This window comes from Phycisphaerae bacterium (assembly GCA_018003015.1).
GTDB lineage: Bacteria > Planctomycetota > Phycisphaerae > UBA1845 > PWPN01 > JAGNEZ01.
On the sequence record JAGNEZ010000012.1, the window covers coordinates 57,672 to 115,342 of the forward strand.

Genomic DNA, 57,671 nt, shown 5'->3' on the forward strand with positions numbered 1-57,671 from the left:
AATGCTCCATCTGTTGGTTGTAGCCCGCCGCGTCCAGCTTGTGGGCCATGCTCATCAGTCGCCGGGCCACCGTCTCGGCGGCCTCGTCCACTTTGCTCGCGTCGAGGTTGTATCGCTTGGCGGCCACCTCTTCGGCGAACAGTCGGCCCATTGCCCGGGCCATGCCGGGAGTGAACCGCACGCCGAGCTCGGTCGGTTGGTCCCTGCTCGTCCGCTCGCTGTCCGGCGGGGCCTGGACCTGGCCGGGGAGGGGTGTGGCCAGGCCGAGCAGCACGCCCGGCAGCCAGCGCCATCGCATCGAACACTGCATGAAGAACGCTCCTTCCGGGGGTTATTGGACGATGCCCTTGGTGAGCCGCAGGAAGGCCGTCTCCAGGTTGGCTTCTTCCTCGCGAAGCTCGGTGATGGCCAGCCGGTTCTCCAGCAAGGCCCGAGCCAGGAAGGAGAAGTCGTGCATCTCCGTCTTGAGCTCCACGGACAGGCATCCGTTGTTCTGCTCCACGCTTTTGACCGGCTCGAGCTGCTGCAGGACGCGGGCGGCCAGATCCGATCGATCGGCCACCCCGACCTGCACGCGGGTCCCCATGCCCGCCTGGCGGGTGGCGTCGCGGACCGATCCGTGGAAGAGCAGCTCGCCGCGCTCGATGATTCCCACGGTCGAGCAAAGCTCGGCCAGCTCGTGCAGGATGTGCGAGCTGATGACGATGGTCTTGCCCATCTTGTGCAGTTCCTTGAGCAGCTCCCGGATTTCGATCCGCGCTCGCGGATCCAGCCCGCTGGCCGGCTCATCCAGCAGTAGCACCTTCGGGTCGTGCAACAGCACGCGGGCGATGCTCAGGCGCTGTTTCATGCCTCGGGACAGCGAGTCCACCAGGGCCTCACGCTTGTAGGCCAGGTCGGTGAGGTCCAGCACGTCCCCGACGATCTTGCGGCGGTGTTGCCCGGTGATGCCGTAGGCCGAGGCGAAGAACTCCAGGTACTCCTGCACGACCATGTCGCTGTAGGCCCCGAAGAAATCGGGCACGTAACCGATCAGCGGTCGGATCTTACGTGACTGGTAGCCGATGACGTGCCCGCAGACCCGGGCCTCGCCCCAGGTCGGCTGCAGCAAGGTGGCCAGAATCTTGATCGTGGTGGTCTTGCCGGCCCCGTTCGGGCCGATGTACCCGAAACACTCCCCCTCCTCGATGTTGAGATGGAGGTTGTTCAGGGCCACCAAGTCGCCATAACGCTTCGTCAGGTTGATCGTCTCGATGATCACGCTAGCCAACCACCTCAGCAAAGCCAGAATCCGGGGGCCCTCACCCGGCCGCATGCCGGCTGGCGAATACAGCCCGCGTTCTCCGGCCGGTGTCCAACGATCGCGTCTCTTCCCGCCCGCTTAGTCAATCCTGCGGCTCCATCACGGGAACCGCCATCCGGTACACCACGTCCGCCTGCGTCGGCTGCAGCGGCGCCCACTTCTGCTTCGTTCCAGCCTCCCGATAGCAGAGGCGGGCCGGCCCCGGGTCGCGGCTGAATCCGACGAACAGCGCGGTGCTCTGACGAAGGTGGGCCGAGCGATCGAGCTCGTGCCCGCGGGACCTTGTCAGGTCAAAGCCGCTTTTCTTGGTCTCTTTCTGATCGAACTCGTCGTAAAGACTCATCAGCAGCAGAGCGGCCTCGAAACCCTCCTGGGTAATCTCCCTCCTGTCTTGTTCCTGGTCGACACGGCCGCCATAGGCGTTGACCTGCATGCCCAGGCTTCGCAGCCATCCTCCCTGATTGGCCTGCAGGACGCCGAGATCCCTGAAATCGCCGAGGCTCGCTCTGGCGTCCGCGGGCAGCCTCTCAAGCCCGTACACTCGGATCTGGAGATCGCGAGTCACCCGGGCCTGCGGCACGTCACTTCCTGCGACAAAGAGGTAGCAGCTCCTCAGCTCGGTTCCCAGGCCGTTCTTGATCCAGCTGTCCGTGTTGAGCTTGACCGTGCCGGCCTGCTCGCGCCTCAGGCCCGCCTCCAACCGGCCGGGCAATTGCCCCGCCCACTTGGCCTCGAACTGCTTGAGGGTCGCCCGCATTGGCACGCCCTGGAGCTCACCGAGGCCGGCCACGGCCTGATACCGCTCCCGCGACGCGAACACCGTCCCTTCCCGCTCCGGGGCGAGCGGGGCCAGCAGGCCGTTGATGTCCGTCGGGCTCCCGGGATCAAGCCAGTTGCACGGCACCCGCAGATCCAGCCTGCTGTGTACCGGGGCCTTCAAGCCGAAGTAGCAGGCCGCATGGGCCTGGTTCGAACCCGCCTCCCCATCCACAATGGAGAGTTCCTGAACCCGGTAGCTGATCCCGCGAATCCATTGCACCGACGCCACGCTCACGACACTGGCCGCGATGCTCACCATCGCAAAGGCGGTCCAGGTGTGCTGAACCTTCTGCTGCCGCTTGAGCCACGCCCACGTCCCCCCCGTCGCCAGCAGGATGTAGGCCACCACGAACAGGAACGCGAACCCGAGATACAAACCGGCAGTGACGCCGAACGTGGTCTTGCGGCGCAGGGTGTTGAAGACGTCGGCCTCCACTCTCAGGCCGCTGATACTGCTCTTGTCCGGTGGGTCGCCCTTCAAAAGGCGAACCCCGATCAGATCAGCCAGGACCCGCTCGCTCGGCCGCGAACCCCGGCTCAACAGATCGCTCAGCTCGGCAGCGACGAAAATGACCTGCCCTCGGCCGACGGGGCGGCGGGTCACAAAGGCGTGGTCGTCCTTGGCCGCGGTGGCTCCCGCCCGGTCTGAGTTGGTCAGCGGCCCGGGCACGAGTATCTGCGCGCCGCTGGCCAAGTTCTTCACGGTGATCGGGCAGTAGCTCAGTGCCGGCGTGAAGCTCTTCGCATCAAAGGCGTCGATCGAGAGGAGTTCGGTCAGGTACTCGGGCGGCGTGGACATGGCGGCCATCTGCGTTGGCACGACCGGGAGCATCTCTCCGAACTTGCCCTTGCCAACGAGATCCCACGTCCTGCTGACCCCCAGCACCAGTGTGCCCCCGCGTCGGACCCACTCGACCAGGGCGTTCCGGGGCTCCAGATCCATAAGGCTCGGATCCGCTGCATCCCAGACGATGACGTCGGCCATGTCCAGGCCGGCCACGTCGTCCGGCAGGTCCTTGGCCACGCCGCGGAGCACGACCAGCGGGCGGACCAGTTTCTCTTCTTCCTTCATCAGATTGCGCAGCGGAGCCAGCGGCTTCTGCGAAACGTCCAGAATCACCTGGTGGTCCGAAGGAATCGGCTGGAGCACAGGGGGAGGCTTCAGCTCGGTGATATCCGCGCCCGTCGGGCCGACCAGTTTGGCGTACTGCCCCTTCGAGTCATACACCCGAACCGTGAAGTACTGAGGCGCCTGTTCCCTGCCGGCCGGCAGGTACAGGAAGTAGCGTTGCTTGCTTTGCGGCCACACCGTGCGACGGGCCAGGATTTCGTCGCCGTCCTGATCCTGTTGTCGGGCTTCCAGGGTGAGTTCAGTCTGCTCGCCCCCGAGGTTCACCAGCTCGACCACGATGGGGATCCACGAGCCGATCCGGTATCGATCAAGCCCTTGATCCTGCCCGCTGCTGCTGGTGTTGCCTGGGAAGCCGATGTGGACGATTTCGCCCTGCACTTGGACGGCACTGGCGGCCCCGGACGACAGGGTGAGCGCCGCGATGATCATCGCACAGGCATGTCGCCAACCGAGCATACCCACGCCCTCCAACCCTCGGTTCGGGCCGACGAGGCAGTCCTCGTCAGCTTGTACGCCCCAATACCGGGTAGAGTTTCACCAAGTCCACACCCGACCGGCCATTGTACGCCCGGCCCGCAGAGGCCTCAAACTGGAGATCAAGTCCTGCTTGATCAGCCTACTTCCTCGGACCCCGGAGGCACCTCAGGGCCCGCTGGAGCGACTCGACGAAGAAGAACTCGCCCCACATCACGGATTCATCCACGCCCAGCCCCTTGTTGCGATGGTATACCCCGTGCTTGAGGATCCCTTCCCAGCTGCCATCGCCCAAGGCCAGATACTCCGGCCCGCACAGCGCCCCCACCATCCGGAGGCCGACCTCCTTGAGGTGCTGGCGCTGCCTTGCCTCCTTCTCGCCCACGAGTTGCTGGGCGTCCGCCAGCTCGAACAGGCCACAGGCCGCGATCGCTCCGGCGGAGGTATCTTTCTGTCGCCTTGATTCCTCGGGGGCATCAAAATCCCACGGCGGCACCGGGTCCGCTGACACCCTCTCCATCAGGTACTGGGCGCAGTGCCGAGACGTTTCCAGCCACGGGATGAAGTTCAGGATCCGACCCGACGTGGCGAACCCGTAGATTGCCCATGCCAGGCCGCGTGACCAGCACGAGTCGCCGCGATAGCCCTGGTGAGTCGTCTGCCTGAGGCACTCGCCGGTCGATAGGTCGAACATCGCCTCGTGAGACGTCGAGCCGTCGCCCCGCACGAGGTAGCGACGTGATGTCGCGCAGTGCTTGCTGGCCACCTCCAGCAGCTCGCTGTCGTTTGTCTCGACCGCGGTCAGCAGGATGATCGGCACATTCATCATGATGTCTACGAAAAGCGAATCGGGAGCCACGAACGATCGCAGGTAGTTGCCGACGGGCATGAATCGTTTGGCGAGCGTCCGGCCGGCGTGATGAACGACCTCGCGTAGGGCGGGATCCGGCTTACCTTCGCGGACCGTCGCCTCGTACCATCGCCGGTACGTCCCGTGGTAGAAGAGGAAGCCGAGGTCGTGGACGTCCCGGTCGTCCTTCCGCGGCTCGATCAGCCGGCTGTAATGCTCGGCCTTCTCTCGCCAGTAACGGTCGCCCGTCTCCTCGTGGAAGATCCACATCATGCCGGGCAGGAAACCCTCGCACCAGTTGGTCCATTTCTCCCCTGTGTGCTGCCACTTCCCCTGAACGGTGTACATGGGGAAGTAGTCCGGGTATCGCTCGACCAGCTTTCGTACCTGCTGCTGGGCGAACTCAAACCCTGCTTCAATCCGTTTCAGCAACTGGGACTGCTCCTTTTTGGCCATGGACAGACTCCTTCTCCTGTTGTCGCAAACCCTTGCCATTCCTTACAGGAATGAGGGTATCGGCGGACAAATGCGTGGTCAAACCTGGGTCTCGGTCTGTGATCCGCCAAACGGTTTCTGGTATCATGCCTTCGCGCCCGAGGAGGATCGCGATTTGATCAAGGCGGTCAACGGTTGGACGTTCGAGGCGGGCACGCCGCTGGTTCAGGCCGCCGAAGCTTCGGCCCTGGCCGGCTTCCGGGCGTTCGAGCCGGTCCTGACCGCGGAGGGCGAACTGTCCCTGGCCACCGGCGAGGCGGAGTGCCGCAAGCTGGGTGACACCATCCGGGCGGCCGGGCTGGGGGTGGCCTCACTGGCGTGTGGGCTCTTCTGGCAGTGGCACTTCACTGCCCAGTCTCCAGCTGACCGCCGAAAGGCCTGGGACATCACCATCGCCGGCCTGGATCGGGCGCGCTGGCTGGGGACTGATGCCCTGCTCGTCGTTCCTGGGGTGGTCACCCACTTCCGCAGGCCCCGCGAGCTGCTCTGCGGCTACGCTGACGCCCTCAAGCTGACCTTTGATGCCCTCAGGGGACTCGTTCCGGAGGCCGAGAAGCGCGGCGTCGTCCTCGCGATCGAGAACGTCTGGAACCAGTTTCTCCTGTCGCCGGTTGAGATTTGCGAGCTGATCGACCGCCTCAACTCGCCCTGGGTCCGCGTCTGTCTCGATGTCGGAAACGTCGTCAAGTGGGGGCTTCCGGAAGACTGGGTCGATACACTGGGCAGGAGGATCTGTCGGATTCATCTCAAGGACTTCAGGACGGCTGTCGGCACGGTTGAGGGATTCTGCCTGCCGGGCGACGGCGACGTGAACTGGCCGGCGGTCATGGCCGCTCTGAAACGCATCCATTACGCTGGTCCGCTGATCCACGAGGGTCGGGGCGATCTGGTCGACATCTCCCGGCGGATCGACGCGATCCTGGCCGATGCGTGAGGTACACGATGGACAAGATCATTCGCGCGTTCATACGGGAGCACCTGGAAGGCATCCAGCGGCTCGATGCCGCCCGCCAGGCCGAGATTGCGGCCGCCGCCCGCCTGCTCATCGACTGCTTCCGCTCCGGCGGGCGGGTCTACATCGGCGGCAACGGTGGGTCCGCGGCTGACGCCCAGCACATCGCCGCCGAACTGGTCGGCCGGTTTCTCCGTGAACGCCCGGGCCTGCCCTGCGTTGCCCTGACCACCGACACCAGCGCCCTGACCGCCATCAGCAATGATTACGGCTTCGACCGCGTCTTCGCCCGCCAGGTCGAGGCCCTGGTCCGTCCTGGCGACGTCTTCTGGGTCCTCAGCACCAGCGGCAAGAGTCCGAACGTCGTCGAGGCCGCCCGCGCCGCCCGTGTCCGTGGCGCCAAGGTCCTCGGTTTCCTCGGCGGGACCGGCGGCGACATGCTCGCCCTCTGCGACGTCTGCTTCCTTGCCCCGGCCAAGCCGAGCTACGCGGTGCAGCATCTCCACCAGCTGGCCTACCACATCCTCTGTGATCTCGTCGAACGTGACCTGACTTCCGGTGGCAGGTGAGGTTTCGCATGCACGTGGCCCTCTCGGGTACTTCTGGCCACCCCGCAGGCGGCGCCTGAATGCGCCGGCACCTGGTCTGCTGGCCATAGCCCTATGACCACGCCTTCCGGGCCATCTGGGCTGTTGCCATGCGGTCTTTGCGGAGTATAACGGGTGTGCAGGTGACACCGGCGACGACGCCGGAGATCATGCAGAGGGACATGCTCATGGCTGAACCGTCAGGCCAGACCTTTTCCGCCCGGCGGCTGGCGAAGCTGGATCTTGGAGAGGGGAACCATGGCTGACCGCACGACGATCATCCTTGCGGACGATCACGCCCTGGTCCGGGGGGCGGTGAAGACCGTCCTGGAGCGAGAGGCGGACCTGGTCGTGGTGGCGGAGGTGGGCAGCGCCGACGAAGCGGTCGCTGAGACGCTGCGTCTGAAGCCCGATGTCGTGCTTTTGGATATTGAGATGCCGGGCCAGCACAGCTTCGAGGCGGCCAGGACCATCAAGTCCCGGCTTCCGAAGACGCGAGTGGTCTTCCTCAGCGGCTTCCATCATGATCGCTACATCGAACAGGCCATACTGGTCCAGGCATCCGGCTACCTGAGCAAGGGCGAGCCGCCGCAACGACTCGTGGAGGCGATCCGCGCGGTCATGGCCGGTGGGGTCTGCTACTCGCCGGAGATCCAGGCGCGCATCATCATCCACCCGGACGGTCGCCACAAGCTGAGCCCGGCGGGGCACACCCGGGCGGCCAGCCTCACGGAGAAGGAACTGGCGGTTCTGCGTTACATCGCCCGGGGTCTTTCGAAAAAGGAGATTGCCCTGCAGATGAGTGTGACGCTCTCCGCCATCGACCGCCATTGCACGCGGCTCATGGCCAAACTCGATATCCATGATCGCGTGGACCTGACCAAATTCGCGATCCGCGAAGGCCTGGCGGAACCCTGAAATCAGGTCGTCGCCCGCCGTCGGAGCCGTCCGATAAGCCTATGGCGGGCAGATGTATGTGTTTGCATCCCCCATATCCCCTCAAGTCAAGCCGATGCCGTGTTGTAGGTGGACGAAGGTGCGCCGGGGTGCGGGACCACCCGGCATTGTGGGACAAACGGCGGACGCAACGTCGCGCCGGGTTTCCGATCAAGTGATCAAGTGACGACGGTCCAAAGAACGGCGACAGTAACGGGGAGACGACAGAGATGAAAAAGAGAATGAAACTCTCGACGAAAATGGCCCTTGGTTTCGGTGCGCTCGTGACCATCTCGGTTCTGCTGGGCCTGGCGAGCTGGAACGGCCTGAGGGACATCAACACCAAGCGTGCTGTTCTGGAGCAAGGGGCCGTCGTTCTGGAGCGCATGGGAAACTGTGCCACATTGAGGCGCGATTTCGCAGCCTCCGGCTTTGAGAAGGCCAATGGCGAGACCAAGAACGCCGCCGAAAAGTGGTACGACGCCCACGCTCAGCTCCTGGCCGCCTTGAAGGACATTGAAACCACTTCGGGGATCGACACGGAGCAGGTCGGGCAGATCCGCAAAGTCGCGGGCTACGCCGATACCTACAAGAGCTCTTTCGACAAGATGGCTGATTCCCGCAAGGTCCGTGACCAGGCACGCACGGACTGGCGCAACCTGGGTAACAGCATCACCCGCGATATCGCCACCGCGCTTCGAGAGACGATCGAGCCCGCCCTCGAGAAGGCCAAGGCTGACAAGAACATCGACGACCTCACGACCTGGTCCGCGGTGTCCATTGAGCTGGATCGCGGTTTCATCCAGCCCTTCCTCCTCTTGCGGGTTGCCGGCACCTATCTGTTCGTTACGGGTGCCGAGCAGCAGTGGACCGAGTGGCAGGCTCAGTACGAAGTGGTCAAGGAAGGCCTGGGCAAGTGGTCTACACTGGCCAAGGGTACCGCCCAACTCGATAATCTGACCAAGGCATTGACTGGCTACATGCAGCAGTACGAGACGGCTGCGATCAGCTATCACGGCGGACTGGTCACCGAGCGAGAAGCGGTACGGACGCTGGCCGACGCGGCCAAGAACGTGGTGACTGAGACCAACACCTTGAACAGCCGGCTCAGCCAGGAGATGCAGTCGGTGACTGCCCGAACCCAGGTCATGATCATGGCGATGGGGATCGGCGCCCTGGTCATCGGGACCATTCTGGCCGTTCTGATCACCCGCAGCATTGTCCGGCCGATCAGTCGCATCATCGAAGGTTTGAATGAAGGTGCCGATCAGGTCAACGATGCCGCCGCGCAGGTTGCCGACGCCTCGCAGCAGTTGGCGGAAGGAGCCAGCGAGCAGGCCTCGTCGCTGGAGGAGACTTCCAGCGCCCTGGAGCAGATGGCGGCGATGACGCGTACCAACGCGGCCAGTGCCAAAGAAGCCAACGACCTGGCCCTCAAAACGCGGCAGACCGCCCACGAAGGTGACCAGACCATGGGGCAGCTCAACGAGGCCATGGCGGGCATCAACGGCTCCTCCGAAAAGATCAGCAAGATCATCAAGGTGATCGAGGAGATTGCCTTCCAGACCAACCTGCTCGCGCTCAACGCGGCGGTCGAGGCCGCCCGAGCAGGTGAACATGGCAAGGGTTTTGCAGTCGTGGCCGACGAGGTCCGCAGCCTCGCCCAGCGTTGTGCCCAGGCGGCCAAGGAGACGACCGGCCTGATCGAAGACGCCGTCAATAAGTCGCACGAGGGTACCCGCGTGGCCAGCGAGGTGGCCAAGTCCCTGGCCGCCATCGTCGGCGACGTGGGCAAGGTCTCCGACTTGATCAACGGCATCTCCAAGGCATCGGACGAACAGGCGGTTGGCGTCGACCAGGTCAACACCGCGGTCAGCCAGATGGACAAGGTCACCCAGCAGAACGCTTCCGGAGCGGAGGAATCCGCGGCCGCCGCGGAGGAACTCGCCGCCCAGGCCCAGTCGGTCAAGGGACTCGTCACCGAATTGGTCGGCATTACCACCGGCGGTACCCTGGGCAGCGAACCGACTTCGGCCGCCCGGGGGACGACCAAGAAGGCGGCCAGCTCACCCGTCGTCAAGCCGCTGAGTCGGCTTGCCAAGCCCAAGCTGATCTCCAAGACCCCGAGTTCCCCGGCCAGCGAGGCCATACCCTTGGACGCGGACGGCAACGAGCCCAACGATTTCTAGGACCGTTTAGAGCTAGGCGGACACGGGGACAAGTGTCGATCCGGCATGGACGCTTGTCCCCTCTCTTTGTGCACAGACAACGAACAGATCGCTGCTCCGGGTCGAGCTCGACACTCCCGGATCGGACGCTGGTGCCCCCCGAGAACGAGGGAACGAACCCCAACTCGGCGTCTGGTCACGGCACTCCGACCAGGATGGCTGACCAAGTCACTCGTCCCAGCCATCGTGGTCTCTTCTTGCACCCCAAGCACCGTTCACTACACTGATCACCGAGAAGAGTGGATGAAGACACGCATTGATCATGCCTTGGTGGTGACGCCGCGCGACAAAGGCGTGGCCGTGCTCGATGACTGCTCCATCGAGTTCGAGAGCGGCGTCATCACCCGGCTTGGCCAGACTCGAAAGACCGTGCCCATTCCGGCTCGCGCGGCCATCAAGGATGTCCGGCTCCAGGAGCTGCATGGCCGACCGCTGGGGGCGATCCTCTTCAGGCTCGGATTGGTCACCCCCGAGGAGGTTGCTCGGGCCCTCGAAAGGCAGAAGACGCGTTATGGTGTCATCGGCCAGATGTTGACGGAGCTGGCGTTCGTCACCGAGAGCGAAATCGAGTTTGCCCTGGCGATCCAGGCTGGCCGCGGTGCAGAAGAGGAGCCGGACAAGGAGGTGACGGTCATCGACGGCCGCGGCACGCTGGTGACCCCGGGGCTGGTGAACACCCACCACCACCTGTTCCAATCGCTGACCCGCTGCAGGACCGACGTTCAGGCGGCGACGTTGTTCAGCTGGCTGACGACGCTGTACCCAATCTGGCGCGGGTTGTGCTACGACGATCTGCGGCAGGCGGCAGCGGTCAGTCTGGCAGAGCTTGTCGTCAGCGGTTGCACGACCACCAGCGATCATCATTACCTGTTCCCCAACGGCAGCGATGTGCGGCTCGAGGCGATCCTCGAAGCCGCCGAACAGGTGGGCATCCGCATTCACGCCTGCCGAGGCAGCATGAGCACGGGGCGATCGGCCGGTGGGCTTCCGCCCGACGAATGCGTCGAGAACGAGGAGAGCATTCTGGCCGACTGCCAGCATGCCCTGCTTCGTTTCCACGACGCCAGGCCGATGTCCATGCGCCGGATCGACCTGGCTCCCTGTTCGCCGTTCAACATCACGCCGGAACTGTTCGACGAGACACGGGTGCTGGCTGCCGAACACCATGTTCTACTGCACACCCATGCGGCCGAGACCCTTGACGAGGAGCGGTTCTGCCTGGAACGGTTCGAAGTACGACCGATCGAGTACCTTCACCGGCACGAGTGGCTGGCGGACAATGTCTACCTGGCCCACTGCGTGCATTTGAATGATCGGGAGATCCGCCTTCTGGCGGAGACGCATACCGGCGTGGCCCATTGCCCGTCATCCAACATGCGGCTGGCCAGCGGGGTGGCACCGATCCGGAAGATGCTTGACGCGGGCGTCAAGGTCGGCCTTGCCGTGGACGGCAGTAGCAGTAATGATGGCGGCAGTATCCTCGCGGAGGCCCGACAGGCCCTGCTGCTCCAGCGGGTCGGCGGCAACCCCGCCGGTATGACCGCCCAAGAGGCGTTCCGCCTGGTGACCGCCGGCGGCGCGGCGGTACTGAACCGCAAGGAGCTGGGCAGGATCGAGCCAGGCTGCGCCGCCGACCTGGCCCTCTTTGATCTCAGCGACGTAGCCTTCGCCGGTGCCATCGCCCAGGATCCGATCGGAGCGTTGATACTGGCCCAGCCGCCCCGGCCACGCGACGTGTTCGTCGCCGGCAAGCGGGTGGTTGAAGCTGGTCGGCTCTGTACCCTGGACGGCCTCCGGCTCGTGGCGGACTTCAACCGCCTGGTGCAACGGAAGTACCGGGCGTAGTTGCCGACGGATGACCATCAGCGGATGGTGGTGTGCCGTCGAAAACCGTCGGCGGTGGATGGGCGGTCTCAGACCTGGAGGTGCACGCATGATTCAGACACGGCGTGAAGTACTGGCGGGAGCGGCGGCCGTGACGGCCGGGCTGGCCATCGGGACCCAGATCCGCCAAGCGGTCGCCGAAGCCAGAGCATCCGGCGTCAAAGTGAGCATGTGCGACTGGTCCCTGGGCAAGACCACCCCGGAGGCTTTCCCCCTGGCCAAAGAGATCGGCCTTCAGGGAGTCCAGGTCAGCCTGGGCAGTCCGGAGAACAGACTCTGGCTGCGGCAGCCCAGAATCCAGGAGGAGTACCTTGAGGCCTCACGCAAGTCCGGCGTGGCCATCTCCTCGCTGGCCATGGGACTGCTCAATGAGATACCGCTCATGTCCGAACCGAGGGCGGCCATCTGGGCGGCCGACGCCATCGAGGCGGCCAAGGCCCTGAAGGTGCAGGTCATCCTGCTGGCCTTTTTTGGCCACGGCGAACTCAAGGAGGACAACGCGACCGACATGCGCCGGGTGACCGAAGTCCTGCAGGAACTAGCCCCGCGAGCGGAGAAAGCCGGCGTCATCCTCGGCATCGAGAGCTACATGTCGGCCGAGGGGCATCTGAAGATCCTCGACCAGGTTCGCTCGGACGCCGTCCAGGTCTACTACGATTTCTTCAACTCCCACGCCACCAAGGGCTACGATTTCGTCAAGGAGGTCAAGCTCCTGGGCCGCAAACGCATCTGCGAGGTGCATTACAAGGAAGGCCGCCATCTGCTGGGTGCCAGCGGCAAGCCCGACTGGCCGACCGTCGTCAAGGTCCTGAAGGAAATCGGATACGATCGCTGGGCCACACTGGAAACCTCGAGTCCCAGCGGAAACATGGTCGCCGATACACGCAGGAACCTAGAATACGTCCGGAAGCTCTGGGCGGGGTAGCTCTCTCAGCGGCCGGCATTCGGTCGTCGGATCTCCCTGAACGGGCCACGGTCCCATCCCGAAGGAGAAATGCCAGACGCCCAGACGGCGTGAGGAGTGTCGCTCATGATTCGAGGCATATGCGGGTTCGCGATGTTGCTGGTGACGGCCCCCACCGTGTCCGCTCTGAAGCCTGGAGACGCGCCCCCAGCGACCCAGGCCAAGAACCAGGAGGGCAAGACCGTCGACCTGGGCGGTCTGTACGGCCATCGGCCGGTTGTCCTGTTCTTCTACCCCAAGTCCTTCACCTCCGGCTGCACGGTCGAGGTCCAGGCCTTCCGCGACGCCGACAAGGACCTGCGCGCCTTCGACGCTGCCGTCTTTGGCGTGTCTTGTGACGAACAGGACACTCAGCACAAGTTCTGCGACTCCTATAGACTCAAGTATGATCTTCTGGCCGACAAGGAAGGTGTCGTCGCCAAGGCCTTCGACATCCCTGTGAACAACGGCCTCAGCGCCCGCTGGACGGTGGTCATCGGCCGGACCGGCAAGGTGCTCCTGATCGACTCGAACGTGAGCAAGGACATCAAGGGACACCCCGCGAAGGTCGTCTCCGCTCTGAAGCAGGACTGGGAGCAGTACGTCGCCGGGTTCAAGCCGCTCTTCAACCGCAAGGACCTGGAAGGCTGGAAAGCGATCGCCGCCGAATCGGACACCTGGAAGGTAGTCAACGCCGAACTCCACTGCACCGGCAAGCCAACCTGCTACGTCCGCACCAAGGCGAGCCACAAGGACTACAAGCTGCTCCTGGAGTTCATGTATCCCGAGAAACTCGGCAACGCTGGCGTTCTGGTGCACATCAACGGCGAGGACAAGGTCTGGCCCCAGTCGATCGAGCCGAACCTGAACGTCGATCAGATGGGCAAGATCTACCTCATCGGCGGTGCATCTCTCGAGTACCTGAAGGACAATCCCTCGGCCAAGGTCGACATTCCCCCCGGCGTGTGGCACCGCTACGAGATCACCTGCAAGGGTGACACGATCCGCCTGGCGCTCAACGGTGTCGTGGTGAACGAGTGCAGGAAGGCGTCTCCGTCCTCCGGTACGATCGGCCTCCAATCCGAAGGTGTCCCCATCCGCTTCCGGACGATCGCGGTCAAGTCCCTGGTTCAGTAGTATTCAGGACAGGTCACCTGGCCGCCTGCCCTCGGCGTCCCCGTTTGACGACGGAGGTGGGCGCATCCTAGCACGCCAGCTTCCTGAACTCGCGCACCCGATGAAGGGTGATTAGATTGCCATCGTGGGCTGACTTGGCGTTTTCATCCCCGAAGCGGCTAAGAATCATCAGATCCCCGCCGTCAATCACCATGCTTGCGTAGCTGCGGGCCTGCTTGGCCGACTTGCCTCGCGTGACCAGGCCGGCAAACACCCAATCGACGCAGTTCTTCGAGAAATGCAGTTGAAGCCGGTGACGCTCCTGGTTCGGGATGGCAAAACGGTCCGCCGGCCGCCGGTCGGCTCGGGTCATGCTGTCCGTCGCCTGATTGCTGACCACCCAGTGAAGCCGGGTCTGCTCGTCGTAGAGGATGGGGAACTTGAGTTGGCCCCCCGGCAAGGGAACGAACGCGGCAAACCGTCCCGACGGCATCTTCTCCAACTGCGTGGTCGTCGTCTCCGCCAAAACCAGCAATCCAAGCCCGCTTGCTGCTCGCACGAATACAGGCGAGAAAGACCCGGCTTATTCATGATGTTTCTGAAAACTCCGGGTCAGCAGCTGTCCCGGCTTCGCCTGTCTTTGACCGAAATCCAATAACGCGAGGTATCTACCCCGAACAAGAAGTGGTAGGATAGAACCAGGATTCGCCGACTTCGCACCTCGTGGTCACGACGGGTGTCTCCGTCGGATCCGAGTGCGATCACCCGGCAGGATTTGAGACGATCGCGGCTTTTGTCTAGCGAGAACGCGGGAGACCTGTCATGAGTATTCGGAACGGCTACATGTTGTTGCTCGGTGCTTTCGTGGTTGTCCTCACCAGTGGCCAGGGCTGCTGGTCCCCGCCTCCGACTCCTCAACCGCAAGGGAACGAACCGGTCACTATGGACGATGGGCACAAGATCTACAACATCACCGAGGACTTTATCGCCTATGCAGAGCAGAACGCCAATGCGGACGCTGCCACGCGAACTGCCCAATGGAACGAACTCCTTGAAGGCAAGTACCCGGATTTCTTCAATCAGGTCATCTACCGCAACCTGACCGGAGACGACCTCGCAGCCTACAAAGCCCAGATCATCGACCAGTTCTGGAACGAGATTGTGCCTCAGTTGAACACGTTGAAGCAGACCAGTAGTACGGCCGTACAGCGGGTGTTGGATGGGCGGACGTCGTTCAAGAACCTATTCGCCGACTTCGCTCCGCAGACCGACTACTACCTGACGGTGGCGTTCAGTTTCCACGGCAAGGCGGTGGACTTGAATGGCCAGACGATCCTGGCCCTGGGCCTCGAGAACTACGCCCCGAACGAACCCGAGTTGGATATCACCATCGCTCACGAGCAGTATCATCTCTACCACTTCACCACGTTCAGCCCCTCGGGTGGCCTATACCGAGGGGTCTGGACCGAGGGCATGGCGGTCTACGCCTCCGAGCAGGTCATTCCCGGCCATGAGATGACCGAGTACCTCGGTTTCACCACCGAGCGGATCACCCAGATGCACGACCTCTTCGACGATCTGACCCAGGACATCCTGAACAACATGGGCACGACCGATCAGACAATCAAGCGAGCTTACCTTGGTGCGGAAGACAACGAGACGTGGATTCCCCCGGGCTCCGGGTACTACATCGGCTACTATCTGGTTCAGGAGCTGGTGGAACAGGGTAATACCCTTGCTACCATGACTCGGTGGGACGCGGACACGGTCTACGGCCAGATGCAGGATACCCTTCCGACGCTGGAGCAGCCGTAATGGATTGGCGGCGAGGCAGCATGGTTATATAATAGGCGGCGGTCAGGTCATTCACAGTCGCTTGAGGTCCGCCATGAAAGCTACGTCCGACCCCCCGACCGAGTCTTCTTTGGTGGGCGTCAACGCTGCCAAAGCCGCGTTTACGCTGATCGAAGTGCTCGTGGTCGTCGCGATCATCGCCCTTCTGCTGGCCGTCCTGCTCCCTTCGCTAACCAAAGCCCGCGAGCAATCGCGTCGAGCGGTCTGTGCCACGCAGATCAAGCAGTTCGTCAATGGCATGGTGATGTATGGTTCGGACAGCAGAGATTCGCTCCCGGGGCCGATTCATCCGGCCATGGAACTGGAGACCTTCCTCAAGATCGCTTCCAACGATTACGAAGAGTGGCACCTGCCGTATCTGATCCGCAAGTACTTCACGGACAAGGGACGCAGTGGGAAGGCGACCGACACCGTCGCCAAGTGTCCCACCGCCTTCGCCATGTCCAAGAACAAGCTGGCGAACACCTATGGGAGAACCGATTTCGAGCGGCCCTTCTCCTACGCGCTCAACAACTGGAGGAAGGCGGGAAGCGTTGAGTTCGGCACAGCGCCGCCGTGGTACTTCGGCTATCCGGACAACTTCTGGGAGAACACCAGGGCACCGTTCACGCCACGTTCTTCCACCGATCCTGCGTTTCTCAGGGACGCTGTCCCCAAGAAGATCCAGGTCGTCAAACAACCCGGCCGCGAGTGGGCCATCGCGGACGCATTTCGCTACCCCGAACTGCTGCCCATTCCCGTCGGCTCCACCCGCAGACCCGGCCAATGGCAACGAGGCACTTACCAGTTCAGTTTCGTCACCGCGGAAGGCCTGATCCCGGACAAACCCTATCACGACGGCGGCGCCAACTACGCGATGTTCGACGGCCACGTCGAATACCAGCGGAACTGGCTCGGCACGGTGAACCCGGCGCCGTAGGCGGCGATGCGTCTCGCCACGACCTCTCCGCGACTTCTCATCCTCATCGTCGGCGGCTTGCCGGGGTGATCGGGGCCAGGGGAATCGCATGCCGCGGGCCGTTCAGTCGGCGCTGGCGTTGGACAACCGCACCAGCTGATCGAGCGTTCTGCTTGCCCGGCCATCGTCGACCGCCTGAGCAGCGAGTTTGAGACCGGACGCGAGATCGGTGGCCAGACCCGCGACCAGCAGAGCCGCAGCGCTGTTCAGCAAGGCGTGATGGCGACGGGGGCCCTGATCGCGACCGCCGAAGATGTCGCGCATCGCGTTGGCGCTGGCGAAAGGAGAGTTCACGAGGAGCTTGCTCAGGCTGGCCACGGGCACGCCAACGTCCTCGGGATGAACCTGGAATGTGCGAAACCGCCCGTCCTTGACCTCGGTTACCTGGGTCGGCCCGGTGACGGTCAGATCGCACAGTCCGTTGTGGGCATGTACCACCCAGGCGAAGGCCGCCCCTCGGGCGGCGAGGACCGCAGCCAGTGTCTCGGTCAGATCGGGTCGGGAAGTGCCCAGCAGCTGCCGCCTGGCTCCAGCCGGATTGGTCAGCGGACCGAGCAAATTGAAGATGGTCCGGATGCGAATTGCCTTGCGAACCGGCGCCGCGTGCTTCATGGCCGGGTGCAGGTTCGGGGCATAAAGGAAGGCGATCCGGCATTCGCGAAGGCATCGCTCCAGCACCGGAACCGGTGCATTGAGGTTCACCCCCAGTTCCTCGATCACCTCAGCCGAGCCACTGACCCGGGTATGGGTGCGGTTGCCGTGCTTGGCGACGGTCGCCCCCGCGGAAGCGGCGATGATCGCCGCAGTGGTCGAGACGTTGAAGGTGCTGATTCCATCGCCGCCCGTGCCGCAGGTATCGATACACTCCGCCTCGCAACGTACCCGGGTCACTTTCTCATTCATGACGTCCGCGGCACCTGCGATCTCCTCGACGGTCTCGTCCTTGGCGGCGAGTGCAGTCAGAAACTCGCCCATGGGACCCGGCTCGACGCCACCGGTCATGATCTGCTCGAAGACCTCCCGGGTCTGCTCCCGAGACAGATGCCGGCCGGCCTTCACCTGCCCAATGATGCTTGCGATGTCAGCCATGGCTGCCGCCCCAGAGCGCGATTAGAGTGGATGCACGGCCGCCCCATTCGAGGCCGTGGTGGTATACACGATCGCAGGGTTCTTGAACCGACTGTCATAACGCTGCCGAATGGCAGCCTGGAGCCGCTCCTCGGCCTCGCGGGCGACTAGCGCGATGGCGCAGCCGCCGAAACCGGCACCGGTCATCCTCGCGCCGTAGACGCCGGGAATCCCGGTTGCGAGATCAACCAGGGCGTCCAGTTCCTCGCACGAGACCTCGTAATCGTCGCGCAGCGAGACGTGCGAGGCGATCATGAGTCGCCCGAAACCGGATGCGTCGTTGGCCCGGAGCACCTCGCCGGCGTGCGCCGTCCGCTGAATCTCGCTGACAATGTGGCGGCAGCGCCGATAGACGACCGGATCCATGTTCCCGCGGCCGGCCTCGAGTTGCTCAGGAGTCACGTCACGCAAGCTCGTCAGAGCCGGTTTGGTCGCCTTCAGGACGGCCAGCCCTTCGGCAATCTGCTTCTGCCGAACCGGGTACTGACTGGCCCCGACCTCGTGTTTGACCTGGGTGTTCATCACCGTCAGGACGGTGTCGCCCAAGGCCATGGGCAAGTGCTCGACCACCTGGGTGCGGCAGTCGAGCAGCAAGGCGTGTCCCTCTCTCCCCAGGGCGCAGATGAACTGATCCATGATCCCGCAGGGGGACTTGGCGTACTGATGCTCCGCCTGCCGGGCCAGGAGGGCGGTCTTGACCGGATCCATGGTGCGACCGGCCAGGGCCAGGATCGCCTTGGCCGTGCCGACTTCAAGCGCCGCGGAACTGCTCACCCCCCCGCCCAAGGGCACTTCACTGTGGATGAACAGGCGCCCCCCCTTGCAGGTGATGCCTTCCCGCCGCAGCATCTCGACCGTTCCGCGAACGTAGTTGCCCCACTTGACTGCATCCGGCGGCCCTGGATCGGCTGCCGGGAACCGAATAGTCTGATCACCAGCTGTCGTATGGACCACAAGCGTGCCATCATTCGTCGGGGCAACCACCACGTACAAGGCCTGCGACATGGCGATGGGCAGAACGAACCCATCGGCATAATCCACATGCTCCCCGATCAGGTTGACCCGCCCGGGCGACCGCACCAACAGGGTCGGTGAAGCATCCGGGAACACCTTCGAGAAACGTTGCACCAGTTCCGCCGTATTGACCGTCATGCCGTCCTCACTAACAATAGGCTGAGATGGCGACTGTAGGGCGTGGCCCTGAGCCTGTCAATGTTCTCATCGGCCGGTGGAGTCGACGATGGCAACCCCGGTACTGATCGACACGGACATGGGGGTGGACGACGCGGTAGCAGTCGCACTGGCCCTCCGCTCGGACGCCATCGACCTCGTGGGCGTGGCCAGCGTTGAGGGCAACGTGCCGCTGGCCCAGGCCACGGTCAACGTGGCGCGGCTGTTGACCGCCTTGAGATTGCACAAGTGGCCCCCGATCGCCCGCGGACTGGCCCAGGTCGCCCCCGGTCTGGAGTACTCCGCCCACGTCCATGGTCCGGATGGCATGGGCAACCTGGATCTCGCCACCCCCGAGGCGTTTGCGCCCTGTGGCTATGTCGAGCTGTACAGGCAACTCATCGGCCAATACGGCAAGTCCCTGGCCATCCTCGCCATCGGGCCGCTGACGAACCTGGCTGCCCTGGTGCGGGAGAAACCGGACCTCCTGGTCGGGGCCGGTCAGATCATCATCATGGGCGGCGCGGTCTGGTGTCCCGGCAATGTGACCCAGGATGCGGAGTTCAACTTCTATCGCGACCCGGCAGCCGCGGCCACCGTGCTATCGGCCGGTCTGCCGGTGACGGTCGTCCCCCTCGATGTGACCCGGCAGGTCCAGATGGATGAATCCCATGTGGCCCGGCTGTCGCGAAGCCGGTCAAGCACCGCGGAGTTGCTCGCGCGCATGATCCGCTTTCCAATGGAGCAATGTGTCGACGGCGGACGAGGGACGTTCTTCGTGCACGACGCCCTGGCCCTGGGGGTGCTGATCTGGCCGTCGCTGTTCATGCGGGCACGCATGGGCTTGGACGTCACCACGGACGGCAAGCAGGCGGGACGCGTGCGCCCGACCGTCGGCAAAGACAAAAGCCGACAAGTTGGCGTGGTCATCTCCGTCAATGTCGTGGACTTCCTCGAAAACCTGCTGGAGCAGCTCTGCCAGGAGCGGTTCGTCGTCTGAATGCTCGACCGCCCGAACGATACCATTGTGGCCGTCTCCTCTCCGCCGGGTGTCAGTGTACGCGGCGTGGTCCGGCTCAGCGGCCCGGAGGCGATCGCCCTGGCGAACACCCTGTTTGAAGGCGACCGAGGAGAACGGCTCCTCCAGGTGGCCGGCCATCATCGGCTGGAGGGTCACATCGGCCTGGATCGCGCCGCCCGCCTGCCGGCCGAGGCCTACGTGTTCCGTGCCCCTGCCAGCTACACGCGACAAGACATTGTCGAGCTACACACCGTCGGTTCGCCGCCGGTGCTGGCCGCCGTGTGTGACCGGTTCGTGACCCTCGGGGCTCGGTATGCCGAACCTGGCGAGTTCACCGCCCGAGCCTACTTCAACGGGGCGATGGACTTGACTCGCATCGAAGGCGTCGCGGCCATGATTCACGCCCGCACGGACTCACAGCTGCGGGCCTCGGAAGCCCTGCTGCACGGCGAACTGAGCCGCCGGTCGGCCGCCATGCGCGAGCGGCTGACGGATCTCCTCGCCTTGATCGAAGCCCGGATTGACTTTGCGGACGCGCCTATCGAGTTCATCTCGGACCCGGAGGTCCTTGCGGTCCTCGACCAGACGATCGCGGACCTGGCCCGGTTGCTGCGGGAATCACCGTCAATCGAACGACTCGGCATCCTGCCCGAGATCCTCATCCTCGGGCGGCCGAATGCGGGCAAGAGCACGCTGTTCAACCGGCTGACCGGCATGGATCGCGCTATCCAGTCCGCGGTGGCGGGCACGACGCGCGACGTGATCGCCGCCCCGATGCCCCTCGGTGATGTGGAGGTCATGCTCATCGACAGCGCTGGCTGGAGCGAGGACCTCAAGGAGGACATGCTCGAGGACCACCCGGACGTCCTTGCCCAGGGGGCAACTCAACGGGCTTTGAGTTCAGCGGACATGATCCTGCTGGTTGTTGACGCAATGGCTCCGTTCGACCCGGTGAACAGCCTGTTACTGGCCAGGATGGCTCGCCGGCCGGTCTGCATCGTCGCCAGCAAGATCGACTTGACCACCGATGGGCATCCGCCACCCTGGGTCAGCCTGGTTCCACCTGGTCGCCCGGTCATCACCGTCAGTGCCCATACCGGCCAGGGCCTTGAGGCCCTGCGTCAGGAGATACATCGGCTCGTGTTCGCCGACGTTGAGCCGCACGGTACGGAGCTCCTGGCCCTCTCGAGCCGACAGCGGTTGGCGCTGAGTGATGCCGGCGAAGCCCTGGCGCGAGCCCGGGCGATTTGCGGCCCTCACAATGCTCCTTGCGATGATGCGGAACTACTCGCCCTCGAGGTGCGTGAGGCGGTCAGCGCCCTCTCGCTGCTAACTGGCGAACTCGTGACCGAGGAACTGCTCGGTCGCATCTTCGCACGCTTCTGCATCGGCAAGTGAAAAAAACTAAGGGGCGTTCGCTTCGCGGTCGATATAACATGCAGCGTGCCGCGGGCGCGGCTGAAACAAAAAACGGAAAAATGTTTTGACAACCGCCGCTGTCCCGCTATTCTGGGCACCGCCAAACAGGAGATAGGTGCGATGGCCAAGAAGAAGGTTGCGAAGAAGAAAGTGGCGAAGAAGAAAGTGGCGAAGAAGACCTGCAAGAAGAGCCGCTGCTGCAAGTAGCGGCCTATGGAATGCTCATGACAACGGGGAGGTGCTCGCGCGCCACGGCGGCACCTCCCGCTTTTGTGCGCATCCGGTACCATCCGGAGCTCTCTTTCCGCTTCAAGCACTCCTTGCCCTACCCGCCAACGCCGAAGTCCGTGTTCTCCCAAAGTACTTCGATCGTGGGATGCTCGGCCAGCCAGGCGTATTCCTCGCGAAACCAGGCCTGGATGTCCGCGTCCAACAACCCTTCGCTCCGGCTGTTTGGCGTGAACAGGTTGACGCAGCCGAATCGGAACTGAGTCAGGAGAATGTCCATGTCACGGCGAACAAGGTCGCGTGTCTGGCCCTTGAAACCGACGAGCAGGCAGATGGTGTCGGTGAATCGGGCAACGTCCGCCGGCGACTCAAAGCGGATGTTCTTACCCAGGACATCGTTCCGCAGATGATCATCAAACGTCTCGATACCGATCTTGAGCCGTGTGGGTACGCCGAAAAAGGCCAGGGTCTCGGCGAAGCTCGGCTGGTATGCCCAGTAGGACTCGCAGATGAAATCGCGGATCCCCTTGTCGTGCAGCAACTCTCGAACGGCGCGTCGGACATCGATCGGCAGCTCCTGCACGCTGCCCGAATTGATCATCTCGAGCCGCGAGTACCGCCCGGTCACCTTCGCCAACTCGCGACTCGCCACGCTCCGTATCTCGTTCAGGTCGGTGGTGTTGTCCAGGATGTAGTCGCAGAACGTACAACGCCCCCAAATGCAGGGCAGACTGCGCAGCAGGACGATCTCGCGGGGCAACTTACCGGCGATGACCGCGTAGCGATTCATGGTTCCTATCATGCCACCTTGATCGATCATCCGCAAAGCCCGAGACCGCAGAGGGCCTGCTTGAGAACCGGACAACGGCGAGGTAGAATGCGGAACAGAGCATGAGTGGCGGTCCGGTATGCCTGTCATGCCAGCCCTAGCCAAGACGGCCTGCTATGCCACTGGAAACGCTTCTGATCAGCGGCCCTTCAGGGTGCGGCAAAACCACTGTCGCACAGGTTGTGGCCGACCACGTCCTCGGACGGTCGGTCCACGTCCTTCGCCTGCAAACCTCACTCGACAATCACACCAACAGCATTGAACGCGAGCCTCCGGACGATACGACGCCCAGCGATGGACGATGGGCCTCGGTCCACATCGTTCGCTATACGCGCGAGCGGATCTTCGAAACCCTGCCTGACGCCCTGCGGGCCGTGCGCCGACTCGACCGGCGAGGCTTCGTCATCGTCGAAGCGGATACCGACCCCTCGATCCGCCACGCTTACCCCTACGACTACCGGGTCTTCGTCATGTCCTCCCCGGTGGACATTCACGAGGTCTTCCGCGAACCGAAAGCCGCCGCCGTCGCCCTGCAGGAGGTGATGGAGGATACGGCCGCCTTTGCCGCGGAGATCTTCGGGCTCTTCGAGGGCGACCCACTGGACGATTCTTCGGGCGTCAAGCACCGGAGGAAAAAGGTCAAACCGAGGCGAGGGAGTGTCATCTCAAACCCGGTCGAATTCCTGGACGTCAACGAGACGCAAATCCACCAGTTCCTTCGCTCCCCCATCGGGGCGGAGATCGCCTCGCGCATTCAACTCCAGCCGGAGTTCCACGCCCTGGTCGAAGCCGACGTCGTCCTCGTCAACATGGGCCGGGTCACGGCTCCCGACGTGCTGGACGAATGCGTCCGGCGAATCGAGAAGCTGCTCAGCCGGATCCGCCACGACAGCCGCCAACACAGCATCCTCTACTGGGGCGACCTGACCTGCGACCGTGATCCGACCCGCTGTATGCTCATCGAGCGGCTCAAGACCCTCATTGGGAAGTAAGACCAGAACGCTGATACGCCGAAAACCGTCAGGGGCAGCGACAAGGGCTCGGGACCTGCCACGCGATCAGCACCACCACCGCCCAATCCAGCGAGAGGCACGCTCCAGCGTGAAAACGCATTGGCCCCTGTAGGCCGGGCAAGAGCTTGACCACCGGCCCCGGAAGTCAGGTCCGGGGGGCGGAGACGGCATCTCGCCTTGTCCAGACAGCATGCCCAAAGAAGAGGACCGCGGCAGTGAGTTGCCACGGTCCCTTTCTCAGTAGCCTGGAGGATGCTCCCCCGGAAGCCGGGGTTTCGGACCCGGCGAAGGGCCTCCGCTACTTGGCTTCGAACTTGATCGCCTCGCAGGGGCAGTCGCCAGCCGCCGCGATAATCTCGTCGCTGTGGGCCTGCAGGAAGGCCGCGTCCTTGGCTTCGGCCTTGACGGCCGCCACGTCGCCCTTCATCTCAAACACGTCCGGGGCCGACGCCACGCACGCCTCACACGAAGTGCAGTTGTCTGTATCGACCCAGACCTTGGTCACAGTCTTCGCCATCGGAAATCTCCTGGCATTACACGGGTGCGGCCACGGCCGCACCGAGCCAACCCATGAACCGGCACGCCTCACGGTGCCACGAAGCGTACAGCATAGCAAACGGCTCCGTGATGGCAAGTCCTGTCGGCGTTCAGATGCTCAGCGACCACTCCGTGAACGCCACGATGTACTTCAGGTTGAAGCACCAGCGAAGCAGCATCTTGATCGGAACGAGGAGCATCGCGGCCAGCAGGAACATCGTGATCGTGTACCGGGCAAGTCCCATTTGCGAGTAGGTCCCCCGAAAGGCAGTGCGCTTCAGCAGCCAGGGCGGGAGAAGGAAATACAGGGCCAGCAGACACAGTCCCGGCGTTTCGCGCAGGATACCGCTTGCCGCCCCCCCAAAGCCGGCTCCCGGCGGCGTCCGTCCTTGCCCGTGGATCCAGAACAACTCCGACAGGTTGACCTGGGCCGTCGACGCAGGCCGGTGAGGATCCCAGGACTCGAAGGGTCCGAAACAAGCCCAGTTGGGTCCACGGAGCACGGTTCCCACGATGATCGGCAGCAGCCAAAGCAGGACGAAACCACTCAGAAAGAGCGTTACGGCGAACGGCCGTTCCCGAAGGGTGTAGTAGCCGTTTCCGTTCGGGTTGCGATCCAGATAGGGGATTGCGCACAGGCCAAGGACGATCAGCACCGGCACCAGGACGCCTGCGATCCACGGATCGAAGTAGACGAGCAACTCCTGAAGCCCGAGGAAGTACCAGGGCGCCTTCGCCGGGTTCGGTGCCACATAGGGACTGGCCGGCGGTTCCAGCGGAGCGCGGACCAGGATGGACCACACGAGAAGCAAGGTCATGCAGATCAGCGTCGCGACCAGTTCGACGACCAGGAGGTGCGGCCACGTCAGTACCTGGTTGTCGGCCCGGCCCTCGAGGAGAGACAGGCCCTCTCGACGTCGTTGATCATTGAGCGCCGCTCGCCGCAGGCCGATCCACAAGCCGACAGCCAGCATGACGAGCAGCAGAGTGATGGGGACGCTGTCCGGCCGGCTGGCGGCGCGAAAGAAGACCGCGTCACACAGGGCGGCGATGTAGGCCGCCGCGACAACGGCGCCAAGGCAAGCTGCGATCGGTGGCCGTGTCCAGCGGCGGTACGTAATGAGGCCCGTAGCCAGCACCGCGACGGCCAAAGGGAACAGTCGCTGCGGTGCCGACAGCCAGTCGACGGCGCCGCGAATCCCCTCGGTTGCTGCGATGATCGGCAACACGTTGACTCCCATGTGCAGGACCAGATCGCAGGCTGCTCTATAGAGGCCCGCTGATCCCTCCATCCTTGCGGATCCGCCAGAAGTGCACAGCCATCAGCACCGTCGCGATCAAAGGGAGCGCAATACAGTGCAGAACGTAGAACCGCAAGAGTGCGGCCGGTCCCACCGACGATCCGCCCAGCAGCAGCGAACGGAGATCGGAGCCGGAGTGCACCAAGGGCACGTCCCCGACGGAAACCAGCCCGCTCCCCGGTCCCTGCGCCCCCACCACCGGCGCCGCCCCGGCCATGTTCGTTCCCACCGTCACCGCCCACATGGAGAGCTGGTCCCAAGGCAGCAGGTAACCGGTGAACGACAGCAGCATGGTGAGCACCAGCAGTACGACGCCAACGACCCAGTTGAACTCCCGCGGCGGCTTGTAGCTGCCGGTCAAAAACACGCGGAGCATGTGCAGCCAGACAGTAATGACCATCAGGTGGGCGCCCCAACGATGGATCTCGCGCACCAGTCCGAAGGGCACGTGCGATCCCAACGCGATGATGTCCTTATAGGCGTACTCAGCCGTGGGCCGATAGTAGAACATCAGCAGAACGCCGGTGACCAGCTCTACCAGGAACAGCAAGAACGTCGTGCCACCCATACACCAGGTATAGGTGACCTCCACGCCGCTGCGGCGAACCGACGGTGGGTGAAGGTGGAGAAACACGTTGCCCAAGACCGCCCGGATGCGCGTACTCGTGTCATGAGGTACGCCGTGGCGGAACACCGACTTCCAGATCTGAGAATCGCGCACCAATCGAGCCACTCGTACAATCCCTCGTGCCCCACCTAGATCCTATCCCGTTACGTGTGGGACCGGCATCTTGCCAGTCAAATGACAGGCCGGAAGCCTGTCCCAAACCTCCCGCAGAGATAGGCTCCTGAGCATCACAGCGACAGGAAGCTGCCCTGATCGCTCTTGCCGCCAAGGAACCGGCGGCTCCGATCGACCACCACCAGACCGTCCACCACGCTGACTCCAAACCGATCCATCGGACGTGGAGCCGGCCCCTCCGTGTTGGTGCCATCGAGGGCAAAGCCACTCCCATGACACGGACATGCGAATCTGCGTTCGCCGGGTATCCAGTTCAGGATGCAGCCCAAGTGCGTGCAGGCGGTGCTCAGGGCCACAAGCCGATCAGGGAGCCGCACCAGCCAGACACCGTCCTTCTTGCGGCGCTCATCGACCGTGCCGGCGGGCATGCGCGCGTAGGAGTCCACCGGTCCGGCGGCCACTCGCGGATCGGGCTCCTCCGAGGCGTTGGGAAACATGAATCGAGCGGTCGCCAGAGCCGCAACCGCGCCGCTGCCCGCAAGTGCGAGCCAGCCGGCGCCGGCCGCGGAGAGCACCTGCCTCCGCTCTATCCCGCGTTGACCGGCGTCAGGCGGGCTGCCGGGTCGTGGTTCCTGCGCGCTCATGTCTTCCTTCGTGCCAGCAGATAGCCCCACAAGAATGCCACGGACGAACCGATCGGGACGAACCACGGCCATGCCAGGGTTGCATACCGCACCTTGCCGGTCAGGGGATCGGTCTTCGCATCGAAGAAGCCGTAGTGACTGATGATGAGCATCAGGGCAATACCCGCCAGCAGGAGTACCGTTTGGGCTGGAGTTGCCACGACCGTCGCGCCCAACTCGTCGGACGCCTTGGCCGCAGGTATCCGCTCTCTTGCCTGGCTCCACATCCAGGTCATCAGCAGGACCGCGGCCCCCACCCAGCAGACGATATTCGCCCACGGCTCGTGCCAGACCAGGGCGAAAACCACGAACACGGACAAAGGAGCCGACCAGGTGTACCCGCGCGCGGTGATGTTGAACCGCATGAAGGCAAGCATGAAGCCTGCGAGAATCGCGCCTCCGGTGTAGCCGGCCATGGCCAGCGCCAGGTTCAGGATCTGCGGGAACTGCCCGGAAGCGAGATCGGCCACTTGAGCCATCAGGCATAGAATCAGGCCCCATACCAGGACGAGCACCCGAGACAGGTGGACCAGGCCCGGATCCTTCATCGCCGAGTCCAGCGAAGCATCCTGCCCCGCAGCCACCAGTCGGCGCCTTCGCCACGGCAGATAGAAAGCCGCCAGCGAGGTCTGGCTGAACGAGGCAACCACCGACACCAGCGTGGAGATGGCCGCCGCGAAGATACCCGCGATCACCAGGCCGCAGATGCCCGGCGGCAGTTGCTCGATGATGAACACCGGGAAGATGCGATCGCCCTTCTCGGCGACCAGTCTGGCCGCCTCGCCGGTCAGCGGATAGCGCAGATAGAAGGCGTACAGGGCGGCGCCGACCAGTAACATGATCAGGGCGATGACCTGACTCGAGGAACTGGCGATCACCGCCATCCGGGCGTCTCGTTGTCCCTTGCAGCAGAAGATGCGCTGAGCCATCATCTGGTCCGTGCCGAACGCGCCCAAGCCGCCCCACGTACTCGCGATGGCGGCCGTCCAGATGGTAAACTCCTTGGTCGGGCTGAGACTATAGTCAAACAGTGTAAACTTGCCCCACGGACCGGCCTCCTTGGCCCCCCACCCGACGCTCCAGAACTCACCCAGCCCGCCGGGCAGCTTGCCGATCGCGGCCGCCAAGGCCACGAAGGCCCCGATCAAGAAGACCAGGAACAGAATCACATCCGTCCAGATAACCGTAGTAATGCCGCCGATCCACGTCCAGACCACCGACAGGGCTCCGATGGTGTAGATCGACCAGACGAGCGTGCTCACGCCGGTTCGCTCTTGCAGCCCCCCAAAAACCGAGGGCCCGATGATCAGGTCCAGGATCAGGGCGGTGAGATACACGCGCGAACCTTGAGCCAACGACCCACCCAAAATGAACAGGCAGGTCGTGACCGATCGGGCCCGCTCTCCGAGCTGGTTGGCCATGTAGTCGTACGGGCTGTAGATCTCCCGTTCGTAAAAGGCCGGCACGAACACCAAGCCCACAATGATCTTCGCGAGGACCGATCCTATCAGTCCCAGTTGCAGATAGGTGAAGTTGCCGGTCGGGGCGCATACCACGGCGGGCACGCAGACAAAGGTCACCGCGCTGATCTCCGTGGCGATGTTCGAGCCGCACACCGCGTACCACGGCAGCTTCCGGCCACCCAGGAAGAAATCACGGATGGTTGCCTGCTTGCCGGCCATCAGCGAACCGATCAGCGTGGTCAGCACGAGGTAGGCGATCACCACCAGCCAGTCCAGCCGGGTGAACTGCCCGGACAGCGCCCCGGCTTGCCCGGCGGCCAGTATCAGTGCGTCGTGTCCCACAACTCTCTCGCTCGCAACAGGATTCGCCATGAGCCTCGCGAGCGTGGACTATACGAAGAACCCGCCTGCCGAACAAGACAAAGCCCGGCTTGTCCGAGGCACCGACCGACCCCTGTATGGGCAGGGAGGTGGACGCAAACCAGACTCCTGCTCACCGGCGGACGGATGTCGCCCGGAGCATCAGGGGGCCTTGGATGCGCCTTCAAGGAACTGATCGATCACTCGTATCGCCTCGCGCCGCCGGGAGGAACCGACCTGCGGACAGTTGAACCGAAGGATGTACCACAGGGCGTGCATGCCGTCGGCCATGCCGATCTTCTTTCCCTCGGCATACGTTCGTCCGTAATAGGAGATCGGCACCTCGTAGACCCGAGCCCTGGTCTTGGCCACGGTGGCGGTGATCTCGACCTCGAGGCCGAAGCCCTTGCTGGTTAGCGGGATCGCCTTCGCGATCGGCGAGCGGAACGCCTTGTAGCAGGTCTCAATGTCGGTCATGTTCAGGTTGGTGAACAGGTTGGAGAAGAAGGTCAGGCCCTTGTTCGCCAGGTAGTGGTAGAAATACAGCACCCGGGTCGCTCGCCGAACCAGGAACCGGCTACCGTAGACCACGTCGGCCTGTCCGGCCAGGATCGGGGCAATCACGAAGGGGATCTCGGCCGGATCGTACTCCAGGTCGGCGTCCTGGATGATGACCAGCGGACTCTGAACCTCGCTTAGCCCCCTGCGAACCGCTGCCGTCTTCCCTGAGTTCCGCTCCGTCCGCAACAGCCGGACCCGTGGCGAGCCGAACGACTCAACCACTCCCGCTGTGCCGTCGGTCGAACAGTCGTCCACCACGATGATCTCGCCAACACAGGCCAGTCCATCCACCGCCCGGAGGACCGTTCCCAGGGTACGCTCTTCGTTGTAGGCGGGGATCACGACGGCCAGCACGCGCTCATCCATGAGGGCATCTCCCACGTCAGCCGGGCGACAGGAACGGGCGTATTACCGCACGTCGGCCGGCAGATGTCAACCGGGCAGTCCAAGAAGCCACCGTGCCGACCCATCTTCCGTCTCGGCCTGCAACACCATCCAGTGGTCGGACAGAAGCACCCGCCGCTTCGGCTGTCGCAACGTCAGCCCTCCGCCGCTCGAGGGCCTCCTGGGACGGTCGATTGGTCTCGGCAGCCCCGCCCGGCAGCCTGGATGCCAAGCCATGCTCCGATCGGGAATCTCCCCAAGGGCGACCTGCTCACCTCTGCCCTCACACTTCCCGCTTCCACGGCATTGCGGCAAGCCTCGCGCCAGCATATACTTGGAGCCACTATGCGATGCCCCTACTGTCGCGAGATTAACCAGGACAAGGTCATCGATTCCCGTCTGAGCGAAAACGGTGAGGTCATCCGCCGCCGGCGGGTGTGCATTTCCTGCAACAAGCGATTCACGACCAAGGAACGCGTCGAACAGGACGTGAAGCTCATGGTCATCAAGCGCGACGGCAGCCGGGTGCCGTATGAACGCCACAAGATCCTGAGCAGCCTGCAACGGGCGGCCTACAAGCGGCCGATCAGCGACGAGGTGATGACCGGCATGGTCGACGCGATCGAGGACACCCTGTTCAAGCAGTATGACCGGGAGGTCAGCAGCCAGATCATCGGCAAGCTGGCCGGCGATCAGCTCCGCCACGTGGACCAGATCGCCTACGTCCGCTTCGCCAGCGTCTACCGCCGATTCCAGGACCTCGGCCAACTCATCGACGAGGCCCAGGAAGTCATCGAGCACCATGTGACCGACACACCTGGCCAGCAGAGGTTGTTCGAGTGAACGACCGAGCGAAAAGTCACCTGACACTCTAGCAGGCACCTTCAAGAGTCAGATTCCGCATGGGCGACCCGGCTTGGGCCCCACGAAATGCAGAGAACGTCATTCGTGGAACGTGCTTGCTGAGAAGGGCGGCATTCCGCCTGCACCCGGTCATCAGCGCGTCTGCCTCCGGTTCAATCCCAGCGTTTCGCGGGCAGCATCGGCAGGGGCAAGGACTCCGCCCGTCTCCCGGACATTGCGGCTCGCCACCCCCGCAGCAATCACAGCACCCGCGCCCATATGGCCTTCAGGTACCCGCTCTCTGGGCAATTGGCCATGATGGGGTGATCCGGGCCGGCGCCAGTCTGGTCGAGGATCTGGAGCGGGCGGCCAAGCCGGCCGGCGGCCGCCTTAACCATGCCCAGAAAGTCGTCCCGCCCCACCAGGCCGGAACATGAGCAAGTCAACAGCAGGCCACCCGGCTTCAGCACGCCGATGCCCAGCGCGTTGAGATCGAGGTACTTGCGCGAGCCTTCCTGATAGTCGTCGCGGCCGGGCACGAACTTGGGCGGATCGAGCACGACGGCATCGAACTGCCGTCCGTTGGCCTGCATCTGCCGCAAGTAAGTGAACGCATCCGCGTGGGTATGCTGGATTCGAACCTGGTTGAGCTTGGCGTTGGCCTTGGCCAATTCGATGGCCTCCTCGTCCAGATCGACGGCTGTCACCGAGGCCGCGCCACCAAGTTTGGCGGCGTAAATGCCGAACCCGCCCGTGTAGCAGCAGACGTCGAGCACGTCGAGGCCGCTGCACAACGCCCCCAACCGTCGGCGATTCTCGCGCTGATCGCAGAAGAAACCCGTCTTGTGGCCGGCCCGCAGGTCTACGCGAAAGCGTATCCCGTTTTCCCGCACCGTGATCGTCTTCGGAGCCAAGTCCGACGCTTCCGGCGGAACATGGAAACCCTCTAGCCGCTCGACCCGATCGTCTGCCCGGACGACAAATCGGCTGACGCCGGTCTGCTCACCCAGCAGCCGCTTGAACAGGTCCAGCCGGCGGAAGACGCCCAGCGAGAAGACCTCAATCGCGATCCAATCTGCGTACCGCTCGGCGATGAGGCCGCTGATCGAGTCCCCCTCGGCATGGACGAGTCGGTAAACGTCAGTGCCCAGATCGGAGCCGATCAGACGCTTCCGCCAGACAAGGGCATGATCGATCCGGGCGGCGAAGAAGGTGTCGTCGACCGGCTCACGGGCGTAGGAGATCATCCGCAGGGCAATCTGCGAGCGGTCGTGATAGAAGCCATGCCCGAACAGGTCGCCCTTCCGATCATAGACCACCACGACATCCCCCGGGCGAGCCTCCGGAGCGACTTGGTCAACCATCCGCCGATAGATGAACGGGCTGGCGGCCGCCGACCGCAGGCGGACCCAGGGATACGGGTAGTCCTGGCTGGCCGAAGCGGTGGGCTGGAACTCGTCCTTCGGCGGATTGCTCATCATCGCATGATCGGGTTTGACCCCACGCAATGCAAGACGCCAGTTGATCCTCCGCCGTCCCCGGCGATAATAGGCGGCATGAGTTTTCCAGGCGTTGACGAGCAGTTGGCAGTTCTGACACGCGGTTGCGAGCGGATCGACGCGCTGGACGAACTGAGGCATAAGCTGGCCGCCTCACAGAAGGCGAACCGGCCGCTGCGGGTGAAGCTCGGCCTCGACCCGACCGCTCCGGATATCCATCTGGGGCATACCGTGGTCCTTCGTAAGATGCGCCAGTTCCAAGACTTAGGACACAAGGCGGTCCTGATCATCGGCGACTACACCTCCCGGGTGGGCGACCCGTCCGGGCGGAGCAAGACCCGGCCCGTCCTTGACACCGACGCTATCGAGGCCAACGCCAGGACCTACTTCGATCAAGCTGGGCGGATCCTGGACACCACCGAGGGCAAGCTCGAGGTCCGGCACAACAGCGAATGGCTGGCCGGGATGACCTTCGCAGACGTGCTCAAACTGGCCGGGCAGATGACGGTTGGCCAGATGCTCAAGCGGGAGGACTTCCGCAAACGGTTCGAGACCGAAGTGCCCATCGGCGTTCACGAGTTCCTTTACCCGCTCATGCAGGGCTGGGACAGTGTCTGCATCCAGTCGGACGTCGAGTTGGGCGGAACGGATCAGACGTTCAACAACCTGGTTGGCCGCGACCTTCAGCGTAACGCCGGGCAACACGCTCAGGTGGTCATGGTCATGCCCATTCTGGTCGGCCTGGACGGCAAGGAGAAGATGAGCAAGTCGCTGGGCAACTACATCGGCGTGAGCGAAGCCGCCCACGATATGTTCGGCAAGCTGATGAGCGTTCCCGACGGATGCATGGCCAACTACCTCACGCTGCTCACCGCGGTTCCGGAGACCGAGATCCGGATGCTGTGCAATCCCGCCCAGACACACCCCATGGAGGCCAAGAAGCGGCTGGCGGCCGAAATCGCCGCGACGTTTCATTCGCGCGAGGCGGTCGATCACGCTCGCCACGAGTGGGAGCAGATCCATCAGAAGAAGGCCGCCACTGGCGAGCTGGTCGTACCGGCCGATACCCAGACGGTCGTCATCAGCCACGAGCTGTTCCTGGACGGCCGGGTCCCGGTCACCAAGCTCGCGGTGCACTGCGGTTTCGCGGCCAGCAATGGCGAGGTCCGGCGGCTGGTTGCGGAGAAGGGGATCCGTTTCAATGGCGAAGTGGTCGAGGACGCCGCCGGCTTGCTGGTGGTCAAGAGCGGCGACATCCTGCAGCGCGGCAAACGCAAGTTCGTCCGCCTGCAGGTGGACTGATGCAAGGCAAGAAAGACGCATGAAGCTCCCCGAAGTGCCATCACCGGAACGCTACGGCGGCCTGTACGTGTTTGATTTTGGCAATCAGGTGGCAATCGGATACACCGCCGACGAGATCGCCGTGCTCCTCGAGTCCGAGAAATACCGCCACGGCAAGGTCTACCGGATTCACCGGGCTCTCCCGGACGGGACGATGGAGCTGGCCGGTGTGCCCCACGAGCGGTTTCAGCTCGAAGACGGGATCCTGTTCTATCGCTCGACGAGCGAGGCAGCCCGAGCGGATTACGAGGCACTGAATCGACTGGCCGCTGCCGCCCCCCCACCGTGCCGGATGAAGGTCCAGCTGGCCCGCCTCGAAGGCGCGGGCCACTCGGAACTGACCGTGATCATCTTCCCGGCCGAGTTCACCCACGACGTGGCCGGATGGCTCGACCGACTGGGCTACGGTGGCGGCGACTACGTGGAAGGTGGTCCGAGCCAGGTGACCAGCTACTACGAGGCCGGGCCGGCCATCCTTGCCCGGCAGCAGCTCTGGCCGGCGGCCGACGATTCGCGGCCGGCGGAGGAAGTCCTGGCCACGACGCATCTGGCGGTGCAGCGGATACCGGCATGAGACGCAGACGCACAGGGTGGCTCTCATTCCTGGCGGACCTGGTGATCCGCATCCACCCCAACCGGCCGACCCGCGACGACGCGGATCGGCGGGCCAGGCGATTCGAGTATGGAACCGGCGCTTCCCGGCTGGGTCTCCGCATGACCGATTGGCTGAGGGCTCGTCTACGCCTTCGCTGGCTGAGACTGCGAAGCGAGAGGCGAGTGTGACCGCTATGCGGAAGCAGGAGGCAACATCCTTGTTCAGGCAATGGTCTCTTCGGTCTCTTCTTCTGGCGGATTGCTGACAGCTGGCCGCTGACAGCTCCTGATGAGGTTTCCCATGCCCAAAACATACGGATTCGGCGTAATCGGTGCGGGGATGATCGGCAACTTCCACGCAGAGGCGATCAAGCAGTTGCCCAATGCCAAGCTTGTGGCGGTGTGCGATGATGTGGCCGGCGCCGCCGACCGCTATGCGAAGAAACACGGATGCGCCGCAGTGACTGGTCTGGACGGAATGTTCTCGCGGTCCGATATTGACGTGGTCACCGTGGCCACGCCCAGCGGCACGCACGCGGACTTGGCGATCGCCGCGGCCCAGCATGGCAAGCATGCCATCGTGGAGAAGCCGCTGGACATCACCCTGGCGAAGATCGATGCCGCCATCGAAGCCCACGCCAAGTCGGGCACCAGCCTGGGCGGTATTTTCAACGGTCGGTTCCTGCCCACTGCCCGCCTGCTCAAGAAGGCGGTCGCGGACGGCCGGTTCGGGCGGATGACCTTCGGCATGGCCTACGGGCCGTGGTGGCGCGACCAGGGATACTATGACCAGGGCGGCTGGCGAGGCACCTGGAAACTCGACGGCGGCGGAGCCTACATGAATCAGGGTATTCACACCGTCGATCTGCTCCAGTGGCTCATGGGGCCGGTCCGGTGCGTCAAGGCCAGCACGACGACGATCGCTCACCAGCGGATCGAGGTGGAGGACACTGGGGCCGCGGTCATCGAGTTCGCCAGTGGAGCGATCGGCACCATGGCTTGTACGACCAGCATGTGGCCGGGCCATTTCCGGATCGTCGAAGTCTCCGGGACGGACGGCACGGTGGCCATGGCCGACCAGAGCTTCTTCTTCTGGCAATTCCGCGCCGAGAAGCCCGAGGACCAACAGATCCGGGAGAAGTACCTGCAGTTTCCCGCTGTCTCGATCGGGGCGGCCAATCCTTCGGCTGGCATGACGGCCGATGGCCATCGTGACAACTTCGCCTCGTTCCTGAAGGCGGTCGATGAGAAGCGCACGCCGGAGATCGACGGCACCGAGGCTCGAAAGGCCGTACAGACGATCCTGGCAATCTACGAATCGGCCCGCACGGGGAAGACGGTGACCCTGGGATAGTGCCCCAACACGTGTACTCAAGAACCGTTCTGGCATCGTGTCCGACAAGTTCCTATAATGGATTTGAGCAGGGTCGCCCTGTCGCCGCATCCCTATGTCACAGACCGGAAGGAGGCCGACCATGTTCTCATTCACTCGGGCTCTTCCTCTCCTCGCAACCGCGCTCCTGCCCACGCTGGTGCACGGCCAGGCATCGCTCCCCGTCGTCTACGTTCTGGACGCCAAGAGCGCCTGGCAGCAGGGGTGCTTTCCGCCCTGCAAGTGTCCGCTCGGACCGGAGACTCCAGTCACAGGCACTTTCAGGCTGGTATTTGAGGGGTTCAGCGACTGGTACGACCGTTACGCGGTGACCGACGTCGACTGGACCGTCGAGACCGCCGAGGGCAAGGTCCTCCACATCACCGGGTCTGGTTCCTACATTGTGGGTGGCGATTTCGTCCTCGACCAACGACTGATTCTCGACTTGTCGACCAACGGGAGCGCGTCCGAGCGATTCGACAGCGGCATGGTCATCGGCGGCGGCTTGCCTCGCATTGACATCACCGTCTCCATCAACCAGTTGTACTGCTACGACACCGTGATCCAGGTGATCGCCGCCCCTCAGGCCGTGCCGCCCGTGCTCTATCGGCTTGGGCCCAGGAGCACCTACCAGGAAGGCTGCTTCGGCATGTGCAACTGTGTCCTGTATCCTGAGTCGCGCATCACCGGCACATTCTTGCTCACCCTCGAAGACTCCAATCCGCTCTTCCAGACCTATGCGTTCGCTGAGGTGGATTGGCACAGCTTCGCGGGCACGCAGTCCCGGCACCTCACCGGCAAGGGCCTTTACAGGATCGGAGGCGAGGTGGCCCTGACGCAGCAGCTCGAGCTGGATCTCGCGATCAACGGCGACGGGCCCGAGCACTTCGACAGCGGCATGGTCCCCGGTGGGGCGAAGTTCCCGCTGATTGACATCCAGGTCACCATCGGCCAGCTGGTCTGCTTCGACCGGCCGATCCACGTCATCGGCGCGCCGGTTGTGGACTTCAACCTGGACGGCAGGAGCGACCGGGCCGACCTCGAGTGGTTCCTCAGCTGTGTGAGCGGGCCGGAGATCGGCTTGGGGTCCTTTGGATGTGCGGCTGCCGATCTGGATGCTGACCGCGACGTCGATCAATCCGACTTCGGTCTGCTGCAGCGATGCTGGCCGGAAGCTGGCGATCTCGTCGATCCCGCCTGTCTTGAGTAGTGTCCCCTTCATGGTTCCCGGGTATACACGCAGTCCGGATCGGCCGGTATGCCGGCTCCGGCGCGGCACTGTTCGAAGACAGCCAGGTCCTTCTGATTGGCCAGCCCGTCGTTGTCGAAGTCCGCGTTTCGGCAACTGGAGGCTTGTTCCAGCTCGGTGGCGCTGAGACACCGCTGCAGGACGCCGAAGTCGTCCATATCCACGTCCCCGTCGAAGTCGAGGTCGCCTTTTCGCAGCCGGGCCAGGAAGAGGGCATCGGTGGTGAGGATCGCGTCGGTCGAAGCATCGTAGGGGAGAAACACGCCGTTGCCGTCGTCGTACGGTGAATACGAGTCGCTCAGGATGAGCCAGTTCGTCGCCCCGCCGCAGGAGCCGCCGGTGAGGGCCGAGCTCTGACACAAGCCATAGAAAACCTCCTGGTAGAAGAAATCACGAATGGTGGTCGGGCCGCTCTCGATTCCTCTTCCCCGGTTATCTCGAGGGATGCCGAACTCCTCGCAGAGCAGCGGCTTCTTGAGAACGGTGTCGGTATCTTCCAGGTGCCGCTGGAAGTAGAGTCTCGATTTGTATACGGCTGACGTCGTGTTGCCGATGGGGTTCCAGCCCCAGTTATCCGGCCAGATGTGGCACGTCGCGAAGTCGATCGAGGCATGCTGATGGTTGTTGACGAAGTCCTGGCCGCTGGCTGCCATCCACGAATCCGTATTGCGGTTGGCGTGGCTGAGGCCGTAGAAGCCCTCGATGCCGGTGGTGACCATGTGGTTGGGATCCACGCTCTTGACCAATGCGCTCATCTCGCCGATCCAGGCGTTGAGATCAGCGGCCGCGCTGGCGGAGGACCTGGCCTCGTTGGTGAGTTCCCAGGCGAAGATAGTGGGATCATCGCGGTAGCGCCGGCCATTGACGGTGTTGACCCGGTTCACCAGGACCTGTACGAGGTCCTGGTACCATTCCCTGATGACTGGATCGGTATAGAACTTGTCGTGGTTGACGGAGCCGAATCGCCACAGGGTCCAGCGGTCCATGCCGCCGTAGTCGCCCCAGTTGTTGACCAGGGCGAGCACGACGCGGATTCCTCGCTGATCGGCGGCGGCGAGGGCCTGATCCAGGGCTTCGAGGGTGAGCGGGTCGAGGAAGTCGATGGGGCGTTCGTCGGGCGACAGCTGTCGCTGGGGTGCGCACTGCAGGCAGGCTCCGTTCTCCACGGCGTCCTGGAAGGCCCACGTGCGGACCAGGGTCATCCCTCGGGCGGCCATCTTGTCGAGTACCTCGTCCGGACCCGGTACGTTCCACCGGCGATAGGTCACCTGGTAGTAGCTGTTGGATCCTGCGAAGAAGACAGGTCGACCGTCGAGCATGAACTGGGTTTTGAGGCGGTAGACGAAGCCCGCGTTTTCGGCCTGTGCCGGGCTCGCGCAGAAGCCTGCGAGGACAACTGAAGTCAGGCAAACCCTCCGAACCCAAGCCTTTCGCATAGACTCCCCACCGCTGTGCATGGCGCTCACGAGGTGAGCACCCCCATTATACCGTCCGCGGGGTCTCAGGAACAGGCCGGCCGGTGGTTGGCTTTTCGGTCAGGTTCCCGTGCCGGCAAGGGGCGGGTTACTGTTCGGTGACTGCCACCCGGCCGAGGAGATCATCGAGGACCTTGGCTTTTCGATGAACGCAGAGCACGGTGTCGAGCACGTGCTCGCTGTGGTTGTCGCCGAAGATGAACACCAGCTTCCCGCTGCGGAGCAGGCCGTATTCGACCACATCGTCGATCACCAGTTTGAAGCGCGTCTGGGCGGTGGGATGGCGTTCCTGCTCGGCCATGTAGCCGCGATGGATGATGATCTCGTTTCGTTCGATGACCCAGAAGTGGAAGCGGGTCTGGATCCAAGCGATCGCCAGGTTGAAGAAGAGGACGAACGCGAAGGTGAAGTAGAAAGCTGCATTGGCGTAGACCCGGACGCTCAAGGCGTCGCCGATCGCGCGCCAGGCTCCGCCCTCGACATAGCGGTTGAGGAGGAAGATGGTTAGCACGAAGACGAGGATGCCGAGGGCGATGATGAGGAAGCCGCGCAAACTGAGATCGTAGAGCAGCAGGGTGAGATTGATCATCAGCACCAGCAGGAACAACAGCCCGACAAGGTGTAGCCACCCAAAGCCAGCATCGGGTGCTGGGGCGGGCTGGAAAGACATGATTCCGCCGCAGACCAGGGCCATGAACAGGGTTGGCAGCATGAGGATGATCTTGGGCCACGAGCGGATGATGAACCGGTCGATCCTGGGGCGGGATGCAACCTCGGTGTCGGCCATGTCGGGCTCCTTCCAAAGCGGGGCCGAAACCTGCCCAGCGGCAGTGGGCACGGTCGACCCCTCATTCGCCCCACAGTGTGCCCATCCCCAGGGATGCCGTCAAGCCCGTGGTGCCCTTGCGGTGCTGGCGGAAGCCACCGGGTTGACTCTGGCGACAGGGCAGGCTTTTCCGGCCGAGGCCGGCGCTGTTGGGGGTGTCCCATGCTCCTCTGCTCTTTGGAGACGGTGGGTATTGTCCGGCGGCGGCCCAGGCGTACCTACCGGTCGGCGTCCGGGCCGGCGGCCCCCCACCGTGACCGGGGCCCGATCGCCGCATCTACCTCCTTGGTATTCTTCAGCTCCAGCTTCAGCACTCCTTCCTGTGCTTCGAGGATGATCCGGGGCTGGCCGGGTTGGGCCCGGAACCGGCCCTTGCTCAACCACTGCCGGTAGGCAAAACCGTTGTGGCGGTACAGGACCGCACCGTCCTCCACGCGCTCGATGGGCGGCTTCTTCTCCGGCGCCCAACTCATCTCGAGGGCCCACGATGTCGGCGTTCCCGGTTCGGTCTGGAGGAGCATTCGTTCCGGCTGGCATCGCACGGTCAAGCGTCCCCCGCCGGTCAGCGGAACACTGATCTCCAGGGCGTCTTCTTCCTGTTCGGTCACCTCCGGCGTGCCGGTCGTCATCGGCAAGGTCTTGCCGTCTGGCGACACCCGGACCGGTCGGGCACCGGCCCGGGCTTCGCGTGTGCTCCAGGTGAAGCCGTCGATGACGGGCAGGGTATCGTAGACGGCGGCGTGGGTGGTGACCCGTTGGTTGAGGTAGCGTTCCGGGTAGTGTTCGTCGAACACATGGATATCGCGGATGCGCAGGCCGTTCTCGTCCCAGAAGAGATTGGTGCGGTAGAACCGGCTGTTATACCAGACGCTACCTCTTTCGCGGCCCTTCATATCATGCAGGGCGGTGACGGCGGTTGCGGGGGTTTGGGGGAAGGTGTTTTTGAACCATTGGCCGGACTGCCCGAGCGTCTCGACGCGGATTTGGCCGGTCTGGGAGAGTTCAGCCAACCTTTTGACCTGGTCGGTGAGGCCCTTTTCCATAGCCGGCCAGCCGAAGGAGTTCTCCTGGCCGGCCTGGGTATAGGCGAAGGCCAGGCAGGGTGTGGACGTCTGCAGGTCGAGGAACCAGCGGACCCACGCGGGCACTCCTCCGCCGCCGGTGCCGCCGGTGTAGACCGGTTCAAGGGTGACCACGCCCTGAGCGGCCTCCCCCAGGCCGTTGTCGTACTGGTCGATCGGGTCGCTGCCCAGCATGCGGAACACCGGCACAGGGATTTGGCGGATGGGGTCTTGAGCGGGCATATAGGCGTTGAGGCGGCTGGGGTAGTAGGCCTGATTCCAGTAGCCGCCCCAAAGCGTGTAGCCGTCCGTGCCGGTCTGATCCTTGCAGATGCAGGCGGCGGTGACTCCGTAGCGGTCGGAGAGGTAGGTCAAGGTATGAGCGTCGATCAGCCAGCAGCCCACGGAGCGAGGCCGGCGTCCAAAAGCATGCACAAACGCGCGCATGTACTCGTCGATGAGCTTTTCGCGCTCAGCGGGCGTGTAGCCGATGGTGAATCCGACATCGGTATGCCAATCCCAGGGGAATCGTCCTCGCCACTTGAGTCCGGCGGCCTCGACCTGGGGTTGGACGATTTCGAGCCAGGCTCCGATTTCATCGTCGCCGGTCAGTTCTTTTTTGAGCAACTGGACGAAGCGGTCTTGAATGAGGGCGTCGTATTGGATGAGGAACGTGGTTGGCAGGCCGTGCGTGTGGGCGAGGTGGATCTGGCGGACGACGGGCTCATAGAGATCGACCGGCTCGCGTGGTTCGACGCCGCGGATGAAGTTGACGATATTGACGATGCGGGGAGCCTTGGGTTGGGCGGCCGCGGTGGTGAGTCCGGCCACCACCGGGATCGAGAAGGCCCAGATCAGCAACCACATGGCGGGTCCTCCATCCAAAGACGCTGCAGGCGTTTGGTCGCGAAGTATAGCCGAAAAAAGCCGTTTTGGCGGAACGAAGCCGATTGAGTGGTCAGCGACCCGCTGTCCGCGGTTAGCCGGAGCGGCGGACGGCGATCTCTTTGGGGGCGAGGCCGCGGCGAGCCCCGGGGTAAGGCTATCAGGATTTCAAAGCGCCAAACGAAGCCAATTGAGCGACCAGCGGTCAGCAGTCGGCTGGAGCGGCAGACGTATTCGGCTGGGTTCCTCCTTCAATAACACGCCGCGTGTTCTGGGAAGTTGGCGGGAAGCGGAACTGGGTGGCTGCGGTGGCTCGGACGATGTTACGTCACCGCTGGGCGTGGTCCTGATTGGGGATGGTTGGGTTCTTTGGGAAGCGGCTGAGATGTCTACGTGGTGAGGCGTCGATCGTTGGGGTGGCAGTTGAGCATCATGATCTTAGTGATAGGGATGACGCCCCCTTCCTGGCTGACCAGATGCTGTCGGGCGTGGGCCAGAAAGGGATTCTTGTGGGAGTCAACGGTCGGGGGGGAGGAGTCAGGTGGACGGCCTCTCTTTCGGTGTCCTTGCAGGCAGAGGTTTCGGTGATGCACCTTGTTCTCTGGGTGGACTTCCCGTAGACTGTGGGGCTTTCATGGGGAGTCACTTTAACAGCCATGGCATGTGACGATTCTCCGGAAGCCTGCTCACGGGACGACGGTCCAGAGTCCGCGGATTCTCCTTCCTTGACGGCGGCCGCCGGTCAGCGTCTCTCCATGAGCCGGATGTCGGTAGCGGCGGCCGGGCTGGGGGCTCTTGGGGTCGTATACGGTGACATTGGCACTTCGCCGCTGTATGCGTTGAGGGAGTGTCTTGGTTCCCGGTACGGGGTGGCGCCGGTTGAGGAGAACGTGCTTGGGCTGCTGTCGCTCATCTTCTGGTCGCTGACGCTGATTGTTGTGGTGAAGTACATCGGGTTCGTGCTCCGAGCGGACCATCGCGGCGAAGGGGGGATCCTATCGCTGATGGCTTTGGCGGTTCCCCCGGACAAGGCGCCGGGGCACAGGTGGTCACGGCGGGGGATCGTGACCGGTTTGGGGCTTTTTGGTGCGGCTCTGCTGCTCGGTGAAGGCATGATCACGCCGGCCATCTCGGTGCTGAGCGCCGTGGAAGGTCTGGAGCTCAGCGCGCCCTCGCTGTCACCGGCGGTTGTTCCGATCACGCTTGTGATTCTGGCTTCTCTGTTTCTTGTGCAGAAGCGGGGCACGGGTTTTGTGGGAGCGTTGTTTGGGCCGGTGATGTTCATTTGGTTCGTGGTCATTGGGGGATTAGGGCTGGTCTGGGTCATTCGGGAGCCGTCGATTCTGGCGGCAGTCAATCCGCTGCGGATGATCGCGTTTTTCCAGCACCATCAGCTGCACGGGTTTCTGGTCTTGGGAGCGGTGGTTTTGTGTGTTACGGGTACGGAGGCCTTGTACGCGGATCTTGGTCACTTTGGGCGTCACCCGATCCGGGCGGCTTGGTTTGTGGTGGTGTTTCCGTGTCTTCTGCTCAACTACTTTGGTCAAGGTGCGGTTGTGATTGCCAAGGGTCAGGCCGCGGCGGTGAACCCGTTCTATCTTCTCGCTCCCGACTCGATGCAGTACCCGCTCATTGCCCTAGCGACCGTTGCCACGGTGATTGCCTCTCAGTCTCTGATCTCGGGCTCGTTCTCGTTGGCGCAGCAGGCGGTGCAGCTCGGGTATTCGCCGCGACTGACGGTGGTGCACACATCGAGCAGGACGAAGGGGCAGATCTACATGCCGGAGGTGAACGGCTGGCTGGCGATTGCCTGTTGCGGGCTTGTGCTCGCGTTCAAGAAGTCCTCGAATTTGGCGGCGGCCTATGGTGTGGTTGTGATCGGCACGATGACCATCACATCGCTGATGCTGTTCGTGGTTGCCTATCGGCGGTGGAACTGGGGGCTGCCCAAGGCTGCCGCTCTGGCGGGTTTGTTTCTCGCGGTCGACCTGACCTTTCTCACCTCGAACCTGTCGAAGCTGTGGGAGGGCGCCTGGCTGCCGCTGGTCACCGGGCTCGTGTTATTCACACTGATGACCACCTGGAAGCGTGGCCGAGGCATCCTGGCGGCGTCGATTGGCAGGGCCACGCTGCCGCTGCAGGCCTTTCTCGAACCGCTGGAGCGAGGCCAGAAGCCGCTCCGTGCACCGGGCACGGCGGTTTTCATGACCTCCAATCCCGAAGGTACGCCGCTGGTGCTGATGCATCACTACAAGCACAACAAGATGCTCCACGATCAGGTCATTCTGCTCTCCGTTTCCACCCTGGAGGTGCCGAGTGTGGCCACGGAACAGCGGGTCCGGGTGGTGGATCATGGTCACGGTTTTTTTTCGGTGCGCGCCTTCTACGGTTACATGGAAACGCCGAGGGTGCGTGACGTTTTTCACTGGTGCAGGTCCGAGGGCCTCAAGGTTGATCCCCGGCGAGCGAGTTTTTACCTTGGGCGGGAGTCGCTGATCACGACCACCAAGCCGGGCATGTCGCGATGGCGGAAAGCGGTTTTCGCGGTGATGTCGCGGAACGCGATTTCGGCGGTGGCGTACTTTGACATTCCGCCCGACCGGGTAGTTGAGCTGGGCACGCAGATCGAGTTATGACGCGTTGTTGGCAGCGTGGCGGGGTTTCTCTGCGGGTTGGAGTCGGGGTGTGCCTGGGTGGCGGGCGGACGGTTTGCGTCCCTGGGGTGTCGAGGGTGCCTTTGGCGGACTGGTCCTTGGATGAGTTCTATCGGGTTGTGGTCTACTCCTGCGGCTCCCGGCGATTGCTGACCCGCGAGCCTGGCTTGATCTTGTGGTCGGGGGCGGACGCCTTTGGCGGCGTGGGTGTCGGCTTGAACAGTTGATCGAGGATGTTCCGTGCCCGGCTACCGACGGGCGAGCGCTGGATTCGGATCTCGTTGGCCTGATTGGTGGAGCGTTGAATGGTCGGCGGGGTGGAGTGCGTGGTCTGGCGCGGGGGCTGGGGTGAGCGGGTGGTCTGGCGCGGGGGCTGGCCGGATCGTTCCAGTAGTCCGGTTTCTCGGCGTCCGGCGGTCTGGTCCAGCGGGACACCCACTGCCCCCTTCCACAGGTCCTGGGGGCGGCGCGTTTCGGAGTTTCTTCTTTCCTCTATGTACTTCCTCAGTTGGGTCGCTGTCTGGCGGGCGGCATCGATCCGTTCGTTGGGCAGAGACTGGAAGCGGAAGGGTGCATCGGGGCGGTTCACGACCTGAGTGAGGGCTTGCGCCATGCCGACATGTCTGGCTTTTTCCGGGCTGACGTCGTCGCGTCCGGTCATCCGCTGGAGGTCGGAATAGGTGCGCGGCGGTCGGGCTTCCGGATGGTCGCGCCGAAAGCGGTACTCGTCGTGCAACTCCCGGGTAAACTTGTCGTGGTCGGCCTTATGCATGGCCAAGTGATGGGCGAAGATCGGATCATAGCCGTAGCGGCTGTTGTGGTAGGAGACCACCGGGTAGATGCCGGACCTGAAGTAGGAGCGGTCGTAGTAATCGCCGAAGTAGTAGTGGTCGTAATGGGGACGAGCGAAGATCTTGCCAACCAGGACGGTCACGTTGACGACCACGTCGGGGGTATAGACGAATGCGGGGCGGGTGAGTTGCTGCGGCGGCAGGTAGACGGGGGCAAACAGGACGCCGCGTTGGGGCATGACGTAGTCCCAGTAGCCGTTGACGAAGACATAGCCGCGGGGCGTCCAGACATAGCGATCGGGCACCCACACCCACTCTTCCCGGGGGGCGATCCAGTAGCCAGGGCGCCACACATAGCCGGATGAGGACCACACCCAGACGCCCGGGACCCAGATGAAGTTGGGTTTCGGTGGAAGGCCGGTTGCGGCCGGGTCGAGCGACTCGGGTGGGGTAGGCAGGTATTGGAGCACCTCGGTTTGTCTGCTTCGCCAGCAGCCAGGGACCCACTGATAACGGCTCTGGGTTTCGCACCAGTATCCGGGGACGAACTCTCTACCGGGGGGGATATTCCGCCAGATGCCGCTAATCCAGACGAAGTCGTTGCGGTCGTCGTCCCAAGCCCAGTACCCGGGAATCCAGCGGATGTCGTCGCCTCGAGGGCAATGGGGAGGGGGGACCTCGTTGATCAATGCCGGGGGGCGTCTGAGGACAACCAAGCCGGGTTTAGGGTCGAACACCACAGGTTCGGCAAACGCTTCGTGGATTGGACCGCGGTTATCCACGACCCAGGAAGGTAGCGAGGGGGCCGCCGGTCCACCGATATTGACGTTGATCTGGAAAAGGGTTTCCCGGTCGCGGTGATTTCGGTCGCGATCATGATCATCCTGGTCCGCCAAGAGGTTTTGGGTGGTTCCCAGCAGCGTAGAGAGCGCAAGCAGACCACTGCATGCCCATCGAATACGGCCGCCGCAGAACGGGTGTATTGCTCTCATGTCATCCTCTCAGGCCCGGCGCTTACCGGACTGGTTCGTCTGACCCGCCTGGTCGTATCGTCTGCCTCGCCGGGGCTCCTGGCTCTCAAAGCAAGGCGCTGGCGGTGAATGCCCGGCGGAATCGGCTCTTATTATGTTACCACACGGGAATCCTGGCGGAAAGCGACTGCCGGGGCGACTCAGGTCATCCGCGGTGGCCTCCTGGGTGATTTGGCGGAGGGTTTCTCCGGGCTTGCTCGGACTGCGGTTGGCGGGGGGCGGCGCAGGGATGATCGGCCGCGGGGGAGGTCGACGGTCTCCGATCAGCTTTTGCCGATTGGCTGGATCAGGTCCTCGTGGCGTTCCTTTGCGAACAGCAGATCGCGGGCGAGTATGCGTTGCAGTTGACTGACGGTGGCGGTTGCAGGATCGAGATGATGAGCGCGAAGGCACTCGTCGGTCAGGTCAAGATCAGGGGTGAGCCGATTCCATTGGGGATGGAGTTGCTCGAGCAGCAGGTGGACCACGGTGGGCCAGGTGCCTGGATCCCTGTAGGTTGCCATGTTCGCCTCCTTCTCTCTCGCGTGCGGTCGGGGAGTGTGACCGCATGGGCGGGACGGCACGAACGCCCGAGGCCGCGTGTGGGGCCTGGGCTGGGGTAACTGACCCATGGAGTGTACCTGATGCTCTTGGGGCCCGCAAGGTGCCAGATTGTTGCCGGCGCGCTGCGAGCCAACGTGGGGGGCCATGTGACGGAAAGCCGCCAACTGTTTGAGGGCAGATCGCCACGAGGAAGGCGTTGGCTTGGGGTCGGTTTCTGTTATGCGGCGGGTGGTGGCCGTTCTGAAGGTATCTTGGGTGTGCTTCGTGACTGAACGTCCGTTTGGGGTGGAGTTCAGGTTGGCGCGGTTCGCTTCTGGGGTGTGGTGATTGGTTTCCGGGCGGGTGGGATGTTGTCCTCGGGGTGGGGTATGAAGGAGACACGGGCGTGAGGCTGGGTGCTTCACGCTCGTGCAGTGATGGTGCCCTTGCTTGCGTGTGGTCAGACGTGCCCGTTGGATGGGCGGGTCAGACCATGGGCAGTTGGAAGCCCTTGCGGTATTCGCGGGCCAGGTACTTATTGGCCTCCCGGTCCGGGATTCTCAGTTCGCGATCGGTGAAGCAGAGCTCGCGGGTGCCGTCCCAGTAGATTCGCCGGCCGACGCGGAGGGAGACGTTGGCCAGGTGGCAGGCGGCGACCGAGTGGTAGTGTGATTCGAGGTTAGCGATTGGCGGCTTGCGGTCGCGCACGCATGCAAGGAAGTCCTCGACATGCTTCTGGTGAGCGGCCTGGTCGGCGCCGGGGAAGTTGCGGTTTTTTTGTTCCTTGGTCATGTTGCCGAGGCGCCACTCGGACTGGTTGGGACCGATCCGGCCCTGCTTCTTGGCGCCGTCCCAGAATTTCCAATCCCACTTATCCGGATCAGTGATGTAGTCATTGCGCGTGAGGTGGATCATGCCGTTGGTGCCGTGGAAGTCCATGCCGTAGCCGCCGACATCCCACGGTTTGCCGCTGACTTTGCGCATGGTGTAGGTTTGGATGAAGCCCTGCTTGCTGGTTGGAGCGTTTTGGGGAGCGGGGAATTCATAGACCGCCTGCATCATGTCGGGAGTGGTTCGATCGTCTTCGATGATGAAGTGTCCGCCGACGCAGGATACGGAGATGGGGGACACCGCGCCCATGGTCCACATGATGATGTCCTGGAGATGGACGTTCCAGTCGCCGACCATACCGCACCCGTAGTCGAAGTACCAGCGCCAGGTGTTGTGGAACCGCCGCCTGTTGAATGGCAGGACCTTGGCCGGGCCGAGCCACATGTCGTAGTCCACACCGGGTGGCACGGGTCCGTCGGGATCGTTCCCCATGTTGGCGAAGACCTCGTTGCCGTAGGTGTAGGTATTGGTCATGCTGATTGTGCCGAGCTTGCCGGCGCGGATGAACTCGCGGGCCTCCTGGATGTGGGGTATCTCGCGCTGGTGGGTACCAACCTGGACGATGGCCCCGTATCTTTTGGCGGCATTGACCATCAATCGACCTTCGTGGATGTTGTGGCAGCAGGGCTTTTCGCAGTAGACATCCTTGCCGCTGGCGACGGCGAGCATCATGGGGGCGGCGTGCCAGTGATCGGGTGTGGCGACGATCACCAAGTCGATGTCCTTGCGAGTGACGATCTGGCGATAGTCCTTGATGAGTTCGGGCTTCTGGTTGAGTTTTTTGGCGACATCCTCGGCGGCGCCGGCGAGCTGTTTGTCATCCACGTCGCAGAGAGCGACGACATTGCACTGCTTGGAGTCCATGAAGTTGCCGAGTTTGTAGCGACCCATGCCGCCGCAGCCGACCAGGGTGATGTTGAATTTCTCATTGGGGCTGACGGTTCGGCGGCTGATTTTGGCTGCCGGGGCGGGTGCGAATGTCATTCCGGTGCCGGCGGTGCCGCAACCGCCGAGTGCGGCGGTCACGGCCGCCGCTCCAGCTGCCATCGTGCCGTTCTCGAGGAGCTGTCTGCGAGTCACAGGGTTCTTCATGAGAGTCTCTCCAAATCAACAGGTACTACGGTCCGCACTCTTCCCGCCGGTGGAGCCCACGCGGTCGTGCAGGATCTGGAAGCGTAACCGCAAGTCTGCTGGCGGACAAGTGATTCGAGGGCCGTACCGGAGCGGGAGGTGGGGCACGTCGCGTGGAGGCCGATAGCGGGGTGCGGGCGATCCGGGCGCCCTACCGCATGGGCTGGGTCGTTGGGTGTTTGCCGGGTGGTGGATAGTCCTTAGCCGCGTCGTCCAGGACCAGGATCCAGTCCAGGCCTTCACCCGGATCAGGTGGGACGAACCGTTGTTGGCCGGTGTTGTGGAACTCGCCGATGGTGGTTGTGTGTCCGTCGCGTGGATTGAACCACCAGGCCTTGACCTTTGCGCCCTTGATGACTTCCATACGAACCGAGAAGGCCCGTCCGATCGGCGTGTACACCATGGCGTAGGTACCTTCCTGGTCCCGGGTGGCCACGAAACGGTACCGCCCGGCTCCGGGTACGGCCGTCGGCACGCGGTCGGTCACGATGATCGAATCGTCTGGCACGCGGGTGAGGATTGGACGCGACTCGATCAGCCGCCTCCCGTACTGCATCTGCCCAGCTCCGGGCTGATTGATGGCTTCGGGCCACGGCATCAGCGGGTTGTTGATCGGTCTGCGGTCGGGCTGCCACATCTGCCAGACGGAGTGATGGCCGTAGGTGTGCCCGCATGCCCCGCTGAACAGGTCCCAGTAGAGGGGGCGGCGGACGTCGGCCGCGGTGGAATGTCCCAGCTTATCCGCGTTGAATGAAACGGGGTGATCCTCGTAGATTGGCTCGCCGTCGAGGACTGGCTTAGCGGGCTTGCGAGCGTAATCGGCTCCAGTCTGGTCGTACCGGCCGGTGTACTCGGCCTGGTGACCGTTCTGGCGCATGTTGAAGTCAAGCCATTTGGCATCATGAAACCACTGGGAGGATCCGGCTCCGCCGGGTGGGTGGAGCGTGATCAGGTGAGCTCCGCCGTCGCCTTTGCGCAGTCCCTGGGCCATGGCCGCGATGATGGCACGTTGTTCATCGTTGTCGACGGGCCGATCGCCACCGAGGATCCAGATCAGCCCTTTTTCGCTGTACCGTCGCCCCAGCCATTGGCCATAGGCGGCCGCGTTGGCGGTGGTGAACAGTGGTTTGTCGTTGTGGACCTTGTCGTGCCAGTAGCGGCCCCAGGTGGGCAGGAAACCGATGTACAGTCCCAGCGAGTTCGCCTTGTCGACGATGTAGTCCACATGATCCCAATAGTCGTTATGTGGGCCGTCCTTGATTGCCGGCCGGGCGGGATCCAGATCGATCATGGGGAGGTGGCCATACGTGTTGGGCACCGTGTGTCCGTTGACCTCGGCGAAGGCAACCGCCTGGATGACCGTGAAGGCTTTTTGCGCCCGGTTGGCCAGATACTGGTCGGCGTCCTCGCGGTTGAGGCGATGGAACATCTCCCAGGCGGTATCGCCCAGATAGAAGAACGGCGAGCCGTCCTCCAGGACCAGGAAGTGCTTATTCTGGCTGACCTTGAGTTTTGGCAGCTTGTCGGCCGCGGCCCCAAGCGAGTTCAGCGTCAAGGTCAGCGTGACCACGAGCAACAGGCCTATTCGCATGTTGGATTCCTCTCAAGCGGAGACCGGGCGCGATGGAGCGTCGGTCGCTTTGTCATCGGACACCTTCTGTTGCTGGTTTGGGCCAGCGTTCAAAGACGGACGCTTGAGCGCCTTGTGTGCGTCGAATGTCGGTGTGTGCCGCCGGAGTGGGGAGGCGTCGGGAATCTGATTCTTGCCCGACCTGGTATCGCCTCGTGATTTGGACTCCTGACGGGCGCCCGAGTCCGCGCCGTCTGGAGTCTGGGCCCGACGGCCACACCTGTGTCGAGTGCAGTTTAAAGTTGGCCAAGGTGGACGTCAATCGGGCCGAACGACGGGCGTTACTGCGATCTGGGTCATGCCACCCTACGAGGGCTGTGGTGGCGGCGACAGCGGCCATGGTGTACGACGTGTTTGAGCGGAGTTCTGCTTTGCGACAAGGAGTGGAGGTGGTATGCTATAGTCTTGTTTCGGCGTGGCAGGGACGAGAAGCTCACGTCCTGTGTAAATGACACGGCGATCGGGAGTCCCTGGCCCATGAGATGCGCGAGTGGCGGAATTGGCAGACGCGCAGGATTTAGGTTCCTGTACCGCAAGGTGTGGGGGTTCGATTCCCCCCTCGCGCAGTGCCCTTGGGTCGTGAGAGTTGCGAACCGCAGCGGATGCTGCCGGTCGGCGGGCGCCAGAGCGTCTCTGATCCCAGAGCCGTGCGGAGTAACGTTGGGGGATCCCAGGGATTGAGTGATGGGCGTGTCGGCGAGCGACGGTTGCGAGGGGGAGGCGGGTGTGGCCCTTGTCGTGGACGCGGGGCAGTGGCGATCCCCAAGGACCGTGGGGGCCGCCAGGCAGAGAGCGATCAGCACTCCTCTTCGACCTTCAGTTTCAACAGGGCAGCCAGGTCGTGGATCGCGTTGAGCCGGTCGCCGTATACGATGACGCGGTGCAGGCCGCCGCGGTAGTTGTGGAGCATCTTCCGCGCGTCCGCCACTTTGGTCGTGATCTTGGTGCGGCAGCCACGATCCACGTCGGGATTGTCAGTGATCGAGCCCGTCGAGACGAGGAGGGTGTCAAGCCCGGTGAGCTTTGCGCAGGTGATGGGTTGTCCGACGCGCATCCTGACCTGGAGCGAGACTCCCTTGTTGTCCTCGAGGTGGCTCCGAATGATGTACGGGCATCGCTCGCCGTCGGGGCCGTCCATTCTGGTGGCCGAGACGCAATGGGCATGGATGACCGCGTTCCTCGCGGTGTCGATGACGGGGTCGCTGACGAAGCCAGGGACACCGAAGGCGTACTGCAGCAGAAGCTGCGTCAGGGTGGAGCTCATGTCCCCTTCGCACACCCCTGTGAGTCCCATGTCGTTGAGGCGGCAGTAGGCCAGGCAGGGGTAGGCAGGGAGGACTTTGCGGGCAAAGAGACCGAGGCAATCGATCGTGACGGCTTGCGCGGACTCTTCCTGCATCAGTTTTCGGATGGCCAGGAAGAGGCAGCTGGAATCGCGGATGTCGGACTCTGAGGGTTCGACCACCTTTTCCGCATGGCGAATCCAGTCTTGGGCATCTGCGTTGGCCGCGTCTTCGGGCACGGCCCGGTAGGCGGCGTTGAGCCGGTCGGGGGTGATCGAGACGGCGGTTGTCCCGAAGCGCTCTCGGATCGCATTTGAGGACTCGGTCGCGAGCGGTCCTCCGCCGATGAAGAGGATGCGTGAATCGCGGAGTCGCCGAACGGCATCGAGCATTCGGCAGGCGGTGGTGATCTCGGCGAAGTCACTGGTGGCGAACACGGTGACCCTGCGACCGGTGGACCGCAGGGCGGCCACGGAGGACCAGTCGTGTCCGCTGAAAGGTTGTGAGAACAGGACGACCGGAAGATCCATGGCCGCCAGCTTAGCGAGTGGCTGTCCGACGCCCGAGGTGATATTGAAGACCAGCAGGCCGTCCGGGTTGCCGAGTGCCTTGGCTGATGAAGGTACGTCGTTGGCCACACGGTACAAGTCTGCCCCTTCGGTGCGAATTCCGGGCAGGCCATGGAGGGCCTTGGCGACCTCGGCCTCGCAGCGGCGGACCTCGGCCTGCACATCCAGATCGGGTTTAGGCCAGGTTGGAATGGGTTTGGCGAGGTAGACGGTCCGGATTCGGGTCAGGGGATTGAAGCCGGCTGGCCGGCTCGCGGGCGGTTCGGCGGACCGGGTGGTCTGGGCTATTGCACTTGCTCCCACCGCGCCAGCAGCGGAGAGCAGTTGCCGTCTGGTCAGATCACAGCACATGGTGTACCTCCCATTCAGCGCGATTCCTGATCTGGATGGCGATGTCGCGTTTCCGGAGTCGCGTTGCCTGGCGTTTCTGCCCGGCAAGGCGGCGCCATTATACTATACCGCGTCTTGTCGGCCTGCCTACCCCTCGGGATTTGCCCTTTGCCGGCTTGGTTCCGCCCGGATTCTGACTGGTCAGGCTTGTTGACGCTGGCCGGTCTCCTGGTTAGGACTGGACGGGCGTGCCCGGAAGAGGTAGAGGCGGGGCTGTCCCGTGGGAAGCCGGCATCGCGGGGGTCCTGCTGCTTGAGGAGGGCTTGAAGATGGACACGTCGAAGATGACAGTTCGTTCTCGGCCGCTCTGTTTACTCGCCGCGATTGCCGTGGTGACCGGGGAGGTCGTGCTGCTCGGCGGAGGACCTTGTTGGGCGGATGGGGTGGCCGCGAGCGCGCCGCAATCGCTCCCCCCGATGCTCAGGATCCGATGGCGACTGGGGCAGGATTATCCCATGGGGATTCAGGATGCGGCGGTGGGGATCATTCACGGCAAGATCGTTGCCGCGGGCGGGTTCACCAGGCATCCGGCGGACGTCGTCAAGCACCATCCTGATGCTCTCGGTGGGCGGCCGAGTGGTTTCACCAAGCTGGCGTTTGTTTTCGATCCCCGGCACGAGTCTGGCGGCTGGAAGCGTATCGCCGACATGCCGGGCCCTCCTCGACAGGGGGCGGCGGTCGCGGTCGTGGACGACATGCTGTACGCGATGGGCGGGATCAACTACACCGAGCCATTGACCTATCGCGACACCTACCGATTACAGGAGAAAGCGGGGAGGTGGGTGTGGGAAGAGCTGCGGTCCTGCCAGCTTCCGTGGCCGATCTATGGAGCGGCGGCGAGCACGGCGGTGGTCGGCAAGAGAATCTACCTGACCGCGGTGGCCGACTACTTCCGGGGGCCTGATGCTGATGGGTCCGATTTCCGAATGAACCGTGCCCTGGTCCGGGCGTAGCGGAAGGTGACGCTCTGTGGTCTGGCCAATGCGGAGGGGTCGCCCGTACAATGCTCAGTCATGAATCAGAAACGCTGGATGTGGATCGGCTGGCTTTGTGCCCCTACTCTTTTGTTCGGGCAGTCGCGGCCGGTGGCGTCGCCTGGCCCCGGCAGTCGCCCGGCCGCCCAGGTCGCGACGACGTATCGGAACCCGATCATCGACCGTCTCGGGCCTGCCGATCCGATGGTCATTCTCCACCAAGGCACCTACTACCTGTATCCCACGCTGGACGGCAGGGGCTACGACGTGTTCACGTCCAAGGACTTGGTGCACTGGGAGAGGAAGCCCAAATGCTACACTGATTCGCGCCGCGGCGCGTGGGCTCCGGATGTTTTCCATCACAAGCGGGGTGATGGCAAGTTCTATCTCTACTACACCGTTGACAAGCCGGGCGGCAGCAAGCTGATCGGCGTGGCGGTTGCCGATCATCCGCTCGGGCCGTTCGTTGACCGGGGCACACTCCTGGAAGACGCCATTGACGCTCATCTGTTCCAGGACGACGACGGTGCCATGTACCTCTATTTTGTCAACATTGCCGACGGTTCCAACAAGATTGGTGTGCAGCGAATGGCGGACCCGCTCACCAAGAAAGGGGAGCCGACGATCGTGATCCGGCCGGTGGACGAATGGGAGAGGCATGGGGCGCCGATCGCGGAGGGCCCCTGGATGCTAAAGCACAAGGGTCTCTACTACCTGATGTACTCGGGCAGCGGCGCGGATCGCCCGGACTACGCGATTGGCTACGCCACCGCTCGATCGCCGGCCGGACCGTTCATCAAGTACCGCGGCAACCCCATCGCCAAGCGAGGGAACGGCGTATTCGGTCCCGGCCATCACTGTGTCGTCACCGCCCCTGACGGCAGGTTATGGATGGTCTATCACCAACAGAACAGTGAGAAGATCGGTTGGGCTCGTTTTCTGGCGATCGACCCGTTGTGGTTCGACGAAGAGGGAGTGATTCACGTGCGAACCACGCGTGGTACAGATCAGCCAGGACCGCCACGATTACCGGACTGAGGGTCGCCGGTGAAAGGCTCTTTGGCGCAGAGCATACGGCATCGCAGCGCCCAGCAGGATGAGGGATGTCGGTTCAGGCACGATGGCGTCGATCTTGCTGCGGAAGGTCGTGTAGTCACCCGGGGAGTAACCCGCTCGGTGGTCGAGGATTTCCCACTGCCTGTTGCCCGATCCGGCCACGCCGTCGATCAGCACGAACATGGGGACGCCACCGAGGGTGTAGTGCGCGTAGACGGTTCGGGCCCCGTCGTCGAGGGCCAAGTCGAGGTCATATTGCTGAATCAGGGCGGAAGTTTGTGCCCGATTGGATGGTTCGACGCTGATGGACAGGAACTGGACGGGGATCCCGGCGGGGTTTCCATTTCGGGCTTCGTAGTAGTCCTGAATCTGGGTTTCCAGTTCGGGCAACGAGGCTCGGCAATGCGGACACCAATAGACGAAGAAGTCCAGGAGTACGATCTGTCCGGCGAAGTCGTACAGGCGAACGGGGGAACGGCTGGTCCACTCGGGCAGGGTAAAATCCGGGGCGATCTGCCCTACCCGGCCGGCGGCCATGACCGGAGTAACGCAGGGGGCAATCAGAACAAGGGCGAGAAAAGCAAGACCGAGGCGCGGCTTGGATGTCATGACTTCTGGTCCCTCCTTCCGGACGAGGCTCAGCCGTTTTCTTCCTGCTTCATGGGTGGACGGCGTGTCACCATTGTACAGCGCCGCGGCCAAGCTGCCGCCGACAATTCTGGGGCTGCGGATCACCTTGAGTCTCTGCGGTCTGCCGAGGAGAGGCCTCCTTTGACTCCGGCGTTTTCCATGGTGCGGACGAGTGGTCTGACCTTTCTCTTCTCTGGCGGCGGGATTGGCCGAGGTGACCTCGTGACGATGACGCCTGGGGTGATCGTTTCGCACTCAGTTGCGCGGAGCCTGTCCGCGCGAGTTTGTCCCGCTTTCGGCCCTGACGGCATCTTTTGAAGCTGCAAGTCCTGTATTTCTTGTGGGTTGGGGGACAGCGGGTGATGGGACTTGAACCCACGACATTCACGTTGGCAACGTGACGCTCTACCACTGAGCTACACCCGCACGCGTAAGCTCTTCCATGGAACTATACCCGACGGGGCGTAGGATTCAACCCCCGGGTGACGATGATTCTGCGATTGAGGCGAGGCCGGGCTTTTCGAGGGGGTGGGCCCAATTGGGGAGAGCGAAGCCGGGGGCGGACGTGGGTGGCTGGTGCGGCTGAGCCGGAGGCTCGAGGTGGACTCGTGGCCAGCCGCTGGTTATGTAAACTATTGTCAGGAAGAAGGTTAGGGATAAGCGTGCTGCCGGCCGGAGGGTACAGGTCCGCGAGGGCTGAAGGGGCCCTGTGGCGGATGTGCATTCTTGCGCCGACTTCGGTACACTAGTGAGTTTGGTTCGGCCAACCTGGGACGGGCTGGTTGGCGATAGACTGTTCGAAAACCTTGAAGGAGACCGACTCAATGGCACTGGTACCGATGCGAGTCCTGCTGGATCATGCGGCCGAGAACAACTATGGGGTGGCCGCGTTCAACGTGAACAACATGGAGCAGATTCAGGCGATTATGGCTGCCGCCCAGGAGACGAACTCGCCGGTGATTGTGCAGGCTTCACGGGGAGCCCGGAGTTACACCAATGACGCCTATCTCCGGCACCTCATGCTGGCGGCGGCGGAATTGCATCCGCAACTTCCGATTGCGATGCACCAGGATCACGGGAACTCGCCGGAAACGTGCCAGAGTGCGATTGACCAGGGTTTCACCTCGGTCATGATGGATGGCTCGCTGTCGGTGGACGGCAAGACCCCTTCCACCTTCGAATACAACGTGGAGGTGACGAAGAAAGTGGTGGACATGGCTCATGCCAAGGGTGTGACCGTGGAAGGCGAACTCGGCTGCCTGGGGGGGATTGAGGACGGCCACGGGGCCGGCATGACCGGTGCTGAGGCTCTCAAGCACCTGACGGACCCGGATCAGGCCGCGGAGTTTGTGGCCAAGACTGGTGTTGACGCTCTGGCGGTGGCCATTGGCACCAGTCATGGGGCGTACAAGTTCACCCGCAAGCCGACTGGCGACGTCCTGGTGATGACGGTCATCGAGAAGATCCACCAGAAGCTGCCCAACACCCATCTGGTCATGCATGGTTCGTCGAGCGTACCGCAGGAACTTCTGCAGATTATTCGCGAGTATGGCGGGGAGATGAAGGAGACCTATGGGGTCCCGGTGGAGGAGATACAGCGGGGCATCAAGCATGGGGTTCGCAAGATCAATGTCGACACGGATAACCGTCTGGCGATGACTGGAGCCATCCGGAAGGTTTTCGCGACCAAGAAGGGCGAGTTTGACCCACGGCATTACCTGGGCCCGGCCCGGGACGCCATGAAGCAGGTGTGCATCGACCGCATGGTCGCCTTCGGGCAGGCGGGTCAGGCCGGGAAAATCAAGCCGAAAACGTGTAAGGAGATGGTCGCCTTTTACACGAAGGGCAAATAGGCCGATAGAATAGACTGGGCTTTCGGTTGGCGCGCCGATGCTCTGTTCCTTTCCCCCCGTTCGTTGCGGTTGATGGGAGAGGGAGTGCTTGCTCATTGGCTAAGGAGTCCACCGATGCAATGCAAGGTGCAGTATGGTTTCTTTGCGGTTGCGGCAGTTCTGGTCCTGGGCCTCGCGGCAGGTTTATGCGGCTGTGTGCCCCCGCAGAATCCGCCGCCGACCAACAATTCGCCGACCGCCAACGCCGGGCCGGATCAGAATGTTCTGCCCAGTGCGGCGGTGACTTTGACCGGGGCGGCCAGTACCGACCCTGACGGTGACGCCTTGACTTACGCCTGGACCCAGGTGCTTGGGACAACTGTCACCCTGACCGGCGCGACCACGGTCAGCCCGACGTTCACCGCCCCCGCCTCCAACGCCACGCTGGTTTTCCAGCTGGTCGTCAATGACGGTCAAGGTGGAACCAGCACAGACCTGGTTACGGTGCTGGTGGTTGAAGGGGGTGGCACGTCACCGGTGACGCCCACGCTGTTTGTGACCAGCGCGGCCGGTCCCAACGTGGTCGGATTCGCCTACCCGTGGACGGTATCCGGTAACGCGGTGCCCAATACGGTGCTCACTGGCGCCAGCACCAAGCTGGTACTGCCCTGGGCCGCGGTGGCCATTTCGAACGGCACGCTGCTGGTGAGCAACATTGATGGAACGGACGATGACAGTCCCTCGATCACGGGCTACGTGAACGCGGCGTCAGCGACTGGCAACCTGGCTCCCAGTCTGGAGGTCACTGGAGTGGCGACTTCGCTCGTCTCGCCCAGGTCGATGGCCTATCATGCGGCCAGCGACACGCTGCTGGTCGCTGACGTCGGCGTTCCTTCGATTCTGGTGTACGCCGGCGTCTCCCAGGCCGCATTCAACGGTAACGTGCCTCCGACGCGGATCATCACCAGTGGGGACCTTTCCGGTCCTCAAGGCATCTATCTTGCCGGCAATGGAGATCTCTACGTCGCCAATAACGGCAACAACAGCATCGCGGTCTTTGCTAGCGCCCACGCGGCCAACGGCACGGTGGCGGCCACCCGTCTCATCACCTCGACGGATCTGGCCGCCGCAGGTTCGCTGCAGGCCGTTTGCGTGGACCAGGGCGACCATTTGTTTGCCGCGGATTCCAGTGGCAAGGTGTTCATGTTTAACAGTGCCTCGGCGTTGACCGGAGCGGTTACGCCGGCGGCGACGATCCAGGTTCAGACCGCCATCGCAACCAGTCTCACGGCCATAGCAGTCGACTCAGGTGGTCACGGGTATGTCCTGGACGGCGGGGCTAACAGCGCGGTGTATGTCTTCGACAGCATTGCGACGCGATCGGGGACCATGCCGCCCGACCGGACCATTACCGGAAACGCCACTCAGCTTGTGCTCCCGCAGCGTCTGTTCTTCTGGGAGTAGGCAAAGGCCGCTGCCGGGCGGAAGCGGATTGCCGGCTGAGGTTTCGCGCCGGCGGTAGTGCTGCAGACCCGACGTGCAGGCGGTTCGTCATCGGACTTGGTGGCGAACCGCCTGCTGTTGTTGCGGGTCAGCGGTGTTTGTGGCCAACTCTTCGATGACATGATGCGTCACCGGTTCCTGACGATAGGAGGCGCGGGGCCTATCGCTCAGGGGCTCACGGTCACGCTTACGCTGGCCGAGGCCTGGTTGCCGGCGAGATCGCAGACCTGAACGGTGATGCGGTGGGTGCCAGGCGTCATTCCAGCCGA

The 57,671-nt window shown here is 63.3% G+C and carries 48 protein-coding genes and 2 tRNA genes (2 of these 50 cut by a window edge); 24 read left to right on the forward strand and 26 right to left on the reverse strand.

What is annotated here, in order from left to right; all coding sequences use genetic code 11:
* The 4 genes from KA354_07685 to KA354_07700 all read right to left on the reverse strand — a co-directional run.
* On the reverse strand, positions 1-310 hold the start of the coding sequence (locus KA354_07685) for a hypothetical protein (GenBank protein ID MBP7934516.1). It extends 860 nt beyond the left edge of the window; 310 of the gene's 1,170 nt are visible here — the first part of the coding sequence; the start codon lies at positions 308-310; the stop codon falls past the left edge of the window.
* Between the two features lie 21 nt (positions 311-331).
* Entirely contained in the window at positions 332-1,258 is a 927-nt protein-coding gene (locus KA354_07690) for an ABC transporter ATP-binding protein (GenBank protein MBP7934517.1), read from the reverse strand.
* Positions 1,259-1,385: 127 nt separating this feature from the next.
* Positions 1,386-3,710 (reverse strand): hypothetical protein, encoded by a 2,325-nt coding sequence (locus KA354_07695; GenBank protein ID MBP7934518.1) that lies wholly within the window; start codon positions 3,708-3,710, stop codon positions 1,386-1,388.
* A 160-nt stretch (positions 3,711-3,870) separates the two neighbouring features.
* Positions 3,871-5,034: a glycoside hydrolase family 88 protein gene (locus KA354_07700; GenBank protein MBP7934519.1), complete on the reverse strand. Its 1,164-nt coding sequence runs from the start codon at positions 5,032-5,034 to the stop codon at positions 3,871-3,873.
* A gap of 70 nt (positions 5,035-5,104) precedes the next feature.
* On the opposite strand from KA354_07700, the gene KA354_07705 reads away from it, so the two are divergent.
* The 7 genes from KA354_07705 to KA354_07735 all read left to right on the forward strand — a co-directional run bounded on the left by KA354_07705 (position 5,105) and on the right by KA354_07735 (position 13,740).
* Complete coding sequence (locus KA354_07705) at positions 5,105-6,007, forward strand: sugar phosphate isomerase/epimerase (GenBank protein MBP7934520.1); 903 nt, start codon at positions 5,105-5,107, stop codon at positions 6,005-6,007.
* 8 nt (positions 6,008-6,015) lie between these two features.
* Entirely contained in the window at positions 6,016-6,594 is a 579-nt protein-coding gene (locus tag KA354_07710) for an SIS domain-containing protein (GenBank protein ID MBP7934521.1), read from the forward strand.
* A 276-nt stretch (positions 6,595-6,870) separates the two neighbouring features.
* The gene (locus tag KA354_07715; protein ID MBP7934522.1) at positions 6,871-7,530 is read left to right on the forward strand and encodes a response regulator transcription factor; all 660 of its coding nucleotides are present in this window, start codon (positions 6,871-6,873) and stop codon (positions 7,528-7,530) included.
* 248 nt (positions 7,531-7,778) lie between these two features.
* Positions 7,779-9,737: a hypothetical protein gene (locus KA354_07720; protein ID MBP7934523.1), complete on the forward strand. Its 1,959-nt coding sequence runs from the start codon at positions 7,779-7,781 to the stop codon at positions 9,735-9,737.
* Between the two features lie 282 nt (positions 9,738-10,019).
* Positions 10,020-11,621, forward strand: coding sequence for an 8-oxoguanine deaminase (locus tag KA354_07725; protein ID MBP7934524.1), 1,602 nt, complete (start codon positions 10,020-10,022; stop codon positions 11,619-11,621).
* Between the two features lie 88 nt (positions 11,622-11,709).
* Complete coding sequence (locus KA354_07730) at positions 11,710-12,585, forward strand: sugar phosphate isomerase/epimerase (GenBank protein ID MBP7934525.1); 876 nt, start codon at positions 11,710-11,712, stop codon at positions 12,583-12,585.
* Between the two features lie 105 nt (positions 12,586-12,690).
* On the forward strand, positions 12,691-13,740 hold the full coding sequence (locus tag KA354_07735; protein MBP7934526.1) for a DUF1080 domain-containing protein: 1,050 nt from the start codon (positions 12,691-12,693) through the stop codon (positions 13,738-13,740).
* A gap of 67 nt (positions 13,741-13,807) precedes the next feature.
* On the opposite strand, the gene KA354_07740 is transcribed toward KA354_07735, so the two are convergent.
* The gene (locus KA354_07740) at positions 13,808-14,245 is read right to left on the reverse strand and encodes a hypothetical protein (protein MBP7934527.1); all 438 of its coding nucleotides are present in this window, start codon (positions 14,243-14,245) and stop codon (positions 13,808-13,810) included.
* Between the two features lie 296 nt (positions 14,246-14,541).
* Here KA354_07740 and KA354_07745 point away from each other — a divergent pair, with 296 nt between their 5' ends.
* Together KA354_07745 and KA354_07750 are read left to right on the forward strand one after the other, a co-directional pair.
* A complete protein-coding gene (locus tag KA354_07745) occupies positions 14,542-15,534 on the forward strand; it encodes a hypothetical protein (protein MBP7934528.1) in 993 nt (330 codons plus the stop codon).
* Between the two features lie 73 nt (positions 15,535-15,607).
* Complete coding sequence (locus tag KA354_07750; GenBank protein MBP7934529.1) at positions 15,608-16,492, forward strand: prepilin-type N-terminal cleavage/methylation domain-containing protein; 885 nt, start codon at positions 15,608-15,610, stop codon at positions 16,490-16,492.
* A gap of 102 nt (positions 16,493-16,594) precedes the next feature.
* On the opposite strand, the gene trpD is transcribed toward KA354_07750, so the two are convergent.
* Positions 16,595-17,620 carry an anthranilate phosphoribosyltransferase gene (gene trpD / locus KA354_07755; protein ID MBP7934530.1) on the reverse strand — a complete coding sequence of 342 codons (1,026 nt, stop codon included), beginning with the start codon at positions 17,618-17,620 and terminating at the stop codon, positions 16,595-16,597.
* 21 nt (positions 17,621-17,641) lie between these two features.
* A complete protein-coding gene (galK, locus tag KA354_07760) occupies positions 17,642-18,811 on the reverse strand; it encodes a galactokinase (protein MBP7934531.1) in 1,170 nt (389 codons plus the stop codon).
* An 88-nt stretch (positions 18,812-18,899) separates the two neighbouring features.
* On the opposite strand from galK, the gene KA354_07765 reads away from it, so the two are divergent.
* The gene (locus KA354_07765; protein MBP7934532.1) at positions 18,900-19,829 is read left to right on the forward strand and encodes a nucleoside hydrolase; all 930 of its coding nucleotides are present in this window, start codon (positions 18,900-18,902) and stop codon (positions 19,827-19,829) included.
* The gene (locus tag KA354_07770) at positions 19,830-21,248 is read left to right on the forward strand and encodes a tRNA modification GTPase (GenBank protein ID MBP7934533.1); all 1,419 of its coding nucleotides are present in this window, start codon (positions 19,830-19,832) and stop codon (positions 21,246-21,248) included.
* 346 nt (positions 21,249-21,594) lie between these two features.
* Here the strand turns inward: KA354_07770 and KA354_07775 are convergent, their stop codons facing one another.
* On the reverse strand, positions 21,595-22,287 hold the full coding sequence (locus KA354_07775) for a radical SAM protein (protein MBP7934534.1): 693 nt from the start codon (positions 22,285-22,287) through the stop codon (positions 21,595-21,597).
* Between the two features lie 155 nt (positions 22,288-22,442).
* Between KA354_07775 and KA354_07780 the strand changes: the two genes are divergently transcribed.
* The gene (locus KA354_07780; protein MBP7934535.1) at positions 22,443-23,318 is read left to right on the forward strand and encodes a hypothetical protein; all 876 of its coding nucleotides are present in this window, start codon (positions 22,443-22,445) and stop codon (positions 23,316-23,318) included.
* Between the two features lie 319 nt (positions 23,319-23,637).
* On the opposite strand, the gene KA354_07785 is transcribed toward KA354_07780, so the two are convergent.
* The 6 genes from KA354_07785 to KA354_07810 form a co-directional block, all read right to left on the reverse strand.
* Entirely contained in the window at positions 23,638-23,856 is a 219-nt protein-coding gene (locus KA354_07785) for a ferredoxin (GenBank protein MBP7934536.1), read from the reverse strand.
* A 130-nt stretch (positions 23,857-23,986) separates the two neighbouring features.
* Positions 23,987-24,781 (reverse strand): cytochrome C, encoded by a 795-nt coding sequence (locus tag KA354_07790; protein ID MBP7934537.1) that lies wholly within the window; start codon positions 24,779-24,781, stop codon positions 23,987-23,989.
* A gap of 361 nt (positions 24,782-25,142) precedes the next feature.
* Entirely contained in the window at positions 25,143-25,919 is a 777-nt protein-coding gene (locus KA354_07795; GenBank protein MBP7934538.1) for a cytochrome b N-terminal domain-containing protein, read from the reverse strand.
* A gap of 113 nt (positions 25,920-26,032) precedes the next feature.
* A complete protein-coding gene (locus KA354_07800) occupies positions 26,033-26,563 on the reverse strand; it encodes a ubiquinol-cytochrome c reductase iron-sulfur subunit (GenBank protein MBP7934539.1) in 531 nt (176 codons plus the stop codon).
* Entirely contained in the window at positions 26,560-28,407 is a 1,848-nt protein-coding gene (locus KA354_07805) for a hypothetical protein (protein ID MBP7934540.1), read from the reverse strand. Before KA354_07805 ends, KA354_07800 begins: the two co-directional genes overlap by 4 nt.
* A 180-nt stretch (positions 28,408-28,587) precedes the next feature.
* Positions 28,588-29,352 (reverse strand): glycosyltransferase family 2 protein, encoded by a 765-nt coding sequence (locus KA354_07810; protein MBP7934541.1) that lies wholly within the window; start codon positions 29,350-29,352, stop codon positions 28,588-28,590.
* Between the two features lie 363 nt (positions 29,353-29,715).
* Between KA354_07810 and nrdR the strand changes: the two genes are divergently transcribed.
* Complete coding sequence (gene nrdR, locus KA354_07815; GenBank protein MBP7934542.1) at positions 29,716-30,213, forward strand: transcriptional repressor NrdR; 498 nt, start codon at positions 29,716-29,718, stop codon at positions 30,211-30,213.
* A 260-nt stretch (positions 30,214-30,473) separates the two neighbouring features.
* On the opposite strand, the gene KA354_07820 is transcribed toward nrdR, so the two are convergent.
* Positions 30,474-31,694 carry a class I SAM-dependent rRNA methyltransferase gene (locus KA354_07820; GenBank protein MBP7934543.1) on the reverse strand — a complete coding sequence of 407 codons (1,221 nt, stop codon included), beginning with the start codon at positions 31,692-31,694 and terminating at the stop codon, positions 30,474-30,476.
* A gap of 75 nt (positions 31,695-31,769) precedes the next feature.
* On the opposite strand from KA354_07820, the gene KA354_07825 reads away from it, so the two are divergent.
* The 5 genes from KA354_07825 (at position 31,770) to KA354_07845 (ending at position 36,229) form a co-directional block, all read left to right on the forward strand.
* The gene (locus tag KA354_07825) at positions 31,770-33,014 is read left to right on the forward strand and encodes a tyrosine--tRNA ligase (protein MBP7934544.1); all 1,245 of its coding nucleotides are present in this window, start codon (positions 31,770-31,772) and stop codon (positions 33,012-33,014) included.
* Between the two features lie 19 nt (positions 33,015-33,033).
* The gene (locus KA354_07830; GenBank protein MBP7934545.1) at positions 33,034-33,627 is read left to right on the forward strand and encodes a hypothetical protein; all 594 of its coding nucleotides are present in this window, start codon (positions 33,034-33,036) and stop codon (positions 33,625-33,627) included.
* Positions 33,624-33,836, forward strand: coding sequence for a hypothetical protein (locus KA354_07835; protein ID MBP7934546.1), 213 nt, complete (start codon positions 33,624-33,626; stop codon positions 33,834-33,836). The genes KA354_07830 and KA354_07835 overlap by 4 nt, the downstream gene beginning before the upstream one ends.
* Before the next feature lie 112 nt (positions 33,837-33,948).
* Positions 33,949-35,001, forward strand: coding sequence for a Gfo/Idh/MocA family oxidoreductase (locus KA354_07840; protein ID MBP7934547.1), 1,053 nt, complete (start codon positions 33,949-33,951; stop codon positions 34,999-35,001).
* A 121-nt stretch (positions 35,002-35,122) separates the two neighbouring features.
* Positions 35,123-36,229: a hypothetical protein gene (locus KA354_07845; GenBank protein ID MBP7934548.1), complete on the forward strand. Its 1,107-nt coding sequence runs from the start codon at positions 35,123-35,125 to the stop codon at positions 36,227-36,229.
* Positions 36,230-36,237: 8 nt separating this feature from the next.
* Here the strand turns inward: KA354_07845 and KA354_07850 are convergent, their stop codons facing one another.
* The 3 genes from KA354_07850 to KA354_07860 all read right to left on the reverse strand — a co-directional run bounded on the left by KA354_07850 (position 36,238) and on the right by KA354_07860 (position 40,497).
* Positions 36,238-37,704: a cellulase family glycosylhydrolase gene (locus KA354_07850; protein ID MBP7934549.1), complete on the reverse strand. Its 1,467-nt coding sequence runs from the start codon at positions 37,702-37,704 to the stop codon at positions 36,238-36,240.
* Positions 37,705-37,831: 127 nt separating this feature from the next.
* On the reverse strand, positions 37,832-38,530 hold the full coding sequence (locus KA354_07855) for a hypothetical protein (protein MBP7934550.1): 699 nt from the start codon (positions 38,528-38,530) through the stop codon (positions 37,832-37,834).
* 257 nt (positions 38,531-38,787) lie between these two features.
* A complete protein-coding gene (locus KA354_07860; GenBank protein ID MBP7934551.1) occupies positions 38,788-40,497 on the reverse strand; it encodes a hypothetical protein in 1,710 nt (569 codons plus the stop codon).
* Positions 40,498-41,171: 674 nt separating this feature from the next.
* Between KA354_07860 and KA354_07865 the strand changes: the two genes are divergently transcribed.
* Entirely contained in the window at positions 41,172-43,151 is a 1,980-nt protein-coding gene (locus tag KA354_07865; GenBank protein MBP7934552.1) for a potassium transporter Kup, read from the forward strand.
* A gap of 142 nt (positions 43,152-43,293) precedes the next feature.
* Here KA354_07865 and KA354_07870 read toward each other — a convergent pair whose 3' ends face one another.
* The 4 genes from KA354_07870 to KA354_07885 form a co-directional block, all read right to left on the reverse strand.
* Positions 43,294-44,952, reverse strand: a complete 1,659-nt coding sequence (locus KA354_07870; protein ID MBP7934553.1) for a YXWGXW repeat-containing protein — start codon at positions 44,950-44,952, stop codon at positions 43,294-43,296.
* Positions 44,953-45,254: 302 nt separating this feature from the next.
* Positions 45,255-45,494, reverse strand: coding sequence for a hypothetical protein (locus KA354_07875; GenBank protein ID MBP7934554.1), 240 nt, complete (start codon positions 45,492-45,494; stop codon positions 45,255-45,257).
* Positions 45,495-45,999: 505 nt separating this feature from the next.
* Positions 46,000-47,496 (reverse strand): Gfo/Idh/MocA family oxidoreductase, encoded by a 1,497-nt coding sequence (locus KA354_07880; protein ID MBP7934555.1) that lies wholly within the window; start codon positions 47,494-47,496, stop codon positions 46,000-46,002.
* A gap of 190 nt (positions 47,497-47,686) precedes the next feature.
* A complete protein-coding gene (locus tag KA354_07885) occupies positions 47,687-49,126 on the reverse strand; it encodes a glycoside hydrolase family 140 protein (protein MBP7934556.1) in 1,440 nt (479 codons plus the stop codon).
* Positions 49,127-49,649: 523 nt separating this feature from the next.
* On the opposite strand from KA354_07885, the gene KA354_07890 reads away from it, so the two are divergent.
* Positions 49,650-49,731: transfer RNA gene (locus KA354_07890), tRNA-Leu, on the forward strand.
* 230 nt (positions 49,732-49,961) lie between these two features.
* Here KA354_07890 and KA354_07895 read toward each other — a convergent pair.
* Positions 49,962-51,368 carry a hypothetical protein gene (locus tag KA354_07895; protein MBP7934557.1) on the reverse strand — a complete coding sequence of 469 codons (1,407 nt, stop codon included), beginning with the start codon at positions 51,366-51,368 and terminating at the stop codon, positions 49,962-49,964.
* 308 nt (positions 51,369-51,676) lie between these two features.
* Here KA354_07895 and KA354_07900 point away from each other — a divergent pair, with 308 nt between their 5' ends.
* Together KA354_07900 and KA354_07905 are read left to right on the forward strand one after the other, a co-directional pair.
* Positions 51,677-52,360, forward strand: a complete 684-nt coding sequence (locus KA354_07900) for a hypothetical protein (GenBank protein MBP7934558.1) — start codon at positions 51,677-51,679, stop codon at positions 52,358-52,360.
* A 60-nt stretch (positions 52,361-52,420) separates the two neighbouring features.
* Positions 52,421-53,419: a glycoside hydrolase family 43 protein gene (locus KA354_07905; GenBank protein ID MBP7934559.1), complete on the forward strand. Its 999-nt coding sequence runs from the start codon at positions 52,421-52,423 to the stop codon at positions 53,417-53,419.
* On the opposite strand, the gene KA354_07910 is transcribed toward KA354_07905, so the two are convergent.
* Entirely contained in the window at positions 53,408-54,046 is a 639-nt protein-coding gene (locus KA354_07910) for a TlpA family protein disulfide reductase (protein ID MBP7934560.1), read from the reverse strand. The two genes, KA354_07905 and KA354_07910, sit on opposite strands and share 12 nt — an antisense overlap.
* Positions 54,047-54,421: 375 nt before the next feature.
* Positions 54,422-54,493 (reverse strand) — tRNA-Gly (locus tag KA354_07915).
* A gap of 398 nt (positions 54,494-54,891) precedes the next feature.
* Between KA354_07915 and fba the strand changes: the two genes are divergently transcribed.
* Positions 54,892-55,920 (forward strand): fructose-bisphosphate aldolase class II, encoded by a 1,029-nt coding sequence (gene fba, locus KA354_07920; GenBank protein ID MBP7934561.1) that lies wholly within the window; start codon positions 54,892-54,894, stop codon positions 55,918-55,920.
* A gap of 114 nt (positions 55,921-56,034) precedes the next feature.
* Positions 56,035-57,363, forward strand: a complete 1,329-nt coding sequence (locus tag KA354_07925; GenBank protein MBP7934562.1) for a hypothetical protein — start codon at positions 56,035-56,037, stop codon at positions 57,361-57,363.
* Between the two features lie 206 nt (positions 57,364-57,569).
* Here the strand turns inward: KA354_07925 and KA354_07930 are convergent, their stop codons facing one another.
* On the reverse strand, positions 57,570-57,671 hold the end of the coding sequence (locus KA354_07930) for a S8 family serine peptidase (protein ID MBP7934563.1). The gene runs 1,737 nt beyond the window's last position; the window shows 102 of its 1,839 coding nt (coding positions 1,738-1,839); its start codon lies off the right edge, out of view; it ends in the stop codon at positions 57,570-57,572.

Excerpts from the sequence above, each read along its gene's own strand:
- KA354_07695 (MBP7934518.1), bottom strand. The coding sequence starts at position 3,710 with ATGCTCGGTTGGCGACATGCCTGTGCGATGATCATCGCGGCGCTCACC.
- KA354_07700 (MBP7934519.1), bottom strand. The coding sequence starts at position 5,034 with ATGGCCAAAAAGGAGCAGTCCCAGTTGCTGAAACGGATTGAAGCAGGG.
- KA354_07705 (MBP7934520.1), top strand. The coding sequence starts at position 5,105 with ATGCGTGGTCAAACCTGGGTCTCGGTCTGTGATCCGCCAAACGGTTTC.
- KA354_07710 (MBP7934521.1), top strand. The coding sequence starts at position 6,016 with ATGGACAAGATCATTCGCGCGTTCATACGGGAGCACCTGGAAGGCATC.
- KA354_07715 (MBP7934522.1), top strand. The coding sequence starts at position 6,871 with ATGGCTGACCGCACGACGATCATCCTTGCGGACGATCACGCCCTGGTC.
- KA354_07720 (MBP7934523.1), top strand. The coding sequence starts at position 7,779 with ATGAAAAAGAGAATGAAACTCTCGACGAAAATGGCCCTTGGTTTCGGT.
- KA354_07725 (MBP7934524.1), top strand. The coding sequence starts at position 10,020 with ATGAAGACACGCATTGATCATGCCTTGGTGGTGACGCCGCGCGACAAA.
- KA354_07730 (MBP7934525.1), top strand. The coding sequence starts at position 11,710 with ATGATTCAGACACGGCGTGAAGTACTGGCGGGAGCGGCGGCCGTGACG.
- KA354_07735 (MBP7934526.1), top strand. The coding sequence starts at position 12,691 with ATGATTCGAGGCATATGCGGGTTCGCGATGTTGCTGGTGACGGCCCCC.
- KA354_07745 (MBP7934528.1), top strand. The coding sequence starts at position 14,542 with ATGAGTATTCGGAACGGCTACATGTTGTTGCTCGGTGCTTTCGTGGTT.
- KA354_07750 (MBP7934529.1), top strand. The coding sequence starts at position 15,608 with ATGAAAGCTACGTCCGACCCCCCGACCGAGTCTTCTTTGGTGGGCGTC.
- trpD (MBP7934530.1), bottom strand. The coding sequence starts at position 17,620 with ATGGCTGACATCGCAAGCATCATTGGGCAGGTGAAGGCCGGCCGGCAT.
- galK (MBP7934531.1), bottom strand. The coding sequence starts at position 18,811 with ATGACGGTCAATACGGCGGAACTGGTGCAACGTTTCTCGAAGGTGTTC.
- KA354_07765 (MBP7934532.1), top strand. The coding sequence starts at position 18,900 with ATGGCAACCCCGGTACTGATCGACACGGACATGGGGGTGGACGACGCG.
- KA354_07770 (MBP7934533.1), top strand. The coding sequence starts at position 19,830 with ATGCTCGACCGCCCGAACGATACCATTGTGGCCGTCTCCTCTCCGCCG.
- KA354_07775 (MBP7934534.1), bottom strand. The coding sequence starts at position 22,287 with ATGAATCGCTACGCGGTCATCGCCGGTAAGTTGCCCCGCGAGATCGTC.
- KA354_07780 (MBP7934535.1), top strand. The coding sequence starts at position 22,443 with ATGCCACTGGAAACGCTTCTGATCAGCGGCCCTTCAGGGTGCGGCAAA.
- KA354_07785 (MBP7934536.1), bottom strand. The coding sequence starts at position 23,856 with ATGGCGAAGACTGTGACCAAGGTCTGGGTCGATACAGACAACTGCACT.
- KA354_07800 (MBP7934539.1), bottom strand. The coding sequence starts at position 26,563 with ATGAGCGCGCAGGAACCACGACCCGGCAGCCCGCCTGACGCCGGTCAA.
- KA354_07810 (MBP7934541.1), bottom strand. The coding sequence starts at position 29,352 with ATGGATGAGCGCGTGCTGGCCGTCGTGATCCCCGCCTACAACGAAGAG.
- nrdR (MBP7934542.1), top strand. The coding sequence starts at position 29,716 with ATGCGATGCCCCTACTGTCGCGAGATTAACCAGGACAAGGTCATCGAT.
- KA354_07820 (MBP7934543.1), bottom strand. The coding sequence starts at position 31,694 with ATGATGAGCAATCCGCCGAAGGACGAGTTCCAGCCCACCGCTTCGGCC.
- KA354_07825 (MBP7934544.1), top strand. The coding sequence starts at position 31,770 with ATGAGTTTTCCAGGCGTTGACGAGCAGTTGGCAGTTCTGACACGCGGT.
- KA354_07830 (MBP7934545.1), top strand. The coding sequence starts at position 33,034 with ATGAAGCTCCCCGAAGTGCCATCACCGGAACGCTACGGCGGCCTGTAC.
- KA354_07835 (MBP7934546.1), top strand. The coding sequence starts at position 33,624 with ATGAGACGCAGACGCACAGGGTGGCTCTCATTCCTGGCGGACCTGGTG.
- KA354_07840 (MBP7934547.1), top strand. The coding sequence starts at position 33,949 with ATGCCCAAAACATACGGATTCGGCGTAATCGGTGCGGGGATGATCGGC.
- KA354_07845 (MBP7934548.1), top strand. The coding sequence starts at position 35,123 with ATGTTCTCATTCACTCGGGCTCTTCCTCTCCTCGCAACCGCGCTCCTG.
- KA354_07850 (MBP7934549.1), bottom strand. The coding sequence starts at position 37,704 with ATGCGAAAGGCTTGGGTTCGGAGGGTTTGCCTGACTTCAGTTGTCCTC.
- KA354_07855 (MBP7934550.1), bottom strand. The coding sequence starts at position 38,530 with ATGGCCGACACCGAGGTTGCATCCCGCCCCAGGATCGACCGGTTCATC.
- KA354_07860 (MBP7934551.1), bottom strand. The coding sequence starts at position 40,497 with ATGTGGTTGCTGATCTGGGCCTTCTCGATCCCGGTGGTGGCCGGACTC.
- KA354_07865 (MBP7934552.1), top strand. The coding sequence starts at position 41,172 with ATGGCATGTGACGATTCTCCGGAAGCCTGCTCACGGGACGACGGTCCA.
- KA354_07870 (MBP7934553.1), bottom strand. The coding sequence starts at position 44,952 with ATGAGAGCAATACACCCGTTCTGCGGCGGCCGTATTCGATGGGCATGC.
- KA354_07875 (MBP7934554.1), bottom strand. The coding sequence starts at position 45,494 with ATGGCAACCTACAGGGATCCAGGCACCTGGCCCACCGTGGTCCACCTG.
- KA354_07880 (MBP7934555.1), bottom strand. The coding sequence starts at position 47,496 with ATGAAGAACCCTGTGACTCGCAGACAGCTCCTCGAGAACGGCACGATG.
- KA354_07885 (MBP7934556.1), bottom strand. The coding sequence starts at position 49,126 with ATGCGAATAGGCCTGTTGCTCGTGGTCACGCTGACCTTGACGCTGAAC.
- KA354_07895 (MBP7934557.1), bottom strand. The coding sequence starts at position 51,368 with ATGTGCTGTGATCTGACCAGACGGCAACTGCTCTCCGCTGCTGGCGCG.
- KA354_07900 (MBP7934558.1), top strand. The coding sequence starts at position 51,677 with ATGGACACGTCGAAGATGACAGTTCGTTCTCGGCCGCTCTGTTTACTC.
- KA354_07905 (MBP7934559.1), top strand. The coding sequence starts at position 52,421 with ATGAATCAGAAACGCTGGATGTGGATCGGCTGGCTTTGTGCCCCTACT.
- KA354_07910 (MBP7934560.1), bottom strand. The coding sequence starts at position 54,046 with ATGACATCCAAGCCGCGCCTCGGTCTTGCTTTTCTCGCCCTTGTTCTG.
- fba (MBP7934561.1), top strand. The coding sequence starts at position 54,892 with ATGGCACTGGTACCGATGCGAGTCCTGCTGGATCATGCGGCCGAGAAC.
- KA354_07925 (MBP7934562.1), top strand. The coding sequence starts at position 56,035 with ATGCAATGCAAGGTGCAGTATGGTTTCTTTGCGGTTGCGGCAGTTCTG.